Annotated in this window: 33 protein-coding genes, 5 pseudogenes and 1 riboswitch; of the genes and pseudogenes, 17 read left to right on the forward strand and 21 right to left on the reverse strand. The window is 56.4% G+C overall.

The genetic code is table 11. The features are described from left to right. The 8 genes from ccoP to HX899_RS12600 all read right to left on the reverse strand — a co-directional run. On the reverse strand, nt 1-542 hold a 542-nt coding region (gene ccoP / locus HX899_RS12565), incomplete at its 3' end, for a cytochrome-c oxidase, cbb3-type subunit III (protein WP_181292587.1). 1 nt (nt 543) lies between these two features. Further along, entirely contained in the window at nt 544-696 is a 153-nt protein-coding gene (locus HX899_RS12570) for a cbb3-type cytochrome c oxidase subunit 3 (protein WP_127431695.1), read from the reverse strand. Nucleotides 697-704: 8 nt separating this feature from the next. After that, complete coding sequence (gene ccoO, locus HX899_RS12575) at nt 705-1,439, reverse strand: cytochrome-c oxidase, cbb3-type subunit II (protein ID WP_127431696.1); 735 nt, start codon at nt 1,437-1,439, stop codon at nt 705-707. Nucleotides 1,440-1,447: 8 nt separating this feature from the next. Further along, complete coding sequence (gene ccoN, locus HX899_RS12580; RefSeq protein ID WP_127431697.1) at nt 1,448-3,070, reverse strand: cytochrome-c oxidase, cbb3-type subunit I; 1,623 nt, start codon at nt 3,068-3,070, stop codon at nt 1,448-1,450. An 869-nt stretch (nt 3,071-3,939) separates the two neighbouring features. After that, nucleotides 3,940-4,491 (reverse strand): hypothetical protein, encoded by a 552-nt coding sequence (locus tag HX899_RS12585; RefSeq protein WP_127431698.1) that lies wholly within the window; start codon nt 4,489-4,491, stop codon nt 3,940-3,942. A 129-nt stretch (nt 4,492-4,620) separates the two neighbouring features. Continuing rightward, nucleotides 4,621-5,283 carry a transcriptional regulator gene (locus tag HX899_RS12590; protein ID WP_127431699.1) on the reverse strand — a complete coding sequence of 221 codons (663 nt, stop codon included), beginning with the start codon at nt 5,281-5,283 and terminating at the stop codon, nt 4,621-4,623. 561 nt (nt 5,284-5,844) lie between these two features. Then, nucleotides 5,845-6,828, reverse strand: coding sequence for an IS481 family transposase (locus HX899_RS12595; protein ID WP_127431700.1), 984 nt, complete (start codon nt 6,826-6,828; stop codon nt 5,845-5,847). 248 nt (nt 6,829-7,076) lie between these two features. Beyond that, nucleotides 7,077-7,805, reverse strand: a complete 729-nt coding sequence (locus HX899_RS12600; protein ID WP_244604875.1) for an AAA family ATPase — start codon at nt 7,803-7,805, stop codon at nt 7,077-7,079. A gap of 811 nt (nt 7,806-8,616) precedes the next feature. Between HX899_RS12600 and HX899_RS12605 the strand changes: the two genes are divergently transcribed. The 6 genes from HX899_RS12605 to HX899_RS12635 all read left to right on the forward strand — a co-directional run bounded on the left by HX899_RS12605 (nt 8,617) and on the right by HX899_RS12635 (nt 15,154). Further along, nucleotides 8,617-9,144 (forward strand): OsmC family protein, encoded by a 528-nt coding sequence (locus HX899_RS12605; RefSeq protein ID WP_127431702.1) that lies wholly within the window; start codon nt 8,617-8,619, stop codon nt 9,142-9,144. A 1,114-nt stretch (nt 9,145-10,258) separates the two neighbouring features. Continuing rightward, nucleotides 10,259-10,969 carry a hypothetical protein gene (locus tag HX899_RS12615; protein WP_127431727.1) on the forward strand — a complete coding sequence of 237 codons (711 nt, stop codon included), beginning with the start codon at nt 10,259-10,261 and terminating at the stop codon, nt 10,967-10,969. A gap of 178 nt (nt 10,970-11,147) precedes the next feature. Further along, nucleotides 11,148-11,279, forward strand: a riboswitch (TPP riboswitch). Nucleotides 11,280-11,370: 91 nt separating this feature from the next. After that, on the forward strand, nt 11,371-13,197 hold the full coding sequence (gene thiC / locus HX899_RS12620) for a phosphomethylpyrimidine synthase ThiC (RefSeq protein WP_127431703.1): 1,827 nt from the start codon (nt 11,371-11,373) through the stop codon (nt 13,195-13,197). A gap of 1 nt (nt 13,198) precedes the next feature. Then, complete coding sequence (thiO, locus tag HX899_RS12625) at nt 13,199-14,209, forward strand: glycine oxidase ThiO (RefSeq protein ID WP_244604876.1); 1,011 nt, start codon at nt 13,199-13,201, stop codon at nt 14,207-14,209. Between the two features lie 289 nt (nt 14,210-14,498). Further along, nucleotides 14,499-14,735 (forward strand): type II toxin-antitoxin system VapB family antitoxin, encoded by a 237-nt coding sequence (gene vapB / locus HX899_RS12630; protein ID WP_127431704.1) that lies wholly within the window; start codon nt 14,499-14,501, stop codon nt 14,733-14,735. Continuing rightward, entirely contained in the window at nt 14,735-15,154 is a 420-nt protein-coding gene (locus tag HX899_RS12635; protein WP_018496488.1) for a type II toxin-antitoxin system VapC family toxin, read from the forward strand. Before vapB ends, HX899_RS12635 begins: the two co-directional genes overlap by 1 nt. Before the next feature lie 147 nt (nt 15,155-15,301). Here the strand turns inward: HX899_RS12635 and HX899_RS12640 are convergent. Next, nucleotides 15,302-15,627 (reverse strand): annotated as a pseudogene (locus HX899_RS12640) (DDE-type integrase/transposase/recombinase); the annotation flags it as partial. On the opposite strand from HX899_RS12640, the pseudogene HX899_RS35045 reads away from it, so the two are divergent. After that, nucleotides 15,622-16,120: pseudogene (locus HX899_RS35045) on the forward strand (ABC transporter permease); the annotation flags it as partial. The pseudogenes HX899_RS12640 and HX899_RS35045 sit on opposite strands and share 6 nt — an antisense overlap. A 261-nt stretch (nt 16,121-16,381) precedes the next feature. On the opposite strand, the gene HX899_RS12645 reads toward HX899_RS35045, so the two are convergent. After that, nucleotides 16,382-17,571, reverse strand: a protein-coding gene (locus HX899_RS12645) for an IS3-like element ISRle4 family transposase (protein WP_127431705.1) whose coding sequence is annotated in 2 segments (ribosomal slippage) — nt 16,382-17,322 and nt 17,322-17,571 — 1,191 coding nt in all. Because the reading frame shifts where the segments join, the coding sequence is not laid out codon by codon here. A gap of 133 nt (nt 17,572-17,704) precedes the next feature. Between HX899_RS12645 and HX899_RS12650 the strand changes: the two genes are divergently transcribed. Beyond that, complete coding sequence (locus HX899_RS12650) at nt 17,705-18,139, forward strand: ACT domain-containing protein (protein ID WP_127431706.1); 435 nt, start codon at nt 17,705-17,707, stop codon at nt 18,137-18,139. Between the two features lie 227 nt (nt 18,140-18,366). Here HX899_RS12650 and HX899_RS12655 read toward each other — a convergent pair whose 3' ends face one another. Beyond that, nucleotides 18,367-19,224: a sugar ABC transporter substrate-binding protein gene (locus HX899_RS12655; protein WP_127431707.1), complete on the reverse strand. Its 858-nt coding sequence runs from the start codon at nt 19,222-19,224 to the stop codon at nt 18,367-18,369. A 224-nt stretch (nt 19,225-19,448) separates the two neighbouring features. Here HX899_RS12655 and repA point away from each other — a divergent pair. Both repA and HX899_RS35655 read left to right on the forward strand, forming a co-directional pair. Then, a pseudogene (repA, locus tag HX899_RS12660) lies at nt 19,449-20,712 on the forward strand (plasmid partitioning protein RepA). 321 nt (nt 20,713-21,033) lie between these two features. Beyond that, nucleotides 21,034-21,207 (forward strand): hypothetical protein, encoded by a 174-nt coding sequence (locus HX899_RS35655; RefSeq protein ID WP_375166090.1) that lies wholly within the window; start codon nt 21,034-21,036, stop codon nt 21,205-21,207. A 179-nt stretch (nt 21,208-21,386) separates the two neighbouring features. On the opposite strand, the pseudogene HX899_RS35050 reads toward HX899_RS35655, so the two are convergent. Next, nucleotides 21,387-21,573, reverse strand: a pseudogene (locus tag HX899_RS35050) (carboxymuconolactone decarboxylase family protein); the annotation flags it as partial. A gap of 1,069 nt (nt 21,574-22,642) precedes the next feature. Between HX899_RS35050 and HX899_RS12670 the strand changes: the two are divergent. The 3 genes from HX899_RS12670 (at nt 22,643) to HX899_RS12680 (ending at nt 26,176) form a co-directional block, all read left to right on the forward strand. Continuing rightward, a complete protein-coding gene (locus HX899_RS12670; RefSeq protein WP_127431710.1) occupies nt 22,643-23,584 on the forward strand; it encodes a hypothetical protein in 942 nt (313 codons plus the stop codon). A 7-nt stretch (nt 23,585-23,591) separates the two neighbouring features. Beyond that, nucleotides 23,592-24,980: an ATP-grasp domain-containing protein gene (locus tag HX899_RS12675; RefSeq protein WP_308422573.1), complete on the forward strand. Its 1,389-nt coding sequence runs from the start codon at nt 23,592-23,594 to the stop codon at nt 24,978-24,980. A gap of 764 nt (nt 24,981-25,744) precedes the next feature. Beyond that, on the forward strand, nt 25,745-26,176 hold the full coding sequence (locus HX899_RS12680; RefSeq protein ID WP_127431711.1) for a hypothetical protein: 432 nt from the start codon (nt 25,745-25,747) through the stop codon (nt 26,174-26,176). 105 nt (nt 26,177-26,281) lie between these two features. Here the strand turns inward: HX899_RS12680 and HX899_RS12685 are convergent, their stop codons facing one another. From HX899_RS12685 to HX899_RS12725, 9 genes and pseudogenes are all read right to left on the reverse strand, one after another. Further along, the gene (locus HX899_RS12685) at nt 26,282-28,069 is read right to left on the reverse strand and encodes a hydantoinase B/oxoprolinase family protein (RefSeq protein WP_127431712.1); all 1,788 of its coding nucleotides are present in this window, start codon (nt 28,067-28,069) and stop codon (nt 26,282-26,284) included. Between the two features lie 12 nt (nt 28,070-28,081). Beyond that, a complete protein-coding gene (locus HX899_RS12690) occupies nt 28,082-30,160 on the reverse strand; it encodes a hydantoinase/oxoprolinase family protein (protein ID WP_127431713.1) in 2,079 nt (692 codons plus the stop codon). 98 nt (nt 30,161-30,258) lie between these two features. Then, nucleotides 30,259-31,341, reverse strand: a complete 1,083-nt coding sequence (locus HX899_RS12695; RefSeq protein ID WP_127431714.1) for a branched-chain amino acid ABC transporter permease — start codon at nt 31,339-31,341, stop codon at nt 30,259-30,261. A gap of 3 nt (nt 31,342-31,344) precedes the next feature. Beyond that, on the reverse strand, nt 31,345-32,259 hold the full coding sequence (locus HX899_RS12700; RefSeq protein WP_127431715.1) for a branched-chain amino acid ABC transporter permease: 915 nt from the start codon (nt 32,257-32,259) through the stop codon (nt 31,345-31,347). Beyond that, on the reverse strand, nt 32,256-33,005 hold the full coding sequence (locus HX899_RS12705) for an ABC transporter ATP-binding protein (RefSeq protein WP_127431716.1): 750 nt from the start codon (nt 33,003-33,005) through the stop codon (nt 32,256-32,258). Before HX899_RS12705 ends, HX899_RS12700 begins: the two co-directional genes overlap by 4 nt. Nucleotides 33,006-33,009: 4 nt before the next feature. Continuing rightward, nucleotides 33,010-33,780 (reverse strand): ABC transporter ATP-binding protein, encoded by a 771-nt coding sequence (locus HX899_RS12710; RefSeq protein WP_127431717.1) that lies wholly within the window; start codon nt 33,778-33,780, stop codon nt 33,010-33,012. A gap of 59 nt (nt 33,781-33,839) precedes the next feature. Further along, on the reverse strand, nt 33,840-35,039 hold the full coding sequence (locus HX899_RS12715; RefSeq protein WP_164735997.1) for an ABC transporter substrate-binding protein: 1,200 nt from the start codon (nt 35,037-35,039) through the stop codon (nt 33,840-33,842). Between the two features lie 143 nt (nt 35,040-35,182). Next, a pseudogene (locus HX899_RS12720) lies at nt 35,183-35,383 on the reverse strand (ABC transporter permease); the annotation flags it as partial. A 261-nt stretch (nt 35,384-35,644) separates the two neighbouring features. Further along, nucleotides 35,645-36,193: a cupin domain-containing protein gene (locus HX899_RS12725; RefSeq protein ID WP_127431719.1), complete on the reverse strand. Its 549-nt coding sequence runs from the start codon at nt 36,191-36,193 to the stop codon at nt 35,645-35,647. 177 nt (nt 36,194-36,370) lie between these two features. On the opposite strand from HX899_RS12725, the gene hisD reads away from it, so the two are divergent. The 4 genes from hisD to HX899_RS12745 all read left to right on the forward strand — a co-directional run bounded on the left by hisD (nt 36,371) and on the right by HX899_RS12745 (nt 43,824). Next, on the forward strand, nt 36,371-37,669 hold the full coding sequence (hisD, locus tag HX899_RS12730; protein ID WP_127431720.1) for a histidinol dehydrogenase: 1,299 nt from the start codon (nt 36,371-36,373) through the stop codon (nt 37,667-37,669). Between the two features lie 745 nt (nt 37,670-38,414). Beyond that, nucleotides 38,415-39,602 carry an SIR2 family protein gene (locus HX899_RS12735; protein ID WP_127431721.1) on the forward strand — a complete coding sequence of 396 codons (1,188 nt, stop codon included), beginning with the start codon at nt 38,415-38,417 and terminating at the stop codon, nt 39,600-39,602. A gap of 10 nt (nt 39,603-39,612) precedes the next feature. After that, the gene (locus HX899_RS12740; RefSeq protein ID WP_127431722.1) at nt 39,613-42,252 is read left to right on the forward strand and encodes a hypothetical protein; all 2,640 of its coding nucleotides are present in this window, start codon (nt 39,613-39,615) and stop codon (nt 42,250-42,252) included. A 216-nt stretch (nt 42,253-42,468) separates the two neighbouring features. Continuing rightward, on the forward strand, nt 42,469-43,824 hold the full coding sequence (locus HX899_RS12745; protein WP_127431723.1) for a phospholipase D family protein: 1,356 nt from the start codon (nt 42,469-42,471) through the stop codon (nt 43,822-43,824). Nucleotides 43,825-43,978: the final 154 nt, after the last annotated feature.

Raw genomic sequence — 43,978 nt, forward strand, 5'->3', positions numbered from 1 at the left:
TCCAGAACATCGGCAAAGGGCGGCATCTCGGAAGCATGAGTGTCCGTATCCTCGTCGAAGCGAATTCCATGCGCGATCGTCGCCTGGATGGCATCCAGGTCTCCACCCCACAGCCAATCGTTGTCGTTGAGGTTCGGAAATCCCGGGCCGCCGCTTGCTCCCGAGCCATGGCACGGCGCGCAGTTCACCTTGAATGCAGATGCGCCGCCGGCGACCGCGAATTCGCGAAGGGCAGAATCGGAATCGATCTCGTGCACCGTCTTGGCGGCGATCAGATCATGAAGCGTCGTCTGCGATGCCTTGGCCTGATCGAGGTTCTGCTGCAGCTCGGCGCGGCTGGAATAGCCCAGCATGCCCTTCGTAGCGTCGGTAATCATCGGGATCGCGGGATATGCGATCGTATAGCCCAAGGCCCAGACGATAGTGGCGTAGAAGGTCCACACCCACCAGCGCGGCATCGGATTGTTGAGTTCGCGGATGCCGTCCCATTCATGTCCGGTCGTTTCGACGCCGCTAAATTCATCGATATGTTTTTCCGACATCTCAATCATCCTTCAAGGGAATATCGGCGGCCTCTTTCGCCGTTTGGTTGCTGCCTGGGCGAAGAGTGAACACAATCGCACCGATGAAGAATGCCGCCATTGCCAGGAGCCCCCAGCTGTCGGCAAATTGTCTCATTGCAGTGTAGGTTTCCATGGATCACCTCATCGGTAACCGGTCGCGTCGTCGTAGGTCGAGAAATCGACCAACGTTCCGAGCATCTGCAGGTAGGACACCAGGGCATCCATTTCGGTCAGCGCGGCAGGATCGCCGTCGAAATCGCCGGTCTTCGCCTTCGGATAGCGGGCAAGCAGGGCCGTCGTATCTGCGTTCGGATCGGCTTGGGCCATCATGTCGGCCTCCGCGTTCGCCAGCATCTCGTCGTTATAAGGCACGCCCACGTCCTCGTTGGCCTTCAGGTCCATTCCGACGTCCTTGACCGTCACCCTCTGCTCTTTGAGGAAGGCGTAACTCGGCATGATCGACTCCGGCACCACTGCCCGAGGATAGGCGAGATGCTGGACATGCCATTCGTTGGAGTAGCGCGCGCCGACACGGGCCAGATCCGGCCCGGTTCGTTTGGATCCCCACTGGAAAGGATGGTCGTACATCGACTCGGCCGCGAGCGAGTAATGGCCGTAGCGTTCGACCTCGTCGCGGAAGGGCCTGATCATCTGGCTGTGGCAGAGGTAGCAGCCTTCGCGGATGTAGATGTTTCGTCCGGCCAGCTCGAGCGGCGTATACGGCCGCATGCCTTCCACCTTTTCAATCGTGTTCTGCAGGTAGAACAGCGGTGCGATTTCGACGATGCCGCCGATGCTCACGACGAGCAGCGAGCCGACGAGAAGAAGCGTCGCGTTCTTCTCGAGGATCTGATGTTTATCAAGTATCGATGCCATATCTCACCTCATTCGGCAGGCTGTGCTTGGGGCACGAAAGTGGTTGGGATTGCAGCTTCGTCGCGCACGTGGCCGCGGATCGTCATGAACACGTTCCAGGCCATGACGAGACCGCCCGCCAGGTAAAGCGTTCCGCCCACGGCGCGCAGCACGTAGTAGGGGAACATCGCCGCGACTGTCTCCGCGAAGGAATAGACGAGGAAGCCCTGGGAATTGTACTCGCGCCACATGAGCCCCTGCTGGATGCCGGCAACCCAAAGCACGGCGGCGTAGACAACGATCCCGAGGGTTGCGAGCCAGAAGTGCCAGTTGACCATCCGCAGGCTGTAGAGACGCTCGCGTCCCCATAGCTTCGGCGTCAGGTAGTAGATCGCCCCGAAGGTGATCATACCCACCCAGCCGAGAGCGCCGGAATGCACGTGGCCGATCGTCCATTCGGTATAGTGGCTGAGCGAATTGACGGTTTTCACCGACATCATCGGGCCTTCGAAGGTCGACATGCCATAAAAGGCAATGGCGACGATCATCATCCGGATGATGGGATCGGTGCGGATCTTGTCCCAGGCGCCCGAAAGGGTCATGAGGCCGTTGATCATGCCGCCCCAGGAGGGCATCCAGAGCATGATCGAGAAGACCATGCCGAGCGTCTGGGCCCAGTCGGGCAGTGCCGTGTAATGCAGATGATGCGGGCCGGCCCAGATGTACATGAAGATCAGCGCCCAGAAGTGGATGATCGAAAGCCGGTATGAATAGACCGGTCGGTTGGCCTGCTTCGGCACGAAATAATACATCATTCCCAGGAAGCCGGCGGTGAGGAAGAAGCCGACGGCGTTATGGCCGTACCACCATTGGGTCAGCGCGTCCTGGACACCCGAGAAGACAGAATAGCTCTTGGAGCCAAGGAACGAGGCCGGAACCGCCAGGTTGTTGACCACGTGCAGCATGGCGATGGTGATGATGAAGGCAAGGTAGAACCAGTTTGCCACATAGATGTGTGGCTCTTTGCGCTTCAGGATCGTTCCAAGATACACGGCGAGATAGGCTACCCAAACGATGGTCAGCCAGAGGTCGACGTACCACTCAGGTTCGGCATATTCACGGCCTTGAGTGATTCCAAGAACGTATCCGGTCGCAGCCATCACGATAAAAAGCTGGTAGCCCCAGAATACGAACCAAGCCAGGTTGCCGCCGAAAAGACGCGCGCGACAGGTGCGTTGCACGACGTAGAATGACGTCATGATGAGCGCATTGCCGCCAAAGGCGAAGATAACCGCCGACGTGTGCACGGGCCGCAGTCTTCCGAAATTGAGATAAGGGGCGATGTTGAGGTCAGGAAAGGCCAGTTGCAGCGCGATGATCACGCCAACCAGGAAGCCAACCACGCCCCAAAACACCGCGGCGATCAAGCCATACCGTATCACCTCGTCGAAATAGCCGGACTTATCGACGTTACGCTGTCGGCCTGCCGGCGAAAATTCAACCTTGCTGACCATCAGCACAGCCCCCATAACGAGGCAGAGGCAAAGTATGCCCATATGAACCGCAAAGAGATGATCATGCGCGAATGCGGCTAGTAGCAGCGCTAGAAACGCCGCGACCGCGATCACCATCGTTTCCGTTGTGTAATTCATGATGTCGTCCCCAGTACGCCGACGACCGCTTCGCGGCCGTCTTTCTCGCCAGGACTGTCATGAAGCCGCAAATTGCTCCTTGATCCACATCAACGAGAGGACAAAAAGACGGAACGACGCTGCGGTTATAAGTACAAAGGCTTTAATCCGCTGACACGCGCTGACTATTCCACCGTCAAGTCCACGTCCCGTCCATTGTTGCCCGTGGGCAAGCCCACTCGGAGAGCCGGCATACGGTTTCGACACGCTGAATGAAGGGTCGCTGGCCGTTGAAGGCCCAACAGGAGAGCCAAGAATTTTTTGCAAGCCTCGACCGGAATATGAGTGGTCGAATGCGACCCGAATTTTCGAATGCGGGAGCCATGTAGTTAGCCATGCGTCCACCTGAGCTCGAGCCTCGTCCTCCGATGACCTCAACTTTGATGTCGCTGTATTTCTTCTGCAGCGATCCCAGGCGAGCCAGCGCTCGCCCGCAGGGTCCGCAGGTAGTCGAAAAGAAGTCGAGGATGTATATCTTGCCGAACTGGAAGTTGGAAAGCGGTTCGCCGCGTAGCCAGTCCAGCGCTTCGATCGACGGAGCTGGAGAGCCAGCACCCAAAGTGTTTACCCCCGCTTCGTGCCAGAAATCATCGCGTTGTGACAGACATCAGGTCGAGCCGATTTGATTTCCGTCAATCTTGGGCCCGAAACATCAATAGCGACAAAAAACTAGACCGCGCCTAGCACACTCCTGAACCCCGCATCACAAATGATTGTCGGGTGAGATCGATGCCAAATCAGGATGACAACAAGGGCTTTATCCCCTCGTGATAGAGACCCTATCGGTAACAACCAACGTGCGGCAATGCGGGGTTGATTCTTCATTTCGATTAATATTCGAACCGCTCCAGCATCCTCCTCAACAGTGCATTCTGCATTTGAAGCTTGCGCGCCAACTGGTCTCGGAGAAGGCTGATCTCTTCATCAAGATTGATTGCATCGTCAGAAGCGGTAGAAACATTTGAAGACGGTCGAAGAACGACTGCACTCATTTTCGCCTTCTTGCGGCGCTTTCGCGTCGGACCTTCGCCAACACGAAAGACCCTAGGTGCGGCATGCGCGGCTGTATTAGCCTCATCGGACAAAGCCGGATCAGGCGCTTCCACGGGCCTCGCGCCATCGATATTTACGCGACCATCAACAGCGCTTGCCGTTTCTTCCGAATAAACCGGAACCGCTAGAACCGCTGCGGAATGACCGTGAGGAACTGGCTTTTTGTCAGCCGGACCGTCTGTGGCGTCCAATTCGTTATTGGCTGCTCTTTCAGTCGGCTTGGCGATAGCCAATACGTCCGGCTTCACGCCATCTGCCGAGCCGTGTTCTTGTCTCTGCTGGCGTCGCGGGGACACCAGCCGGGCAAGAAGTTTCCATGGAGACGCCATTTGTTTAACCTCGAATTCTACCCCGTGTGCAACTGCGAGAAAAAGCGTTGGCGGCAGAACGAACTGCCGCCATGATCTTGACTTCAACAAGCATGAGAATGCGGCCAGCGCTTGGCCGTCTGCTGCCGATCAACCGAGGTTGAGCCGCTTTCGTAGATCGGCATTTTCTGCACGGAGCTTCTCGGCCAGCAGCTTGCGCAGTCTCTGGTTTTCCTCTTCCAGCTGCAGAAGATCCGCAAACTCATCAACTGCAGCCACCGACGGTGCGGTCGCTGTCTGCACCGCCCTTGGAGCACGTTTGACAGGCGCACGTCTGGCACTTGTCGCACCTTCGTCAGACTTTGCTTTGCGTCCTCTCTTCTGCTTTCCGGCGGTGGCATTCGAAGCCGCTGCCGGTTGCACAGAAACGGCTACTGAAGCAGTTTCAGGCACTGCCTTCTTGGCGCGAGGTTTGCGCACTTTTTTCGGTACATCGGGCGCCGCGGCGGCCGGCGTGTCGGCATTGATCATCGTAGCGTTTTCATCGGCCATTGTGGTCTCCTGTAAAGCCGATGCATTTGTCTCCTGCCCGATCGGCAGTGTCAATAACGGTCCAGCCTGTTCTTCTCGGGCTACAAGCAACTCGCTGCTTCTTGCCTCAGGAATTAATGACATAAATGGCATTGCCTCGTCCTGCAGATCTTGAGCAACCGACTTGAGATCCGTGTCTCCCCAAATCGAGCTCGGTTTAGAGTTGAGTTTTCGCCGACCTGATTTGTACTCGACGGCAAAGCTGCGCTGTACTTTTTTCAATTTAAGAAGCCTCGGTGTCTCGGTAATTTTTCAGCGACGTCTTCAGCATCGCAACAAGCCTGCAAATAATCACTATCGCGCCGGCTGTGTCCACAACGGCCTGCGAATTTCACATGCTATCGCTCTTCAGCCCGAGTGACCTGATGCGCAGGTACAACACGATATCACGGGCCCTACGGGGTCCACTCAAATTGACGAAGTCATTTCTGCGGGAGTGGATGGCGGTTATGCGGCAGGGTTCCGCGGTGACGCGGCTGAGGCGGTTCATTTGTGAGATAAGGCGGTTGACGTGGCCGAGGGTATCAGTTTCTAAATTGCCGCCCAGGACAATCTCTCCGATACAATGGGTAACACGCCAGAGCAGAGGAGCAGGAGTTGCCAAACCCTTCGCGCAATCCACCGATGACAGAAGCACGACGATCGAGGGCCTAGACCACTTGGTTGCGTTGAGCGACTTTGTCCTCAATCTGTAGCACGGTAGCGGTGGATGGCGTTTGTTTGTCTTTAAGCCGGGGTGAGAGTGCTGCGACTCAACCGTATTTTGGAGACCGGAGTTGGATGTTAGCCCGGCATTTGATGGAGCGGATCGAGGGTAAAGCGTTCGGGCTGTGAAGCCCATGCCTTGCAGATGAACTCGTAGGGTGTGAGGCCCTTGAGGGTCTTGAGCCTGCGGCCAAAGTTATAAGCGGCGACGAAGTCGGCGAGGTGCTGACGAAGTTGATCGTGGCTTTCATAGTAGAAGCGTCTGACGGTGGCATCCTTGATGGTACGGTTCATCCGCTCGACTTGACCGTTGGTCCGCGGATGCTTCGGCTTGGTCGTGCGGTGCTCGATATCGCTGGTGGCGCAGGTGTATTCGAAGGCATGGGCCCGGAAGCGTTCGCCATTGGCGATCGCTTCTTTGATCAGCGGGACAGCCGAGCCGCCAGCGCCGGGTGTGGTGAACTGGATGCCGTTGTCGGTGAGCACGGTGTGGATCTTGTAGGGGACGGCCGCAATCAAGCGTAGGAGGAACTCGCGCGAGACGGCAGTGGTAGCCTTCTCGTGCAGTTCGACGAAGGCAAACTTCGAGGTGCGATCGATGGCGACAAACATGTGCAGCTTGCCCTGTTCGGTGCGCACCTCGCCAATGTCAATGTGGAAGTAGCCGATAGGGTAGCTCTTGAACTTCTTCTTCGACGGCTTGTCGCCATCGACATCCGGCAGGCGGCCGATGCCGTGACGCTGCAGGCAACGATGCAGCGAAGACCGCGTAAGATGCGGGATTGTCGGCTGCAGTGCATAGAGGCAGTCATCGAGCGGCAGCAGCGTGTACCTGCGAAAGGCAACGATAACGGCCTCCTCCTCGACGGAGAGCACCGTCGATCTCGGCTCTTTCGGGCCGGTCGGAAGGTCCGCAACCGAGGACCGCTTCCGCCACTTGGCGACGGTCTTCTGATTGATCCCGTAACGCTTCGAAAGCGTTCTCAGGCTCTCTTGACTATGTTGTATCGCTCGACGGACTGCCTCTGTCGTCGTGGCGCTCCCATGAAGAACCTGGCCCATAGCGCATCCCTTGATTCGGAAGACAAGGATGCCCCATCAAAGCCTGGGATCAAATATCTAGGTGATGAGAAATTGCGATTACGCTCGGACATTTCGATGAGCAGCGCACAGTGTAGGAACCGAGCTTTTTGGTTTCGCTAGGAATCAGACGTCACACTATCTAAACCGCGGCGGCTGCAAAGGGCAGATGGAGAAAACATCATCCTAAATTCGCCTGCGAATTGCCATGAACGTCGGGCCAAAAGTTCCTACCGGGGCATCGGCAGAGCCCAATCGCGATAGAGGCTATTCAGGGCAGTCGCAGTGTGGCACTCGACAGTTGGCAAGCCGAACTCCTGAAGAACCGTCGCATATCTGACGCCGCTGTTACGGCTCTTAAAGAGAATCCAATAAATCATCTCCCATTTGATGCTGTCTTTGGCACCTTCGAGATGTCCGGCGCGATCCGATTGATCGGCAAGGGTTCGCTTGAGATAGCGAAAAAAGCGTAGCCAGTGATTTGAAGTGATGGCGCGGGCTAATCGCTGCGGCATCAGGCGCGAGTAGCTGCCTTCGATAATCCACCGCTCTTCGTGGATTGCCGCATCATGAAGCGCGGCAAATTCTGCTTCCGGGCGCGACTGCCAATCCGTTCCGGGCAGATGGTGAAGTTGATCGAGATGCACGGCTGGAATACGGAGCTTTCTAGACAGGGCAACCGCCAAAGTCGACTTGCCTGCGTTTGAGGGGCCAATGATCGCGATGCGCTCGCCAAGAGAATCTAAAGGCAGTATAGGGACACCGCGCGGGAGATTGGCAGCGCTTTTATTGGCGGCAGGCAACGGAGCGGGCGCGAGAGCTCGTGTCGCCGGTCGCTCCTCACACGTCACCGAGGAGCTATGGAGATGGTTACGGCCGAGCGTTCGGTGGATGGCCAAACGTCGATCCTGAACAGGCTTTGCGCGAATACGCGATAGATCGACGGCGATGTTCGTCATCCGTTTCAAAGTTCATGGACCTGGGAATGGGTTGTTGGTGGCGGCTCGATCATAGCCGAGAGTGGCGACCTAGCTTACCGGTAGCAGGAAGTTGAGATCCGCTCGATTAGTAAATTCTACCAAGACCGGATATGAGAATGATGGCCAACAGTCAAGAGGGGTCGGTTTTTAAGGACCTGACTGTACCCCGATGGAGAGCATCTTCCATTTGGATCTCTCGCGCTTAGAGCGGGAGGTTCCAGCACGCGTCTATTCGAGCAATCTTGTTCAGGGCGCTTACCTCCTAGGTAACAAAGGACCAAATCGTTGGAAATAGGTGCCCGTTCTAATACGAGGCTTGATGGTCACCGTATGCCGCCGCCCTCTCCATCGCGGTAGTGATCGAGGCAGATTGCGACACGACATGTCCGCACCCTTACAAAACACCCTCGGTATAGCGACAATAAACATCTGCAATGTCGCAGGGTTACCGGCTCAACCTGATTGGCATGAGAAGTGCTCAGAGTAAGCGGGGCCCTACAGTCCAAGTCCGATTGGGAGCTTAAACGACTATGCACATCGTGGTCTGTATCAAACAGGTGCCGGACATTGAGGCCTGATATCGTCTTGATCGGGAAGCGGACAATTGACGGCGACACAGCCCCCGTCGGACGCGGAATCGCAAAGAGGCTGAACCTCCAGCAACTGTCTTACCTAGCAAAGATTGTTTTCATTGATCCCATTTCTCGCGAGCTCGTGGTTGAGCGGCGCGCGCAACGTGGCGCTTTGGCCATCTCGGCATCGGTCTCCACAACAGGAATATTAGCAAGCCATGGCAACTTTGAATGAGTATCTCCGACAGAAGCACGAAGCACTACTCGATTGGCGGGCGCGCGTCAGAAAGGGGGATCTGAGTGCGGTCACACTTGAGGCCAGTGCAAGCGCTGAAGGCCGCAGCGGCGTGCGACGTATCCGAATTCGAGATTTCCAGGTCATTTCCGACAGCCCGCCCGAGTTCGCAGGCTATAATCTGGGTCCGTCGTCTCCAGAACTGCTGCTCGGTGCGCTTGCGAGCTGCCTGACCCATACTTTTCTGATCCACGCTTCCGATCAGGGCGTGCCGCTGGAATCGCTGCATGCGGAAGTCTCCGCCACGATCGATCCGCGTGCAGGTGCAGAAGGATATCAAGACGTTCCCGTCTATCCCCAGGACATCAACTACCTGGTCACACTAGTATCTCCCGCAAGTACCGCGGACGTCGCCAGACTGCGGGCGACCGTGGAAAAGCTCTGTCCAATCCTCAATCTCCTGAAGCGCGGAAACGAGGTGCGCGGGCAGTTGGATCACCAGCAACCCTGACCACTATATAGGGAGCGCCGACTGATGACCGTGTACGTCATGTGTCAGCACGTGTTCTCGACTTCGTCTCGTGTAGGAACCCGTCGAATGTCGCTTGCTGCATAAGTCCCCAAATTGGTATCGACTGAAGGATCAAATCATGCGCGGCATTCGAAATGCGCCTGCGGCACGGCGACAAAGGGTGCTCCGCTAGGGGCGACCTGGCGCGCCCATAGACTTGTATCGTCCGATGGCCATTTCGACCAGCGAACGTTTGCCGTGGCCTTCGGAGACCTGCATTCCATCCAGCCCCTTAAAGCCGTGAAATCAATATATGTATGTATATAAGCAATAATATATCCTACAGCTCACAGAAGTTTATAATGCAATTTGTATTTTTGCGGCGAAGAAAGGTATACTATAAAATATATCCGGCTCATCTGTTGCGTTGCTGATGGTTTTCATGAACTGTCCCAAATAAGAGCTGCGATAGCGCACCACAGGAATATCGTTTCCTATGAATGCTGAAAACTTGCCGGCGACATCATCGTCGGGAGGCTCGCACAAGGAGCACGATGACATGCACCACAAAAAGCAATCAGACAAGCACCCTGGCTACTCGCATCTGCGGTTGGCAACCATCGATGGCGCGTCGCTGCCTGGTCTGCAATTGTCAATCGACCGGCAGGAGGGCTCCCGGTCGACGAAGAAGACTTTTTTCCAACAATGGCTTCTGGATTTTGCTTTCGGTTGCGAGCTATTTTATCCGATCCAGCTATATGAACATCTCGCAACAAGCGAGGGCGAAGACAAAGGCGTTGAACCTTTGAGTGAGAGTTACGAATATAGAATTGGGAGAATTCGGGCCGGCCGCCAGGTTTCTCATTTGAAATCCACGTCTCTCGGGTTTCCAAATTCCAGAATGGAAGCGCCGGCTCAGTCGCCAACGCTTTCAAATTCGAAAGATGGTAAGAAAGTCTTCAGAAACCTGACCATCGTGCGGTACACGCGAGCCGCAGTTCAAACCCTGCTGCCGCTATCATATACGCGGACAACGGTCGCCCGTCGGCAAAAATCAAGGATATTTGACCCGCAAGGTTTGCCCAATTATACTACAGAAAGGATTTCATTCTCCATGTCATTATGTCCTGCGAAATGCATTCGCATCGCCGCACTTGCAGCGGCCGCCATCTTGCTGGGCACCCAGATCGCAGTTGCGCAAGAGCCTTCTATAGAATCTCAGTGGCTGAACACGCCGGCATCTCGAGTGGAAGCGCTTGCGATCCTCCAGACCTTGAATGCAAATCTCCTGAGTAACGCCAGTGCCACGTTTACCCTTGACCGCTGGTGCGCCGCGCATAAGCTCGCACCGGAAGGTTCAAAGATCGTAGCTCAGCGTGTGGGCGGGCAAGGCAAACCGGCCGATGAGCACATCCGTGATCTTCTGAGCGTCGGACCCGGTGAGTTGATCGCCTATCGCCGCGTCCGACTGGTCTGCGGCGAACGCGTCTTGTCCGAAGCCGACAACTGGTATGTACCTGCAAAATTAACTGCAGAGATGAATCAGGCGTTGAATACCAGCGATATCGCGTTTGGCAGAGCCGTTCAGGCTCTCAATTTCACTCGCACAAACCTGTCTGCCAAGTTGCTCTGGTCCCCTCTATCCGAAGGCTGGGACATGGACGGCTTAACAGCGCATGAAACAAGTTCCCCCGGCCTGCCGGCGTTCCTGCTCGAACATCGAGCCGTATTGAAACTTCCAGACGGCACGCCGTTTAGCGCCCTGGTCGAAAGCTACACGGAAAAAGTACTAGACTTTCCAGTTCCGCGTCTGCTTTCTCAATAGTGCTTCGGTATCTCGTGCATGCGACAAGGGCGCTTGTCTTGCGGAAGCGTGCCGGCCGGACGATTGCCCTTGTCCATCGTTTAACAGCGGCGACACGCACGATATCCTGTGTGTAACCTAACCCCGAGCCATCGCAGATTGTCGCTTGACAGTCCCCTCGGCAAGCCTCTACCCTTTTTGCATTCACCAGGGGGGTCCCGGCAAGGGGCTGAGATACTGCTGGACAATACGGCTTTGCCGATTGTGGCGCAGTGACCCGTTGAACCTGATCCAGTTCATACTGGCGTAGGGACGGTGCAAGCGCTCGAAGCAGTGGATTCACGCGCGGAATCCGTGCCGGCGTCTTTTCATCATTCCGGCTGAGGACTGGGTCTCCAATCGAAAACTTGGAGCCTCAAACCATGAAAATTGCCGCGAAGACCATCACCCCCACAGTCACCAAAGGCCCGCTGCCGGCGTCGCGGAAGATTTACATCCCGGGAGACATACACGCCGACATCCGTGTGCCGATGCGCGAGATCAGCGTTCATCCGACATCGGGCGAGCCGCCTGTTGTCGTCTATGATTCCTCCGGTCCCTATACGATCGAGGGTGCTGATATCCGCATCGAGCAGGGCCTGTCGCAGCTCCGCCGCGACTGGGTGCTCGCGCGCGGCGATGTCGAAGCCTATCAGGGCCGCCATATCCGCCCCGAAGACAACGGCTTTGCCAGCGGCGAAAGGCTGACGCCCGAATTTCCCACTAAACGTCAGCCGCTACGAGCCAGGGATGGCAAGGCGGTCACCCAGCTCGCCTATGCGCGATCAGGCATCATCACGCCCGAGATGGAATTCATAGCCATCCGCGAAAACCTTGGTCGCAAGGCGCAGGCGGATGCCATGGTCCGCGACGGCGAAAGCTTCGGCGCCCATATTCCGGACCATGTGACGGCGGAATTCGTCCGGCAGGAAGTGGCGGCGGGTCGGGCGATCATCCCCGCCAACATCAATCATCCGGAATCCGAGCCGATGATCATAGGCCGGAATTTCCTGGTGAAGATCAACGCCAATATTGGCAATTCTGCTGTCACCTCGTCCATGACGGAAGAGGTCGAGAAAATGGTCTGGGCGGCCCGCTGGGGCGCCGACACGGTCATGGATCTTTCCACCGGCCGCAATATCCACAATATCCGCGAATGGATCATCCGCAATTCGCCGGTGCCGATCGGTACCGTGCCGCTCTATCAGGCGCTGGAGAAGGTCGAGGGCATTGCCAAAGACCTGTCCTGGGAGGTCTATCGTGACACGCTGATCGAACAGGCCGAACAGGGCGTCGACTATTTCACCATCCACGCCGGCGTGCGGCTTCACTACATCCCGCTCACCGTCAACCGCGTCACCGGCATCGTCTCGCGCGGCGGTTCGATCATGGCGAAGTGGTGTCTCCATCATCATCGCGAAAGCTTCCTATACGAACATTTCGAGGAGATCTGCGACATCTGCCGCGCCTATGACGTCTCCTTCTCGCTCGGCGACGGCCTGCGTCCCGGCTCCATCGCCGATGCCAACGATGCAGCGCAATTCGCCGAACTGGAAACACTGGGAGAGCTGACCAAGATCGCCTGGGCGAAAGACTGCCAGGTGATGATCGAGGGCCCCGGCCATGTGCCGATGCACAAGATCAAGGAGAACATGGACAAGCAGCTCGAGGTCTGCGGCGAGGCACCCTTCTACACGCTCGGGCCGCTGACGACGGATATCGCACCGGGGTACGATCACATCACCTCTGGAATAGGCGCAGCCATGATGGGCTGGTTCGGCACCGCGATGCTCTGCTACGTCACGCCGAAGGAGCATCTCGGCCTTCCCGATCGCACTGACGTCAAGACCGGCGTTATCACCTACAAGATCGCGGCCCACGCGGCTGATCTCGCCAAGGGGCATCCGGCAGCACAGCTGCGCGATGACGCGCTCTCGCGTGCCCGTTTCGAATTCCGCTGGGAGGATCAGTTCAACCTCTCGCTAGACCCCGAAACCGCCCGCAGCTTCCACGACGAGACGTTGCCGAAGGAAGCCCATAAGGTGGCGCATTTCTGCTCCATGTGCGGCCCAAAATTCTGCTCCATGCGCATCTCGCACGATATCCGCGCCGAAGCACAGAAGGAGGGTCTGGATGCGATGGCAGCGCGTTATCGTGAGGGCGGCGGCATCTATATGCCGATAGAAACCCAACAGCAATTGGGCGAATGAGATGCGTGTGCTTGTCAAAGGCGCCGGCGTTGCCGGCCTGACGGTGGCGCATGAACTGCGCGCTCGAGATGCCGAGGTCACCGTGCTCGATCCATATGGCAGTTTCCTCGGCGCTGCATCGTGGCTCGCGGGCGGAATGTTGGCGCCCTGGTGCGAGCAGGAGAGTGCTGATGGCGCCGTGCTGATGCGCGGCCTCACCGCCGCCGACAAATGGGACGCAATGGTGCCTGGAGAGGTGCGACGAAACGGAACGCTCGTGGTCGCGTCGGCCCGCGATCTTGGTGAACTGAGACGCTTTGCCTGCCGCACGACCGATTATGAATGGCTGGAAGAGCCGGCGATCGCGTCGCTGGAACCCTCTCTTTCCGGGCGATTCCGGCATGGGCTGTTCTTTCGCCGCGAAGCCCATCTCGATCCTCGGCGAGTGTTGTGTCTGCTGCGCACCAAGCTGACGGTTCAGGGGGTCACCTTCGTGGGCGAGAGCCCGCACGAGGAGAGCTTTGACGGTGTCGTCGATTGCACGGGCGCAGCGCAGATCGGCGAGGCGAAGGAGTTGCGCGGCGTTCGCGGCGAAATGCTCTACCTTAGAAGCTTTGACGTGGATCTCTCCCGGCCGGTCCGCTTGCTCCATCCGCGTTTCCCCGTCTACATCGTCCCGCGTGGAGACGGTCTGTTCATGGTCGGCGCGACGATGATCGAGACGGAATTCGACGGGCCTATAGTCGCCCGTTCACTGATGGAACTGCTCAACGCTGCATACACGCTAAATCCGGCCTTTGCCGATGCAACCATAATCGAAACGGGTGTCGGAATCCGCCCAGCCTTTCCGGACAATCTTCCACGTGCAAGCCATCAGGGGAAGGTGATCTCGCTCAACGGCCTCTACCGCCACGGCTTTCTGCTCGCGCCAGCCATGGCCGCCGAGGAGCGGCGAACATTTCACCGCCTTTCGCACTACGCCGTCGAAGTCGCGGCTGCCGGCGACATTGGCGCAAGCACCGGCCTATCGTAAGAGCGGCATGTCACGGGTGAGACGCGCATACGCCTTCTACGGATGCTCCTTGCAAATGTGAGCGCGGCATCGCGCTCTCAATCGTCTGTCTAGATTTGGACGGGGCAGGAACGAACTGTTACCCGAATGGGCCAATACCCGCTGGCGGGTGGACCAGCACACGATTCGGCACGAGCGACCTCAACCTGTTGCGAGATGCGCCCGTCCAAGCGCTAAACGTACACACTAAGGATGTACAAAGTGGAAAGCCTAGGATATAGTACATCCACGTACACACAAGGTTGATGACATGCACACCACTAAAGCTTTCAAGAATGGAAATTCCCAGGCGGTTCGCATACCGGCGGAACTGGCGTTTGAGCGAACCGATGTTGAGTTGGAAATCGAGCGCATCGGCGACGAGCTTCGCATCCGTCCTGTGCATCGCTCCCTGGCCGGCGTTCTGGATGTATTCGCCCGCTTCTCTCCGGATTTCATGCGCGACGGAAGAGAGTCCCATGAGCAAGAGGAGCGGGATAAGATCTGATGGCGCGTTACATGCTCGATACGAACATGTGTATCTACCTGATGAAAAACCAGCCGGAGCAGGTCGCTCGCCGCTTTGCCAGTTGCTATGTAGGGGACGTGGTGATGTCCGCCATCACCTTCGCGGAACTCGAGTACGGTGTTTCCGCATCCGATGATCCGGCACGAGAACTTGATAATCTCACCGCCCTGGCCGAGCTGATCACGGTAGAGCCGTTTGGGATCGCAGCAGCGCGTGCCTACGGTCCGGTTCGAATGGCGACGAGAGACCGGAAGAAAGATCATCTCGACAAACTGATCGCATCGCATGCGATCGCTCTGGACACGGTATTGGTGACCAACAACACGCGGGACTTCCTGGCGTATCCCGGACTGAAGCTCGAAAACTGGCTGGACGCGGAACGCAGAGAAACCAATTAACCCGTCCCAGCGGCTATGCCGTGAGATGCGGGCAGGGAGTGGACCTTGACGGGGGTCGTGCTAAGAGTGCCAACGACCAAGGTGCGATCGGCGAAAAGGGCGATGTCAAATTAACTTCTCTAGGTGCGTTTGCGGTATGATGCGGGCTCAGGCCGTCACTGCAGTAGCCATTTTCCGTTGGGCGAACGCATCGAGACGATGCAGGTGAACCGCGATGGCGGAACGCGTTGGGTGTGAAGGGACGACGAGATTTCGCACGGCCGAGAAGATGTTGGTGAAGCGTTGCAACGCACCCGGTGAGCGAAATCGTTGCATCATCCGCTGACGTTTTCGCAGCGGCAAATGCGAATTCTCGGCACGATTGTTCGGGCCCCTTGTGCGATCGATGGTCGAGTAGGCATGACCTGCCGCCGTGCCGCTCCATAGGAGCGGAGCTTGTCGGTGACGATGCGCTTCGGCAGGTATCCTTGCTTCCAGCAGGCGTTTGGCCGCCTTGGTCTTGCGTAATTCTGACCTACCCTGTTCCGTCCTATTCCCTTCGTTGGTTTGAGGAACTGCTTCCGGCGGACACGTGGCGGCGATCGATCGTCAACAGCCTGATGATTGGTGGCGGGACTACGTTGTTAGCCACCTTACTTGAAATGGCGGCTTCTTTGGGCCTTCGAGCTCGAACCCTTTTGTTGCGCGGACATTCCGCACACTTTTCCGTCTGCCAATGGTGGTGCCTGCGGTGGTGCTTGGTGTTCGGATGCAGGTGCTTCTCGCTCGACTCGGCCTGACGAATACCTACTTAGGGTCATCATCGCTCATACAGTTGTTGCCGTTCCATTCGTTGTCATCAGTATTGGCGGAGCACTTTCCGGAATCGACGGCGAACGGAGCTTGCATCGCAAAGCCTCGGCGCCTCGCCGTGGATTGTTTTTCGCCGCGTAACGTTTGCCACTTGCAATGCCGGGAATTCTATCCTGTGCGGCGCAGCCGAAATGGCTCCGCACCGCAACCCGCCGCTACCGAACCAACAACAGCAACCAAAAACCGCTGGAGCGAACTCAAAACTGGATAAAACTTGAGGGCAAGGTCAAAACCTGTAATCACAGCTTCAGGCACTTGTCGAAGTCCTTCGCAACGCAAGCTTTGAGCGACGGATTCGATCCAACATCGACAATCTGCCTTATGTCAGTTAAGGAAATCTCATTTGTTCGCTCTCGGTGACCTTGCCCCCAAGTTTTATCCAGTTTTGAGTTCGCTCCAGCGGTTTTTGGTTGCTGTTGTTGGTTCGGTAGCGGCGGGTTGCGGTGCGGAGCCATTTCGGCTGCGCAGCACCGCATCACGTCGCGGGTTGAGTGTCTGAGCGAATTCGGCCGGTGTCAGCCAGCCAAGGCCTGAATGCGGGCGTTGATCGTTATAATCGCTACGCCAGTTTGAAAGCGCAGACCGGGCATGAGCAAGCGACGAGAACAGAGTTTCATTCAAGAACTCGTCTCGCAGCCGCCCGTTGAAGCTTTCGATAAAAGCGTTCTGGATCGGTTTTCCAGGCGCGATGTAATGCCAGTCAACCTTGGTCCGGTCCGCCCATTGCAGGATCGCGTTGCTGGTGAACTCGCTGCCGTTGTCGCTGACGATCATCCTCGGCTTGCCGCGCACCTCGATAATCCGGTCAAGCTCCCGTGCGACGCGAAGACCGGAAAGCGATGTATCGGCGACGAGCGCCAGGCACTCCCTCGTGCAATCATCGACGACGGTCAGAATCCGCAACCTGCGCCCATCGGTGAACTGATCCGACACGAAGTCTAGCGACCAGCGATCATTGGCCACCATCGGCACCAGCATCGGCGCTCGCGTGCCTATCGCTCGCTTGCGACCGCCGCGCTTGCGCACCGTCAGTTTCTCCTCCCGATAGAGCCGGAAGAGCCTCTTGTGGTTCACGAGGTGACCCTCCCGCCGGAGCAGCACATGAATGCGTCGATATCCGAAGCGGCGACGTTCATGCGCCAACGCCTTCATTCGCTCGCGAAGCTCATGATCATCGTCGCGCCTGGTCTCATAACGGACCGTCATTCGGCAAAAACCAATGGCTTTACACGCCCGCCGTTCGCTCATCCCATGATGGCTCATCAGATGCGCAACAGCTTTCCGCTTGGCCGCGGGCGTCACCACTTCTTTCCCAAAAGGTCTTTCAAGGCAGCATTGTCGAGCATCGCATCCGCCAGAAGCCGTTTCAGCTTCGTGTTCTCGTCCTCAAGCGTCTTCAGCCGCTTGGCCTCGGACACCTCCATGCCGCCGAACTTGGCCTTCCATTTATAGATGCTAGCATCGCTGACGCCATGCTTGCGGCAAAGCTCCGAGACCGGCGTGCCTGCCTCGTGCTCCTTCAATATGCCGATGATCTGTTCGTCTGTGAAACGATTGCGCTTCATCCTCTGGTCCTCTCAATGGGCCAGAGCTTACTTCAAAATGGATTATTTCAACGGGGCAAGGTCACCGGTTCCCGTCCTACACAATGACTGACCACCTTAAGACACGATGATTATCGACAGCGGGACCGCTATAATGACTACTGTGTTGCGAGACAAGTTCGATATGCTGTCGAATATGAAGCCCTCGCTCGAAGACGGCGAGTATGTGTTCTGCTCGTTACCCAATGAAGGGAGCAAAGTTCACAATCTAAACCCGATCGCGACATTTCAAGAAAGAGAAGGCTTGGCAGTCGTCCTCGAGAAAGGAGAGGCGCACGGAGCGGGGTTCGAAACTTCACTTGCGATGCGCCAGATCACTCTCAATGTGAATTCTGCGCTCGATGGCGTCGGCCTCACGGCGGGCGTCGCTGCCTGTCTCGCAGAAGCTGGCATACCGTGCAACATGGTGGCTGCATATCACCACGACCATATTTTTGTGCCGGCGGGCCTAGCTGATCGAGCATTGCAGCTCCTGATATCGCTGCAGGGCGACTCCGCGCGGGCGATGCGCAATGTTGACGGACAATAAATCGCAGAAGGCCCGCGAAGCTTCACTAACTTTGCGAGCAAGCAGCAGCACAGGGTAATATAGAGCCGTCAAATCTACGGCGGATTTTGTCACACACTGGGGCGAGCGCGTATGAACCTAAAAGGCGGGCATCGACGCGGAGAAATCTGCTCGTACGCACGATTATGCGCCCCTACACCAAGCGCGAGCTGGCCCACGACCGAGGCCATCGCGCGGCGCAGGACCATTCAACCCAATATCCAGCGTCGTCCCGTCACGAGCTGGAAGGGAATGTAGACCTTCTTTTCGATCTTTTCGCCCTTGGCGAGCTTGAGCGCTGCATCGAGCGAGCCCTTGCCCTGGCCGGCGGCATCCTGGAACACGGTGACGTCGAGATCACCCGCCTGCATGGCGGCAAGCGCGTCCTGCGTGGCGTCGACGCCGCCGACGACGACCTTGCTCATATCCTTGCCGGCCGCCTTCAGCGCCTGAATGGCGCCGATCGCCATTTCGTCGTTGTTGGAGATCACGGCATCAAACTCGATGCCGCTGGAGAGCCAGTTGGTCATCAGGTCAGCGCCCTGGGTACGATCCCAGTTGGCCGTCTGCTCTTCGACGATCTCGATGCCTTTGCACTCATCGGTCTTGATGACGTCATGGACGTCCTGGGTCCGCATGCGCGCAGCCTGGTTGGAAAGCTCGCCCATGATGACGACAGCTTTGCCCTTGCCGCCGAGAATGCGGCAGATTTCCTTGGTTTCCAGCGTGCCGGATTCCAGCTCGTTGGAAGCGACGAAGGCCTGCTTGTCCGGCAGCGTGTCGACGTTGACCGGCTGACGGTTGACGTAAACCAGCGGAATGCCGGCATCGGCCGCGAGCTTCGACATCGCCGTGGTCGCATCGGTATCGACAGGGTTGACGATGATTGCATCGACCTTGGAGGCGATGAAATTCTGGATCTGGCTCTGCTGCTTGGAAACGTCGTTCTGCGCGTCTTCGATCTGCAACGTCACACCGCTCAGTGTCTTTGCATAATAGGTCATGCCGTTGAGCAGAACCGTCAGCGCGGCTGGATTGATTGCTTCACCTGCAAAGGCCCCCGCGATGGAGGAACATACTTCCGCTCGAAGACTGACCCACGCCCGAGCCCGAAGCGGGTCGCCGAGGAAATGCTTCGCTGCGCTCTCACGAAGAGGAGCAATACAACTACATCAGATGAGGCTGACGAAAGGCCGTCTCGATAGAGCGATGAGGCGAAGCATATTGACTGCTGCCTACCTAATGTCGTAATAGAACCGTCATTCATTACAAAACCCGTCACGAGGTTTTTATGCCACAATCCGAGAAACCAGACGATGAAGAGCGTATAGTGGAGCGCGTTCGGCCATAGCGATAGTATTTGGGCTTCCATAAAGGCGCAGGGCGTGGCTGCCAGAGCACCACTTCCAGACCTCAGGACCTTGCGCTCGTTCTCGTTGGGCGAGGTCGCTGAGATTCTCGGTGTGTCGGGTAGCTATCTGCGCCAGTTGTCAATTGATGGGCAAGGCCCGACACCCGAGCTTGGGACCGCAGGACGACGCTCCTATACACTGGAACAGATCAACGAACTCCGTAATCATCTCGCTTCAGCCCGTCCAAAAGAGGCTTTGAAGTTTCGCCCGCGGCGACGCGAGGGTGATAAGCTGCAGATCATCTCGGTAGTCGCCGGTCCCGCAAGCACCACCACATCGTTTTATCTGGCTCAAGGCCTTGCACTTCAAGGTTTCCGCGTCCTCGCTATAGATCTCGATTCGCACGGCTCATTATCTAAGATGTTCGGTTTTTACTACTTTGGTTATCCAGTCCACAATGCGAGCATCTATGCGGCGATACGCTTTGACGAGCATCAGGAAAGTATGCGGTCAGCAATCCAACCCACCCTTTTTGATGGTCTTGATCTCGTTCCGGGCTCTGCCGAACTCTCTTTTTTTGAAGAGGAGTGTGACCGGCGCTTCCGTAGCGAGAAATTGAGGTACCCGGACGCTAGCGCCAGGATGGTGTCTGCGCTTAAGGAAGTTGAGGCGGATTATGATGTGATCGTTCTCGCCTGCGGAGATGGAGGCTTTCTGACCGCGGGTGCATATGAAGCAGCAACCGGCGTTCTTGTGACGGTCCGCCCTGAGATGCCTGAGATCGTGTCAATGACCTCGTCCCTCTACTCTTTCACGCATTTCGTCGCACTGATCGAAAGGGCTGGGAGGACCGTAAATCATGATTTCTTCAAATATCTGGTGACAAGGCACGATCCGCGTGACGTCTCACAGCAGAAGTCAATCGCAATGTTGCGGGAATCCCTGGGGGATGATCTGTTGACAGCAACCGTCTGGGAGTCGGACGCGATCCGGCAAGCGCGGGACAAAGGCCGATCATTGTATGAGCTCTCAAGCGGAGCGGTAGGCCGATCGTCGTACGAGCAAGCGATGAAATCGCTGAATTGCGCCAATGCAGAGATAATGGACATCATGTTCGAGGTTTGGGGCCGCGCCCCGTTCTATGTCTCGCTGGCTTCGCGCTCGACGACTGCAGGAAAGGCGAGTTCCGAATCCAGAGGCTAAGCAAGTGAACTCACGTATTTTGCGCATCCACGTGCGCTCGACGGATAAGGACTTCAGCAAGAAGATCACATCGGCAGAGGAAAACTAGCAAATGAGGTGTTGCAAGAACATCCCGCATTTGCGTGAGGTTGAACCGCGCCGGATTTACTCGGGACCATTTCGTTCAAGTTATGCGGCCATGGCTGCTTCCGCTTAATACCGCTCTTCAGCATTGGTTGATGGTATATTCCCGCGGGATATCGCGCTTACCGTGTTCGACGGCCTGGTCACCTACCATCGCATGTCATCGGAGCGGCGGCTGAACTTTGCCGCCAGCGCGGCATCGAAGCTATCCTATCGATCGGCGGCGGCAGCGCGCCGCATACGGCAAAGCTCGTCGTCTATCTCTCGAAATCCCCGGGTTGGCTTGATGATGTCTATGGTATCTACCTTGCCACCGGCGAGCGGCTGCCGCTTTTGCGGGCGGCGACCACGGCGGGCCGATCGCCATCGTAGCGACACCGCCGAACGGAAAGTCGTGATCTCGTCGCGCCTCATCAGGAGTAGGCGATCCTCGATTCCGAACTGACGCTCAGCATGCCGCCGTACCTGACCGCCCACGGCATATATGGTGCATGCAATCGAGGCCTACTCCGGTCGGCCGCCATCTACGTCGCGTCGCTGCCTGGTCGGCGGGCCGCGAGCATTCCAAGGTTGACAAGGCTGCGCTGCTTGAGGTCGAGGCCATTGTCGGAGCAGGCGGCACCCCAGCAATATTCACTGAGAACTGGAAGGGCGGGAGAAATCGTCGGCATTGCCGAGAGCCCGATTAACATACTCGTCCCCGAGCACCTTGCGCGGCGCATTAATGATCGAAACCATTACGATCAATACACGCTCCAGCGCCGGTATCGATAAATGAACGGCCGGTTCGCCTGGATCTCTCACAGGGGAGGCGGGCAACAGCCATCTGGTGCAGCCGTGACGGTTCGCCAACGCGCTCGATCGTTGGAAGGCTTCGCCTGCAGTGCGCCATCGTCGCTGGAAGGTCGCAGATCCTCTTGTCGAGAATCTCCGCCGGGTTCGTCTCAATCCGTCGGTCTATGCCGGGCTCATGATTGATTTGCGAAGCGCGTACCTGCAGTCGACGGGCGGAAGGGTTTCGGCTGCGACGATGTTTGGTGCGTTATGTCGCGCAGGACCATTCAACTCAATATGCAGCGTCGCCCTGGCTGACCAGATATTTGAACGTGCAATGATTCCCAGTTCCCGCAAGTGCATGGAAAAATACCTGCTGCTAGGTTTGATCTCCAGGACATGACGAACGCTCCGTCGCTACTCTCCGGGCGAAAGCCGGGGCCAATTACGACAGAACATGTCGGCGACCCTACAACACCCCTCCCTACAGCGACAACGAAACACGTTCAATCTCTAGAGGTTACCGGCGCAACCTGATTGGCACGAGTAGTGCTCAGAGTAAGCCGGGTCCCTGATGCCCGAATCTGATTGGGAGCTTAACTATGCACATCGTGGTCTGTATCAAACAAGTGCCGGACACTGCGCAGATACGCGTCCACCCGGTGACAAATACGATCATAAGCCACTGCCGTCGAGGGTATGCTCGGCCGACGCTTCTTCTATGCATCGGCCTTGCAACTTCGCATCGACTCGTTGCGGAGTTTAAGGTCCCTCTCTCTTCGGAATCAATCAATTGGCACGACGATCACAAGGACCGTTGTGACCAGCAATCGAAAATGAGGGGTGATTATAACGCAATACCTCAGCGCCGCGCTGATCCCAGCCAAAGCTTCGCCGTCAATCGCAATGGCGATCCGGTACCTAAGATTCCGGCACGGTGGCTCTGCAAGTCGCCGCTCGGAGAGGTGCACAGGAGGCTTCCGCGAAATTCCGGACAACCCGAAAGCCGCATACAAACGTCAGGAGTAGGGCTATGAACGAAATTGTTGGCCATTACGTAGATTACGAAATGACTTCACCCCTTCAAATGGCGCGGCACTCTGCGCAAATAAAGCCAATGGGTGTCGATCTCGCAAGACGTGGACTTCTTTTGCTGACGACTTGTTTGCGAGTTGAAGTTTATGGCGAAAAGTTCGACGTCGAAAGCACGGACATCGAAGTATTCCGTGGTTTTCCACACAAGGTTGTTGAAGGATCAAACGCTGTCGCCCAGCGATTAGCAGAGATCTCCTCAGGTGCCAAATCCCAGATCCTTGGGGAGCCCTACATTCAAGAGCAACTTTCGAAAGCTGTGGGACTGCTTGATCCGGACCTTCGGATTTGCCGCATCTCGCGATTGGCAATTGACGTGAGTTGCGGCTCACGCGAGCGGCAGCGCTTCACGGCACCATTCAACTACGATCGAATTGTCTGCGACATGATCGCGGAGCAGCTTGGGGGTTCAGTTGTACCTGATCGCCTTTACGTGATCGGCGCCGGTATGCTCGGCCGCGAGCTTGTCAGTACTGGCCCGGGAAAAATGTTTCGCTCAACTGTCGTCGTTACGCGGAATCCCAAAAATCTTCGCAAACGTCTCGGTTCCAGGTTAAAAATAGGAGTCGACATGATGCGTCCAGGAGAGATCGGGTGCATACCGGAACCGCATTCCGCCGTTGTCATCGCAACCGCTGACGTAAACCCAGAATACCAAGCTGTTCTTCAAGACGCTCTTCTACGGCTCGCACCGCTAATTGTAATAGATCTCTCGTCAATCCCGGTGTTGCAGGCAGCCGCAGTTGCGAGGCTCAACTATGTGACCATGTACGATCAACAGTTTCTCCAGCGTATAGCGGAGAACAACAAGTATCTTATGTCCAAGCTGCCGCAGCTTCAATCCGATATCCAGACCAGACTTCTGGCGGGGGGCATACCATGACTGAGACTTGCAAATCATTCCACTCAATGATCGGAGGGACTCGATCGGTACACGTGAACCTCTGCATCCGGAGAAATGGCTGCAGAAACCGGTTTTTTTGGAAACCCGTCGCGGACGCCCAGATAAAGCTCGCACATCAAAGGTCACCACGATGAAAAGAAAAGCACTCATCCTCGTTGAAGGTTCGAGGAATAATGGTCAAATGTATGTTCACGCGGCACAACGCCAGGGACTTCATCCAATTACGCTGGCCACTGACCCAACCGACTATCACTACATTATTGCGGAAGGCAGTGAGGCGATAGCGGTTGATACCGAGGATTTCCATGCGATGTTGCATGAATGCCTCAAGCTAGCTGCAACTTATGATATCGCCGGAATTACGGGTTTTACCACTCGCGGCGAATCAATCTATGTGACCGTCGGAAAACTATGCCGACACTTCAATCTGCCGGGCCCTGATCCTGAATGTATCGAACGGTGCTCTGACAAACTCGCTCAACGTCAACTCCTCATGCAATCCGGTTTACCGGTTCCAGGTTTCCGGCGGGCAACTAGTGCAAAAAGCGTGAATATGGCAGCCACCGACATAGGGCTGCCGGTTATTGTTAAGCCAGCAATGGGCAACGGCAGCAGCGGCGTACGGTTATGCCGCGATGCGGGCGAGCTCGCCGAACATACGGCCTACCTGCTAGGAGAGACGATCCCACGGCGTTCTTCGCAAACGATTCTTGTCGAGGAATTCGCACAAGGCCCTTTCTACGACGTCGTAACAATGGGGAATGAGGTTGTTGCCGTCGGTTCCGGCTACTTCGGTCCCCCGCCGCATTTTGTCCCCTACCAGAGTATTTTCCCGGCCCAGCTGACCGAGGAACAGTATGATCAAATTTCGGATATCTCGTTACGATGCCTGCAAGCACTAGGTCTTGGCTGGGGCCCAGCCAACATCGAATTGCTTTGGACCGAAAGCGGCCCCGTCATAATGGAAGTCAATCCACGTCTTCCAGGGTGGACCACTCCACGGCTGATTCAGCTTGCCCACGGTGTGGACATCATTGAGCAGCATATCAAGTGCGTGATTGGAGAAGAGTCTGATCACCCCATAAGACAATCCCGCGCTTCGGTAGCCCAATTTTTAGCGCCCGATTGCGACGGCACGCTAGCCCACATCCGCGGTATCGACCTTGCCGCCGCTGTACCAGGAATCGCTGAGGTCGCCTTCTATGTTGAGCCCGGTGTTTCCCTTGTCCGGAGAGGCGATTGCTCGGATATAATTGGACATATTATCGCCAGCTCGGCCGATCTCACTGGGGCTGAAGCGATCCTTCGGCGTTCTATCGACTTAATAGATTGGGAGGTCACACCGGTGGATAAGGGGAAACAGCTTGGGACTTGACCTGCATACACAGCCCCTTCTGTGATGTCTGATATGCAATAGACCGTAGTTGCTCTTTTAGGCACCGATAGCACCAATGAGCCACGCGCCAGCTTTGCCTGGTGATTTTGGCTCCCGGTTCATGGCTGGCGCGGCGCTCGGCGTAACGGCAACCGCCTAAATCATGCGGCGAGCGAAAGCGTTGCAATTGGCAGGCAATACAGAGTCGGGAACGACCGCGTCTTTGGGATGACGAAAAAAGCTAGACATTGTCATATCTCTCGGTCGGGGAGGTGCATGACCTTCACACTCATGGGCCGCGGTTTTCCGTCGGCCCTTTTTTCTTTGCCAAAACACGTCGCATGGTGTTTAGAGAAAAGCGGGGTCGAAGCCCCGCGGCTCGGCTACTCAAACGCTGACATCTGGGCAGTCGCGGCTTGTCTGTCGAGTTGGAGGGCTGCCCGAGATCGTGCTTGAGAACCGCGATGACGGACCCAGTCATTGAGATGGCGACATTCGAATTCCTGACTGTCGCGCACATGAGACTGACGGCCGTTCAGTGTGATGCCCGTGACGCGCTCTTAGGCAGTAGGGGAATTGTCGCGAGTCTGCGATCGGCCACCCGCCGCTCATAGCCGTTGAACAGCCGCGGGAACGCATGGGCAACCTTCGCCCCTTCACAATCCTCCCAATAAAACCTGTCGTCATTTGTCCCGTGGAGCACGGTATTGACTTCGTAGATGGCCCGCCAAAGGAATTGGTGGGCCCGATGTCCTCGATCGCCTATGCTGGCGGTTCAGCCTAAACGTCTTCGACGTGAGATTTGGAAGGACTTCTTCGTCACGCTGAACCGCATGTTGACATGGGCGGAATGGATAGTGACACCACAGTTTTATTCCGGGATAGCTTATCCGCTGCTCGATTTTTCATGCCGTTCGAGAGCATCACTCTTAGCCACCCTCCTGGTTGAGTTCCAGCGCCTACCTATAACCACCGGCTCTCAAGCGTCACTCCTGATGATCTGCGCGATCATCAAGCGACCTCAGGTGCTGCACAGTAAGCTTTTTGATCTCCCCGCCCGGCTTGGTGGCTTTTCTACCCACACAGGCGGCCGCTACAGCCTTAATTCCAATTGGACCATAATTAGCCCTCAGTCCATCAGGCGCTCTGTCTTCATTGAGTGCGGCGTCTTTTCCGACCTGAGTATTTTTGCTTGAAGAATGCATCGTTACCTCTCGGCCATTGAAAAAGCCGCGCCCGAAGGCGCGGCGAAGAAGGCCCGCCGCTTAGTGTGCGGGCCAGGGAAGTGATGAAGGTTGTTCTCAGATGGTCGCCAGAGCACGTCGTTTCTCGCCGGTGGCCTTCACATCAACTTTGGAACCATCGCGGACGGGATAGCTGTCGAAGATGACCCCATAGACGTCGGCAGCCCTCTCCTCGGTCTCGTACCGTTCGAGGACATCGTTCAGCACGCGCTCGGGATCACGTTCCAACGGCGAACCGTACCCGCCGCCGGAGCAATCGATTCCGCGAACGGCATCACCTGGAGCCAGCTCGATGCGAGCTGCGTTAGGCAGCTTGGTGCTCTCACCGTTCTTACGGATGACGAAGCGTTCTGCACGGGCACCATCGAGACCACCCCGCACGCCCTTTGGTGGTTCTTCCTGACCATCGCCAGGGTACATCACTGTCATCGCGTCTGATTTAATCCCGAATTCGATTTCAGCGCTCGGCGCTCCACGGAAGCGCCCTGCCCCGCCCGTGCCAGGGAGAAGAGCCAGACGCCGAACTTCCAGCGGATGCTTCAGTTCGTCGATCTCGATAGAATCTCGATACATTAGACCTGCAACGACCGGGATGCCGTAGGTTATCCAACCATCGGCCTTTGGAGACGCCGGACCTCCGTTAATGTTGAGATGGATTTGGTTGATGAACGGAGCACCATTAAAGCGCGGGTCTCGACCGGATACGACCGCCATACCGATGCCTGGGCCAACCGCCCCTTCGGCCAACCCCTGCCCATCCCCAAGCTGAGCGAATGCCGCCCCCGTGAGATTGATCATACGGTCCGACACGTTGGTTGTCGCGACCGAGCAGGAATGCGGGAACTTCGGGATGCCAGCCACCGCACCTTCGCGGAGATGGACGCGAACGCGACGGAATGAACCCGCATTTTGCGGAACGTCGCTGTTCAAGCTGTTGAACAGACCGGCCAAGACGGCGGAGGTCGCTGTGGCTTCGCTCTGGTTGAGACCGCAATCGACGTTGTCTATATTGTCGCGAAGGTCAATGTCGATGTAGGCCGAGTCCGGATCGACCGTGACCTTCACCTGGAGCGGGATACCTTCAGGAAGGAATGGCATGCTGTCATGTCGGCCATGATTTTCAAGTTTAGCCGCTGGAAGAGAACGGACGGCGTTGACCATGCGCTGCTCCGAATAATTAAGCCAGGATGTGATAAAAGTCTTGATCGTTTCCTTGCCGTACTTTGCGCACATCTCTTTCAGACGACGCTCAGCGATGCGAGCAGAACTAATCCCGGCCATGAAGTCACCGTACCACTGCGATGGAACCCGGATGCGCTTCTGCATCATATTCACGACGTCGCCCACCATCTTGTAATCGCGCTGGATGCGTACGGCCGGGAAAATCAACGCCCCTTCTTCGTAAACGTCCTTAGCCATCGACATGTAGGTCGTCGGTAGGCTGTTGCCGCAATCGGCCTGGTGAGCCTTTGCGACTGCTGTAAAATGGTGCTCGCCCTCGAAGAACACAGGCACCATGAAAGCGTGGTCGGCGGCGTGCGTATTGCCGGAATATGGGTCGTTATGCAGAAAGCAGTCGCCCTCGGCGATGTCCGGGTGATTGTCGCACATTACTTTGGTCTGCAAGTCTGTTCCGAAAATGTGGATCGGGAGACCCTCAGCGCTGGCGAATAACTCGTTCGTGGCGGTCACGATAGCGCACGAGAAGTCACGGGCGGAGTTGATGACGGCGGACCGTGCCGTCTTCAGCATCGTATTGGTCATTTCTCGGACGATGCCATCGACCCGGTTGGCTAGAACTGCCGTTAGGACGGTATCGAGCTTAGAGTTATTAGTGTCGGTCATATCAGGCCTCGGTCAGAACGTGAGAAGATAATGGCCATTGGCCGTTACGCGGGCGGTCATGTCAGGGAACACAACGACGGTTGTCGTGGGCTCTTCGATAATGCATGGTCCATAGAAGATCATGCCGGGCTTAATGTTGTCGCCCTGATGAATCCTGGTCCTGGCTGGATTACCGGAACCGAAAAAGCAGTTGCGGTACATTTCCGGACCGGAGAAACTCTCCGAGTATCCGACCGGCTCTTTGGCTGTCTGCGAGATGCCCGTTTCGACGCTCAAGCGGGCCTTCCAGCTGATGAATTCGATGGAGCTCCCTTCGTCGCGCATTTCAAAGAGACGCTCGTGTGTGCGGTGGAAGCTCTCGATGAGTGCGTTCCTCGCCTCGTCAGACGACAAGTCGGGATCGACCACCGGTGTCGAGATTTCCCAAACCTGGCTCGCGTAACGAGCTTCGACGAAATACTCAATGCGGTGCTTGGTGCCTTGCGGTAGGTTCGTCAGACCGGCGTAGAAGGCGTCAAGCTTCTCGGTCAGACCCTGCAATGTGTTAGCCAGACCGGCGCTGTCGAAGTTGGCGCTTGTCGTGAAGTGGGTAACAGACTCCTCCGTCAGAATGTTCGCGAAGTGCATACCGGACGCTGACAAGGCAGATGCCTGCTTCGGGAGCAGCACGTTGTTGCAGCCCAACTCCTTTGCAATCAGCATGATGTTGACGCCAGCGGCCCCGCCCCCGGCAAGAATGACACTTTCGCGCGGATTGATACCCTGCCCGATGGTGATGTCGTGGATCGCCTTGATCATTACTTCCGAAGCCAGGCTCAGGATGCCGTATGCGGCTTCTTCAATGGACCGACCAATGCTTGTCGCAACCGTTTCCACAGCTTTGCGGGCGGCTTCGTTGTCGAGCGTCATCCGACCACCCAGAAAGTAATCAGGGTTGAAATATCCCAGCACACAGGCGGCGTCCGATACCGTAGGCTTCTGACCCCCGCGTCCGTAGCAAGCCGGCCCCGGAACCGAGCCAGCCGAGTGAGGACCGACGCGCAGAAGGCCACCGTCATCGATCCAGGCAATGGAACCACCGCCAGCGCCTACGGAGCGGATATCGACGGAGGAGATTCCGAGGAGATGACCGGTCCATTCTCCACCCAGCCAGGTGTCACGCGAGTAGACGAGCTGATTCTCTCGGACGAGACCGACGTCGAAGGTCGTTCCGCCGGTATCGCAGACGATGATGTCGCCGCCGCAGTTCTCGATGGTGCTGAACGCACGGGAGGCTACCGGTGCCATCGAGGGACCGGACTTCGCGAGCTGGATTGGCTTGCTGATGACGTCGGAAATCTGGTTGCAGCCGCCAATTGAGGTCGAGACTAGGACGTCTCCTTCGTAACCCGCTTCGCGCAAATCGCTGTTCAGGCGACGGAGATGCTGTTGCATCAGGGGCTTCAGCGACGCGTCGATTGAAGTGGCGGAAGCGCGACGATACTCACGAACAATAGGGATCAACTGGTGCGACAATGTATATGGCAAACCCGGAAGGTGTTGCTCAATCAATTCGCCAATGCGCCGTTCGTGCGCAGGGTTCGCCACGGACCAGATCAGGCTCACAGCAATGGCCTCGTAGCCCTCCTCCTTCAACTGCAGCAACACCTTGACGGCGTGAGCTTCGTTGAGGGGACGGCTTACGGTACCTTCCGAACTCATCCGCTCGTCGATTTCAAAGGTCCGGCGACGAGGAATGTACGGTTCCGGGAAATCGACACTGAAGTCGTGGGGGTTGCGCTTTCCACCTTCCTTGAACACCAAAACATCCGGGAAACCATCCGTCGTCAGGAACGCGGTCTTTGCACCCTGGCGGGTAACAATCGCGTTCGTGGCGCGCGTGGTGCCGTAGATGAACAGCGAAGTTTCCGCAAGCAGCTGGATCAGAGTCTTGCCGAGCTGCTCCGCTGCGTTGGCGATTGAGTTGCTGACGCCTTCGAACGCTCGATCCGGCGTGGTCAGCGATTTACCGATGGTCAGATTGCCTTCGGGGTCCGATACCACCACGTCAGTGAAGGTGCCGCCGGTATCGACCGAAATACGATATGTCATTGGGTTCTCCGTCAAATTCACGTGCGGCAGCGCCGCCAACAAAGGCCTTCACGAAATATCGCCCTAGAGCGATTGCCGCGTGCGATAAATCCAATCTGTCAGTGTGTGGCAGTCGCCGTTTGACTGGCATCCGCTAATAATTTTTCCGAGTGGCGCTTCCTGCCGGTCAGGGCGAAAAGTTCGCGTCCACCAGCGATGCCACCGGGTCTGAAGATCAGAATCAAAGCCATGATGATGCCAAGACCGATCTCCTGGCTGCCGGGCGGCAGGGCAATTGAAGTGCTGCCGAGCGTAAAACCCCGTTCCAGAAACCGGAGAACCTCGACGATCACCGTCACGACGACTACTCCGGATACCGCCCCGGACAGGCTGCCCACTCCACCGACGACGAGCATCGCCAAGGAGATAAATGTCAGGTTGAGGTAAAAAGCATCGATAGCCAGAATTCCGAGGAACTGGGCGTAAAGCCCGCCAGAGACACCGGCTACGGCAGCGCTCAGTACGAAAGCAGTTAGTCGAACCCGTACCACGCGAACGCCGGAAGCTTTGGCAGCAACCTCATCGTCCCGGCAGGCTCGCAGCATGATGCCAAATCGCGAGGTCTGAAACAGGTTGGCGACCAGAATTGCGAAAATTGCCCCACCAGTTGCTACCCAAGGACCCACGACCGTCGGAATGCCGATGATTGAGCTGACACCGGCGGTGACGCTATCCCAATTGGCAAAAACGCTGTTCACGATGATGAGGAAGGCGAATGTCGCAATCGATGCCGCGATCCCGTTCAACCTCATTATGGCCAGGCCGAACAAGAGCGCAACGATAGCAGGTAGTATAGCCGAACCGACCATTGCCATCCAGAATGGATACTGGTTTTCCTGCAGGAACATCGGAAGCCCCGACAGCATCATTTGCTTGAACATCGGTTCTGCAGTCGCCCAGCCGACCGCGTATGCGCCTAAGCAGGAGAACGCGACGTGACCGAATGAAGTGATCCCTGAGTTACCAATGAAGATGTAAAGGCCGACCACCAGCGTCATTCTGATCAGCATTTCTGTGACGGAGGTTACAATGGCCTCATCGCCAACGAGCGTGGTGACAAGTGCGATTGCTGCGACGGCCAACGACAGCACGACTGCTGAAGAATGCTGGCCGAAAAGCGAAAGATTTGTGTGTCCCTTCATGGCTCAAACTCGCTCAATGATGTTTCTGGATGGCAAGAGACCCGAAGGACGACCGAGCAGGACGAGGACAAGGATGCCGAAGGCAAAAGCATCTCGGAAGCCACGAAGATCGGCAGGTAAGTAGGCTTGCAGCATCACCAGCAGAATGCCGACCAAGAAACCACCGACAACCGCTCCAACCAAGCTTCCCATTCCTCCGATGACGACGGCCACGAACCCGAAGAGTGCCAGTGGAACGCCCATGGTATGGCTTAGAGAGCCAGTCTGAGTGACGTAGAGAAGTGAGACTGCCGTTGCCAGGATACCAGTTACTGCGAATGCCATCCCGATTACGAAGTTGCCGTTCACACCAAGATACTGGGCCATGCGGAAATCTTCTGCGGCTGCTCGCATCTGGACGCCGTATCGAGTGCCGCGCAGGAAAGCGATCAGGGCAACCATCAATACCAATGTCGTCCCGATGGTGGTAAGCTGAAGGACCGGCAGGCGAACAGCGCCCAGTTCGATCTGAGTGTTCAACGACGGCCAGAGATCGACGGCCTTGGCACGTGAGCTGTAGACCAGAAGGAGACCATTCTGGATGATGTAGCTCAAGGCGAATGATCCGATCATCAGAGTTGTCGCGTTCGCGCGCCGAAGGGGTCGGAATACCAGTGCGTCTGTGAGCAGGGCGACGATCACAACGATCAGGCAGACCGACGGAAGCAGCGTCCACCAGCTCCAGTTTCCGATGAGCATCTGGGAGGTAACATCTGCGGATGGCACGATCAGGCTATAGCCACCGATAGTGATCAGATCGCCATGTGCGAAGTTGATGAGCCGAAGAATGCCGAACAGAAGACCGATACCCAGCGCCACAAGAGCGTAGATGCTGCCCAGGCTTAGGGCATCAACCATGTTCTGAATGAAATTGATCATTGTTGTGTCTCCCGAGCGTCAGAGTGCTGGAAGCCGAAGTAGGCTTCACGGATAGCTTCGCCGTCCGCGAGATCAGCCGCCCTGCCCTCAAGTTGGATCACTCCGCCACGCAACACGTAGATGCGGTCGGCATGCTTGAGAATGCGGTTGGAACTTTGCTCGTTGATCAGGAGGGTGAGACCCTCCGTGCGGCGGATATCCAGCAGGATTTGATAGATTTGGTCGATGATTTTCGGGGCCAGACCCAGCGAAGGCTCATCGACCATGATCAGTTTTGCACGGGTCATGAGTGCCCGTCCGATTGCCAACATCTGCTGCTCACCACCAGAAAGGCGGCCAGCCGGAAACTTCAGGCGCTCTCGAAGACCGGGGAAATATGTCAGCACCCGTTCGACGTCCTGCTTGGCCTGACTGCTGTCCTTCTGGATGTATCCAGCGATCTGAAGGTTCTCTTCCACAGTCAACGAGCCGAAGACATGTCGTCCCTCAGGCACCAGGGAAATTCCGAGGCGAGCAATCTTTTCCGGAGCCACTCCGGTGATCGCTTTGTCATTGAACTGAATGTTGCCAGAGACAACCGGTGCGCCGCCAGCGGCGGCTGCGAGCATAGTGGACTTACCCGCTCCATTGGGGCCGATTATGCACACGACCTCGCCCTTATCGACATGGATCGAAGCATCTCGCAACGCGGTCATCTGTCCATATCGGACTGTAATGTGGGATAGCGATAGGATGGTGTTTGACATCGGGTCAGGCCTCCATGCCGAGGTAGGCGGCGAGAACGCCCTCATGTCGTTTGATTTCATCCGGCGTACCGACCGCCAGGGTTTTGCCCCCGTCGAGGACGTGCACGCGGTGACAAATGCTCATCACGACGTGCATGTTATGTTCGATCAACAGGACCCCGCATCCGAAGCGATCAGGGATTTCGGCAATGTGATGTACGAGTTCGTCAGCTTCCGCGTCCGACATGCCAGCTGCTGGTTCGTCGAGGAGAATGAATTTGGGGGCGACGGCGAGGGCGCGCACGATGCTCAATCGGCGCTGATCGGTGTAGGCTAAAGCTCCGGCTGCGATGGAGGCCTTATCTGCGATGCCAATCCATTCGAGCAGCTCATAACTTGCCGCACGCGCTGGATTTCGTGCCAGGCCAAGCCCAAGGCCAGTGACCTCTACGTTTTCGAGAACGCTCAAGTCGTTGAACAACCGCCCCGACTGGAAAGTACGCGCGATGCCCTCAAGGCGAAACCGGTCGGCTCGCCAACCAGCTGTGTCCGAACCATGAAGAAAAATCGCTCCTTCTGTCGGGGTCTGAAACCCCGTGAGACAATTTACCAGCGTGGTCTTTCCGGCACCGTTCGGTCCAATCAGGCCAAAGATTTCCCGGTTACCCACGTGAAGTGAAACATCTGAAATTGCCGCAAGACCCTGGAAACGAACGGTCAGATTCCTTGCAACCAAGCCGCTAGCGGTGGGCGTAGCAGCGTCATTGCCTGAGTGAAGCGACAAAATGTCAGCCATGATATTCCCCTTTTTTTGTAGGGGCACGCCAGTTAACCGGCGTGCCCAGTTCTACGCCTTTACTTCTTCAGGCGGTAGAGAACGTCGTTTGGAATATCTTGGCTTATCTTCACTTCCTCAATGACGTTCTGTTTGCCGTCCTTGATCTCGGTAACGAACATCGGGATTTGCGTCTGGATGTGAATAAGGTCAGAGAACGAGCGCGTACCAAGAACCGTCGGAGTATCCTTGTAGCTGTTCATCTCGACAACAACCTTTTCGGCATCGGTCGAACCCACCTTCGTTACTGCCTTGGCGTAAAGGTCGAGCCACGCATAGATCGGGTAAGCATATTGCGTCGCAGGGCGGCTGCCGTACTTTGCTTCATACGCCTTCGTCAGTGCCTCAACCTCTGCACGCGGATCGCCGGAGAAGACCGCTTGGACAGGCACGTAGAAGTCTTTGAGGTCAGGAACGGCGCTATTCCAATAAAGGCCATCCATGCCGGTGTTGCTCAAGATCGGAATGTTGATTCCAGCAGCTCGGATCTGCTTGATCGCGCTTGCGCCGCCAGGGGTGACTGAGCACAGCATCACGTTGTCAACGCCTTCGTCGCGCACAGCATTGGCAAGTCGAGTGACCTGCGAACTGATGGAGGCGTCACCGTTCTTAAACTCGTCCTTCGCCATGATCGTACCGCCGTGAAGTGGGAACGCCCATTCGTAACCAGCGCAGGAAGACTTGTTGTACTCGAGGAGGTTGTCTACGAGCACGTAGCCCTTCTTGAAGCCACGCCTGTTGATACCCCATTCGGCCATTGTCGCGCCTTCAACCTGGCCAGCATTGTTGGCGGTGAAGGAAAGCTTACCAACGCCAGCGACACCGGCCTTGGGATCAGATGCTCCTAGGAACACGGAGATTAGGCCAGCCTTCTGAGCCTGGAGAGCTGCTGGAGCGCCGTAGTCGTAATCAGCCGTTACCAGGACAACATCTGCGCCACCCTGAACCATCGCCTGGCCCGCTTTGGCACCTTCGACGCGGTCGGACTTCGTATCTTGCTGAATTTGCTTGATCGGTTGGCCGAGAAGCCCGCCCTTTGCATTCTGCTGCTCGATCCACAGCTGAGCCATCTTAGTGGCTTCACCATCGTAAGCTGCTTCCCAACCCGTGAACGCCACAGCGAAACCGAGCGTGACGCCATCTTCTGCTGCATTTGCCGGCATCGCAGAACTAGCTACAGACGACGCCACCAGCGCCGAAGCAATAAGTCTCTTAAACATTGCTATTCCCCTTTTCATCGATTGGCCCAGTACGGGCGCTCGACACCAAACTTTCCAACGGCGTTGGAGAGTACTGCTGGCCTTTGGCCGTCTTTTTGAGCTTTCCGGAGAGAAAAGACGCTCCGCCGGGAAGCTATGTTCTGCTAGGCTCGCTTGGTATTCTTTTGAGCCGGCGATGCCGGTCCCGCGATGAGCATCGTTCCCACGATAAAAAGAAACCCTGCAGCCGCGTTCGCGGGACCGATATTTTCTCGAGTTGTCGAGAACATTTGGCGCGCCGATGTTCTTTGCCTTGGCCCCGCAAAGAACAAGGTCAGCACGGTCTCGTCCATCGAAGTGGCGAAGGGGAAACTGCACGAGCCGGCGCGAAGAAGATCTTGCGCCGTGCCTTTTGGATGTTCTCGCCCCGGGATACACTTGTCAGATCACGCGGCTATGGAAACCGCTAGCCGCGAGAACAGTTGACGCGATGAAAGTAGCTTTGCAAAGAACCATAGGACGCTCCCCCTTTTAGTTATCGACCTAGCAAAGCAGGTTTTGCGACTTAGGGAAGCAGGGATAACGCCCCCGGTGACTATACTCACCAGCAATAGATGACAGCAAAGTTAGTATGTCGGAGGGGTAATGGCACTCAAGATTTCACTCTGTCCATCATGTAGGTTTCGAAAGCGATGTGGAAGGCGACTATCGAAGTAGTAGCCGTCACCCGGCTTCAGAACCTTTTTTTGGTTACCGACGGTGATTTCGACCACTCCGGAAAGGACCATGCCTGCCTCTTGTGCCGCATGCGTAAACTCTTCGCCGGTGTCAGCCCCGGGTGCATAGCGCTCGTGTAACATTAGTAATTGTCGATTGGGATGATCGAGGCCGATGACACGATATGAAATTGTTTCAACCTTTCCAATCTCCACCAAGTTCGCAGACGAATAGAATGGAGAATATGGCAGGCTGGATTGGAGATCGGAAAAAAATCCCGGAAGGGTCGTTCCTAGAGCGTCCAATACCGCGCCGAGCGTATCTATTGAAGGGCTCATCTTGTCTCGCTCGATAAGCGAAATCGTCGAATGTGAAATTCCTGAGCGCGCCGCCAACTCCCTCACACCGAGATCGCGGCGGCGGCGCAGTTCCCGGAGCTTACTACCAATCTTTGGCAATTATCGTTCCCCTTTATTGCACCGCCTGAGCATGCCACCTTCGCCACAATCGAGATACCTTCGTGGAGCTAGCGGCTACTGAGTTGGTGATAATAATGAACACGTTGTTTGTAGGCAATTGCGAGGGTGCCAAAGTTTCACGATGCTCATCAGGATCATCCCACATAGGAGGTTTTGATGACGTCGCGTCTCGATGCGCTGAAAGGTAAGTTTACACGGGTCAAGGAACCGACCCGAGATGCTGTCTCGGATACGGCTCCTGTCGAAAAGACCGTAAAGGATATAATTGCGAATGTCCGTAAGCATGGCGACGCCGCCGTTCGCGAATACTCTGTCGCGTTCGATAAGGCCAACGTGACCAACTTCGAAGTTACTCACGAAGAGAAGCTCAAGGCTATCGCCGATCTAGACCCGCAAACTCGCGAAGACACCGAGTTTGCCATTGCAAACGTCCGTCGCTTCGCCGAAGCGCAGCTGGGCACGATACTCCCGCTGGAAATTGAGGCGCTTCCGGGGCTGCACCTTGGCCATCGCGTCATCCCGATAGAAATCGTTGGCTGCTATGTCCCGGGTGGTCGCTATCCGCTCCTCTCGGCACCCGTCATGACGGTTGTCCCTGCAAAAGTCGCCGGGTGTGACCAGGTCATCGCGTGCCTTCCACCGAATGCCCATCCGGCTATGATTGCCGGCTGCCATCTCGCCGGTGCAGACCGAATCTTCCGCGTCGGCGGAGCCCAGGCGATTGCTGCAATGGCCTATGGTACTGAAACGATTCCTGCCGTCGACAAGATCGTCGGTCCGGGCAATGCGTTTGTAAACGAAGCAAAGCGGCAGGTCTTTGGTCAGGTCGGTATCGACCAGCTTGCAGGCCCAAGCGAAATCTTCATCGTCGCTGACGAGACCGCCAACCCCGCAACCCTCGCGACCGATATGCTGGCTCAGGCTGAGCATGACGTGCGCACCCGTGTAGGGCTGGTTACGACGGACCGTAAGCTTGCTGAAGAGACGATCAATGAAGTCGAAAAGCAGCTCGAAACCTTGACGACCGCTCAGGTTGCCAGCGTTGCGTGGAAGGACTACGGCGAAGTGACCGTCGTCGAAGACGAAGAGACGATGATCGCCTACTCCGATTACATCGCCACTGAACATCTTCAGGTTCACACCCGTGACCCTCAGGCGACCGCAAAGAAGCTCCGCAACTACGGTTCGATCTTTATCGGCGAACTGGCCAGCGTTGTGTACTCTGACAAGTGCTGCGGTACGAACCACACCCTGCCAACGATGGCAGCCGGTCGCTATACGGGTGGCCTTTGGGTTGGCTCATACGTCAAGATTGCCACGCACCAGTGGCTCGACGAGCGTGGAGTCGCTGCCGTAGCTCCGGCAGCTATTCGCCAAAGTGCCACCGAGCAACTGGAAGGCCACCGTCGCGCAGCTGCGCTGCGCCTTAGCCCTCAACAGGTCGCCGCAGAGTAATTTGACTCCCAAGCCTCTGCGATCAAAAGGGCCGCTAGAAATTCTAGCGGCTTTTCAGCTTATCTTCCTGATCAGACCGATGTGCTGGGATGTTTCCAAAACGTAAAGCTACTCGGACTCGACGTGTTCGGCACGGTCGTCGATTGAGGCAGCGTCGCCCGCCAGTACTCGGCGGCAGAGTACAAGAGTATTCGATAGGGGACCATCTTCCGCTTTTTGCACCCTCATAATTTCAGCGGCTATCGACGGCTATGGATGGCGATCGGTGGAAATTGCGCGCGCCTTGAAGGGACTCGAACCAGCGACGCGTTATCTAGTAAACTCAAATAATTAAAAATATTAAATAATTACAAGACATCTTAAACGCGTATGGGAGAATAGATACTCACTTGTGTTTGAGCGTTGTGTTGTTCCCACCATCGGCACCTAGGGCGTTGACCAGAAAGGACGGTTGCCCCTCGCTTTCTGTTGCCCGGGCCCATTGGAATGACGCGTGCGGCTGGAGCGCACACGGAGGATCTGCCGCCGCCTGAATTTTGCTAGCCCGAGCAGCCGGCGAAGACGGCGGGGAGATTTTGGCGGCGGCAGGTTTGGCGAGAACCTCAAGCCGCAGGTCGGCACGGCGCGCCATTTGTTGCGTGCTGGTGACCAGGGCGGTCCAGTTACAGTTGCAAGCTGAGCGCTCAAGTGGTAGCGCGACTATGTACCTTCCGTCTCAACGCAGGGTGGATTCAGGGGAGCCGGGATGTCTAGCGAAGTCATATTTTGGCCTGGCCTTCCCAGCCTGCCCGAAGACCTTCTTCTTGCAAGGGATCAAGGACGTGTTCTTTTTGTTGTCGGCGCGGGCGCTTCATACCCGAAACCGACCCAGCTCCCCGATTTTGGCGGGCTCGTCGCGAAAATCTACGACATTGTCGATCCGTCCATGTCGTCTGCGATCAAGGCCGTCTCCAAAAAAGATGGTCCGAAATGGTATGAGGTGACCGATCTGCTCAGCCACGAGCAGAGAACGGAGTTGAAATTTTTCTGCCAGCGCGAATTCGACGTCGTTCTTGGCATGCTCGAGCGTCGGATAGACGGAGATCCAAGCAAAGAAAGCACAATGCGACAAGCAGCGACAACGGTTCTTTCGCAGACGATCGAACCGAACCCGGTCCATGACGCGCTGGTACGCCTCGGGCAGCGTTACGGTCAGACGCTCCTCGTTACGACCAACTTCGACAGGCTTCTGAGCGAGGCTGCTTCAAAGCTTCGCGTCCAGCATGAAGCCTTCGCTCGAGGTGAAATACCTAATCCCAGCAGCAGCCGAGACTTTGCCGGTATCCTTCATATTCATGGGAAACTAGGCTGGCGTAAGGAGAAGGGGTCGGCGCTGATTTTGACCGATCAGGATTTCGGGGACTCATATCTCCGGCGCAATCTCATCACGTCTTTCCTTTATGACGCAGCCAGAATTTTTCACATCGTTCTCGTTGGTTATAGCGCCAGTGATTCACCTGTCCGCTACCTTCTTAATGCGATCGCTGCTGACGAGCGGCACTTTGTCGATCTTAAGCGGCGTTACGCTTTCGTTGGTTGCAAGCCTGGTGATGAGCGGATGGCCGTCGAATGGCAGAGCCGGGGGATCACGCCCATCGTCTACGACAAGATCGACGAACATAAGGCCTTGGGTGATTTATTGGTGCGGTGGGCCGACATCATCCCCGACCGACGGAATGAGAAAGGGACGAAGTCCTACCTAAAGAAACTCGCTGCCCTCGACCCCGACAGTACCGAAGGTTTGGCTGCCCAATCATTTCTCAGATATTATGCGCGGAGGTCCAACCCTAGCGAACAAGCTGAACTTGCAAGAATCCTCTCTGGCGCCAGCCGGTCGCCTCGTTGGCTAACGTTCTTGAATCGTATTATCCGCGATTCCGGGAAAGGGCGCTGATATGCCTAGATTGAGCCTTACCGATACCGAACGTAGGATTAATCTAACAACACGAGCTTTCGCCGACGGACGACTTGAGGACACAGCGATTCTCGAGTGGGCAATCGAGCTGAAACCAGATCAGATCGCAGAACGTGAAGCGCTGCGAGATTTGGTTGAGTACCAGCCGAAGCCCGTTCGCGATCCGTACAGCTTGGCTTGGAGATGTGTCTTCGAATATTGGGAAAGGCCCGATGTCGAAACGCACCGGGAAAAGTACGAGATCCGTAGGCAGCTAAAGGGTGGTGGTAGCCCGCGAGAGACGATCCGTCTGATTGTGGATGCGGTTCGGCCGTGGCTCCAGATCGATACGTCCAAGCGATTAAGGGCCCTTTCCGGAGAGGCGCAGCCCGCCAGACCGCGGCATCTCAAGCATCTCATCTATGCGTCCATATCCAGTGGCAGCCGGTTGATGCCGGCCGACATCGGGCTTCAGGCGAATGAAGATCGCAACTTCCTTTTCGAATTGGCGACGGCCTTGAACGCAGCGCTGCTCGCAGGACTAAATCTCGGGCATATGATTGGTTCAATTTCCAAGGATATGGACGTCACAAACTGGCAGATTCACCGAGCCTATTTCGTACCTCCGGAGCAATATCCGGATGGTGGCGGTGAGCCGGATCGTCATAGTGAAGGGTTCGCACCATCGACCAAGCTGATGTTTGCGGTGATGGAGCGTCTCAGCAGCCTCGACCTTCAGGCCGCCCGTAGGGTTATCGACAATTGGGACCGGGAAGGTTGGACGCTTTATCGGCGGCTTTGGGCCGCAGCGGCCCGGAACCCGGCGCTTGTTGACAGTGATGAGGTCGCAGCTTTCCTCATAGAGCTTTCCGACCGAGAATTCTGGTGGGCGAGCGCACATCCAGAATTCGCTGAGTTGCGCGCGCTTCGATGGGCAACACTTTCTACCGACAACCAAAATCGCATCGAGCAGCGAATACTGAGAGGGGAGCCCGCGAAGCTTATTCCCAGCAGGATCGAGAAATCGGACAGGGCAGGTTACAGGGACCACCACGTGTTCGTGGAGCTTCGACGAATCCAAGCTGCGGGCGGCAACCTTACGGATAAAGGTCAGGAATGGCTCGACGACTTCGCAACCCGGTCGGGAGACCTGCCAGCCATTGAACTGACACACGGTTTCAATCAGGGTGTCCGCCTGATCCATCGCGTAAGGACTGTCGAGAACACCTTCGACGCGATCCCGACAACCAAACTCCTGGACGAACTGGCGAAATCGCTCGCAGATACGGGCTGGGACGACAAAAGTCAGAACGCTTCGGAATTTATTGCAGAAAACGCATCTGTGGTGCTCGGTCTTCTGACGAAGGCTGAGGGTGCTGTCGCTGCCAAGGTGTGGCAAGCACTTGGATACGCTTACCGGCCCGCGAACCTTAACGCCACGCCTGACACGGCTTCGCAAGAAGACAAGGATAAGATCCTGATCGCGCTGTCCATATGTGTTTCAATTGTCGACGAACGTGCGACTGTTTTGTCTAAGGCCATTGACGGCCTCGCGTCGTTCATGACGAGTTGGGATCGATTGCTCACGAGCCGCGAGGAATTCCAAAATGCCTGGCTTCGGTTGTGGCCCTTCGCTGTCGAGAAAACGAATTCGAGCAAAGCGGATCGCTCCGGTTATAGTCAGGAGGCTTTCAACTCCCCCGCCGGCCAGCTCGCCTTGGCCTTCGTCGAAACCTGCCCGACAGTAAAGAAGGGCGATAATCCACTGTCTCAGGGCCGTTGGCCACAAATGCTCCAAGCAATAAGTGAGACAATCGGGATAGCGCGCCTTCACGCGCAGTTTGTTCTCGTCAGGGAACTGGCTTACTTCATCGCTGCTGCAGAACAGTGGTCGAGAGATTTCCTTCTCCAGCCGCTTATCAACGCACTTGAAAGCCAGGAAACCACCGTCTTGTGGGAAGCGTTTTCGATGGCGCACCTCCCTCAAAAGGAGGTCGTGGCAGAACTCGCCCCGTCGTTGGTGGCAGCAGCTCTATCCGACCGCTTGTCGAGCGAGGTTCGAGGGGATCTGTCGGAACGCGTCGTCTGGTCGGCGCTGACGGATCGTGTTCAGAACGCAGAACCCGCCGTGTCCCTCGATCTGATCCAACAGATGTTGAGGCTGGGGACAGATGAAGTCCGCACGGAGGCGGTGCGTGCCTTTTCGCAGTATCTTGCACCGGACGATGATTTGACGGAGGAGGAACGTTTCGAGATCGTCAACTCCGTCTTCTCGGACGTGTGGCCGAAGGAACTTACTCTTAGCTCAAAGGCCGTTTCCGAGAGGCTTGCTCGACTACCGGCTGAGGCTGCATCCTGTTATGTCGAAGCAACCGAAATGGTTCTCCCATATCTTACGCCCTTCGACTGCTGGTCGCTTTATGATTTCGGAGTGATCGACCTGGATGAAGATCGAGGTGATTTCAATATTATCAACGATCCTAAAAAAGCGGCGGCCCTTTTGTCGATCATGGATCGGTCGGTTGCGGGGGATGACGGAGCGATCGTTCCAGGTGGCCTCGATAAAGCTCTTTTCCACATTAAGAAGGTCGCACCAAAGCTCGAGAAGGATCCTCGATATCAGCGTCTTCTTACGCTCGGCAGGCGCTGAAAAAACCTCGCGCTCCGTAGCCAAGAGAGCGGGTTTGGACGGCTGCTTGGAGATCGCCAGATCAGGGTAGGGTATTTCTGCATCACGTCTGCGCCCGGCTCCCGTGATTTGATGCGAGGGCACCGTCGCAGCCTTCCGCTGTCGGAGGAGAAGAACCAGACTTTGACGCAACAACCTCAAAGAGTATAGATCAGTCGAAGAAAAAGGGGGCGCCGCTTGGAATTGCTTTTGAACGGGATCAACGGCAACTATCTCCGAAACATTCTGTTGAATGCTGTCGAAGACACTGATCGGGTTGATGCTGCGGTCGCTTACGCCACGGAAAACGATCTTCTTTTTGATTGGTGTTGGGAAAACAAACTACCGCTGCGTTTCTGGGGACGTTTTGATGAACAGGTGCCGGTGAGTATCCTCATTCTCGAACGTTTCCTTTCCCGAAGGTCGGGGCGCTATACGTGCAAGCTCGTGCGCCAATTCCATCCGAAGGTAATCTGGTGGCGCGGCTTCGGCGCATACATCGGCTCTGCAAACCTTACCCAAAGCGCGTGGTGGAATAACGTCGAGGCCGGTGTTTTCCTCACCGAGGACGAGCTGGTGGCTAGCGGTCACGATCTTCAGCTGGAGCAATTCTTTGCTGAGATTGAGACCCATGCTGCCCCGTTGACTCAGGAGCTGTTCGATCTTATCTCGGCCAGGAACAAGGAACTGACAAGGCGCAAAATTGCTCAAAAGGCTGCGGATGAAGCGTTCACCGCAACCACCCTCGTTCCGCATTTCCGCGGGCTGGCACGTTCAAGCGCGAAGTCAGCGGGTGAGCAGCGCAAGCAAGCGTTTCTGAATGAGTGGAACAGCACTCTTCAAATTATTCGAGACATCTCCGTCAAGATTTCAGTTGACGGAAACAGGCCGTCTTGGGTGAGCTCCACCGCGCCGTTGGGTGCCCATGCCGACCAGTTCCTCCATGCTCACTACTACCAGAATACATTCGACGGCAGGAGAGCAGACTTCGAGACGCATTTTGGCAGAAACAGATTGGATCCAGATACCGCCGTTGAGACTGCAATTCGATGGTGGCAGAAGCGGCCGGACAGTTCAGACGAGAACCGGATGCTCAATAAGACTGCCCCCGCCTTGCAGCGGGCGTTTGCGGAAGACCGTCTAAAACGCCTTACGGAAAATGAATTCATTCAGGTGCTCGGCAAAATCCACGCAACGCGGGAGTTTGCCCGACGTGCGCCCAATCGACTTATCGGGCTAAAGGGCGACCGGCCATACGACATACCCGAGAAAGTTGATGCCCTGGCGAGACATATCTACCGGGCGCCAAACCGCGGTGGGGTATCCGCATTGGAGACTCTATCCTACATTCTCTATGATGGTCGAATTGAAGACGTCCCTGTTCGCCTTTGGAACGCGATTGTCGATCCCAAGCGGAAAATCGAACTGATCGGCGTGAGCGCTCTGGGGGAGATTGTAGGGTGGGCATTGCCGGACAGATATCCGCCGCGCAATGGGCGGACCAGCAAAGCCCTTCGATCGCTTGGGTATGACGTAACGGTTCATGTCGGCTAGAATCACCATTATATCATTATATATCAATGTCTTAAGTCCATAAACTAGATTACGCCACATCATGTTGTAAGAGGGGTGGGTTCAAGGATGAAGTGCGACTTGCAATAGATAACAACGGTTTATCCTTGCAAGGAACGAGACATGAAGCGCACCT

Source organism: Rhizobium sp. WYCCWR 11146 (assembly GCF_013591995.1).
GTDB classification, from domain to species: Bacteria; Pseudomonadota; Alphaproteobacteria; order Rhizobiales; family Rhizobiaceae; genus Rhizobium; species Rhizobium indicum.

Bases quoted from the DNA above. Each gene is read 5' to 3' on its own strand.
- HX899_RS12570 (WP_127431695.1), bottom strand. From the start codon at position 696: ATGGAAACCTACACTGCAATGAGACAATTTGCCGACAGCTGGGGGCTC.
- ccoO (WP_127431696.1), bottom strand. From the start codon at position 1,439: ATGGCATCGATACTTGATAAACATCAGATCCTCGAGAAGAACGCGACG.
- ccoN (WP_127431697.1), bottom strand. From the start codon at position 3,070: ATGAATTACACAACGGAAACGATGGTGATCGCGGTCGCGGCGTTTCTA.
- HX899_RS12585 (WP_127431698.1), bottom strand. From the start codon at position 4,491: ATGGCGTCTCCATGGAAACTTCTTGCCCGGCTGGTGTCCCCGCGACGC.
- HX899_RS12595 (WP_127431700.1), bottom strand. From the start codon at position 6,828: ATGGGCCAGGTTCTTCATGGGAGCGCCACGACGACAGAGGCAGTCCGT.
- HX899_RS12600 (WP_244604875.1), bottom strand. From the start codon at position 7,805: ATGACGAACATCGCCGTCGATCTATCGCGTATTCGCGCAAAGCCTGTT.
- HX899_RS12605 (WP_127431702.1), top strand. From the start codon at position 8,617: ATGGCAACTTTGAATGAGTATCTCCGACAGAAGCACGAAGCACTACTC.
- HX899_RS12615 (WP_127431727.1), top strand. From the start codon at position 10,259: ATGTCATTATGTCCTGCGAAATGCATTCGCATCGCCGCACTTGCAGCG.
- thiC (WP_127431703.1), top strand. From the start codon at position 11,371: ATGAAAATTGCCGCGAAGACCATCACCCCCACAGTCACCAAAGGCCCG.
- thiO (WP_244604876.1), top strand. From the start codon at position 13,199: ATGCGTGTGCTTGTCAAAGGCGCCGGCGTTGCCGGCCTGACGGTGGCG.
- vapB (WP_127431704.1), top strand. From the start codon at position 14,499: ATGCACACCACTAAAGCTTTCAAGAATGGAAATTCCCAGGCGGTTCGC.
- HX899_RS12635 (WP_018496488.1), top strand. From the start codon at position 14,735: ATGGCGCGTTACATGCTCGATACGAACATGTGTATCTACCTGATGAAA.
- HX899_RS12650 (WP_127431706.1), top strand. From the start codon at position 17,705: ATGACTACTGTGTTGCGAGACAAGTTCGATATGCTGTCGAATATGAAG.
- HX899_RS12670 (WP_127431710.1), top strand. From the start codon at position 22,643: ATGAACGAAATTGTTGGCCATTACGTAGATTACGAAATGACTTCACCC.
- HX899_RS12680 (WP_127431711.1), top strand. From the start codon at position 25,745: ATGCTGGCGGTTCAGCCTAAACGTCTTCGACGTGAGATTTGGAAGGAC.
- HX899_RS12685 (WP_127431712.1), bottom strand. From the start codon at position 28,069: ATGACCGACACTAATAACTCTAAGCTCGATACCGTCCTAACGGCAGTT.
- HX899_RS12690 (WP_127431713.1), bottom strand. From the start codon at position 30,160: ATGACATATCGTATTTCGGTCGATACCGGCGGCACCTTCACTGACGTG.
- HX899_RS12695 (WP_127431714.1), bottom strand. From the start codon at position 31,341: ATGAAGGGACACACAAATCTTTCGCTTTTCGGCCAGCATTCTTCAGCA.
- HX899_RS12700 (WP_127431715.1), bottom strand. From the start codon at position 32,259: ATGATCAATTTCATTCAGAACATGGTTGATGCCCTAAGCCTGGGCAGC.
- HX899_RS12705 (WP_127431716.1), bottom strand. From the start codon at position 33,005: ATGTCAAACACCATCCTATCGCTATCCCACATTACAGTCCGATATGGA.
- HX899_RS12710 (WP_127431717.1), bottom strand. From the start codon at position 33,780: ATGGCTGACATTTTGTCGCTTCACTCAGGCAATGACGCTGCTACGCCC.
- HX899_RS12715 (WP_164735997.1), bottom strand. From the start codon at position 35,039: ATGTTTAAGAGACTTATTGCTTCGGCGCTGGTGGCGTCGTCTGTAGCT.
- hisD (WP_127431720.1), top strand. From the start codon at position 36,371: ATGACGTCGCGTCTCGATGCGCTGAAAGGTAAGTTTACACGGGTCAAG.
- HX899_RS12735 (WP_127431721.1), top strand. From the start codon at position 38,415: ATGTCTAGCGAAGTCATATTTTGGCCTGGCCTTCCCAGCCTGCCCGAA.